The sequence below is a fragment of the Prevotella sp. Rep29 genome, assembly GCF_019551475.1.
Classification (GTDB): domain Bacteria; phylum Bacteroidota; class Bacteroidia; order Bacteroidales; family Bacteroidaceae; genus Prevotella.
In genome coordinates this window covers 1671980-1729650 of sequence record NZ_CP047159.1, presented here as the reverse complement: position 1 = coordinate 1729650, position 57671 = coordinate 1671980, and the positions used below count along the sequence as shown (strand labels likewise).

Sequence of the window (57671 nt, the reverse complement as noted above, 5' to 3'; positions counted from 1 at the left end):
CTGCCACATGGCACCTCACTTATTGGATAAAATCTTCTCACTCGACAAAATAAATGTATTTCTTTTGTTCTCATTTAATCAGATTTTTCGTAGTTTTAGATAAAATACTTTCGTTCGATCATCCCTGCATTATAGCCGTCCCTTATCAAGGGACTCTAAATGTATTATCCTCACTTATTGGATAAAATCTTCTCACTCGACAAAATAAATGTATTTCTTTTGTTCTCATTTAATCAGATTTTTCGTATTTTTAGATAAAATACTTTCGTTCGATTATAAAAAGAAAAACGAGTTTTCCTTTTGTATTATCCTCACTTATTCGTATTTTTGTGCCAAATTAGACATAAAGGACAAAAAGATGAGAAAATTGAAAGAATTAAAGGTAAAGAGTTGGTGTGTCGCACTGTTGCTGATGATGGTAGCGGTGGCGGTGCACGGTATGGATAGGAATGATGGTTTCAATCCATGTAGTTATGTGAATCCGATGATTGGTTCGGGTGGACATGGTCATGTGTTTGTGGGTGCAAACGTTCCTTTCGGGTTCGTGCAACTGGGACCGACGCAGCCGACACGGGGATGGGACTGGTGCTCGGGCTATCATGCGAGCGACAGCATCTTGAGGGGTTTCGGTCATCAGCACCTGAGCGGAACGGGCATCGGCGACCTTGGCGATATCGCCTTGCTGCCAGTGGCTTGTGCCACGCAAAAGCAGGTGAAGTTCTCCCACCAGGCGGAACAGGTGTTCCCGGGCTATTATAAGGTGATGCTGAAGAATCCGGACGTGCTCGTGGAACTGACTGCGACGAAGCGTGTGGGCTTCCACCGCTATACGTTCTCTCCTTATTGTGAGAAACCTCTGTTGACGCTCAACCTGAATCAAGGTATCGGTTGGGACAACACGAAGAGTTGTAAGATGGTGCAGGAGAGCGCAACGGTGGTGACTGGCTACCGCATGTCTATGGGATGGGCGAGAGACCAGCGGGTGTATTTCGCTGCAGAGTTCTCGCAGCCTGTGGAGCAAGTGGCGCAGGAAGGTGACAGCATCGGGGTCTTTGCGGTGAAGAATGTGAATGCTCCCGTGCTGGTGAAGGTGGCTTTGTCGCCCGTCAGTGTGGAGAATGCGAAGCAGAACCTGCAGGCGGAGCTTGCCGGATGGGATTTCAACGGCACGGTGAAACAGGCAACTGCAGCATGGAACGAAGAACTTGGAAAAATCAAGGTGGAAGGGAAGAACGAGACAAACAAGCGCATCTTCTACACGGCACTGTATCACTCGATGATTGCTCCGTCGGTGTTCTGTGACGTGAATGGTGAGTATCGGGGCTCGGACGGAAAGAAGCATCACGGCGATTTCACGAACTACACGACGTTCTCGCTGTGGGACACCTATCGGGCTGCACATCCGCTCATGTCCATCATCCACCCGGAAAAGCAGGCAGATATTGCCGAGACGATGCTGAAGATATGCGAACAGCAAGGGAAACTGCCCGTGTGGCACCTCATGGGAAATGAGACCGACTGCATGGTGGGCAACCCTGGCGTGGCTGTGCTGGCAGACTTGGTGCTGAAAGGTTATGTGAAGGACAAGGAACGGGCGTTCGAGGCGCTGAAGAAATCGGCAATGTGTGACGACCGCGGTCTCAGCCTGTTGAAGGAATACGGCTATATTCCCTGTGACCTCGATTCTACATACGAGACGGTGGCGAAGGGACTGGAATATGCACTGGCTGATGCGGGCGTGGCGAAAGTTGCCAAGCTCTTGAACAAGAAAGCCGACTATAAATATTTTTACAACCGCAGTCAGTCTTATCGACGCTATTTCGACAAGCAAACCAAGTTCATGCGCGGCTTGACGTCGGAAGGAAAATTCCGCGTTCCGTTCGATCCGTTCAACACGGTTCACCGTCAGGACGACTATACGGAGGGAACGGCGTGGCAGTATGTGTGGCTCGTGCCGCACGACTTGCACGGATTGGTGGACTGTTTCGGCGGTGAGCGACCGTTCGTTGAGAAATTTGATTCGCTTTTCATCGTCAGCGGTGACATGGGAGCTGAGGCTTCGCCCGACATCTCGGGACTGATAGGTCAGTATGCTCACGGCAACGAGCCGAGCCACCATGTGCTATATATATATAATTATGTGGGACAGCCCTGGAAAGGTGCCAAGTTGCTCCGACAGACGATGAAGGAACTCTATTCCGACGGCTTGGATGGATTGAGCGGCAATGAGGACGTGGGACAGATGTCGTCGTGGTATGTCCTCTCATCCATCGGACTCTATCAGGTGGAACCTTCCGGCGGAAAATATGTATTTGGTTCGCCACTGTTTGATGATGTGACGATACAGATAGGGAAGGGCAAGACGTTCCGTGTGAAGGCGAATAATAACAGCGATACGAATATGTATGTACAGTCGGTGAAGTTGAACGGCAAGCCTTACACCAAGTCGTATATCATGTTTGATGACATCATGCGAGGCGGAACATTGGAGTTTGAGATGGGAGCCACTCCCTCGAAGTTTGGAACCAAAAAAGCCGACCGACCATGACAATCCGGAATATCATCGCAGCAGCCGTCTGCTCCATGCTTGCTGCACCGCTCAGCGCACAGGTACACGCTGAGGTGGATGTGCATAAGCGTTATGAAGAGGTCGTGCCTGACAATGTGAAGACGTATGTCTCGAAGCGTCCGCCAGTGGAAGACCGCCTGTTCTCCTCGAAAATCATTGAGAAGACCATCAAGGAGATGCAGAAAAAACTGAAGGGCAACCCGAAGTTGGCGTGGATGTTTGCCAACTGTTTTCCGAACACGTTGGAGACGACTGTCCACTATCGGGTGATTGACGGCGAAGACGACACGTTTGTCTATACGGGCGATATCCCAGCCATGTGGCTGCGCGATTCGGGTGCTCAGGTGTGGCCCTACGTGCAGTTTGCCAATCAGGACGAACCGTTGCGGCGGATGATTCGCGGCGTCATCCTTCGGCAGTTCAAGTGCATCAACATCGACCGCTATGCTAATGCTTTCAATGACGGTCCGACGGGAGCCGGATGGCAAACCGACGAGACGGACATGCGCCCGGAAGTGTTTGAACGGAAATACGAGATAGATTCGCTCTGCTATCCCATCCGCCTTGCCTATTGGTATTGGTTGGTGACGGGCGATGCCTCTATCTTCGGTGAGGAATGGCTTCAAGCGATAACGAATGTGTTGCTGACCTTTAAGGAGCAGCAGCGGAAAGACGGCAGAGGACCGTATCATTTCTATCGGGTGACCGACCGCACTTACGACACGGTGGGATGGGGAGGCTATGGTGCTCCGGTGAAGCCTGTTGGACTGATAGCATCCGTCTTCCGTCCGTCAGACGACCGCACGTCATTGCCGTTCCTCGTACCATCCAACTTCATGGCTGTATCGTCGTTGCGCAAGGCAGCAGAGATATTGGAGAAAGTGAATGGTAAGGGAACTCAGGCAAAGGAGTGTCGCAATTTGGCAGACGAGGTGGCAGCAGCATTGCAGGAGTATGCTGTCGTTGACCATCCCAAATACGGGAAGATTTATGCGTTTGAGGTAGATGGCTTCGGCAACCGCCTGTTGATGGACGATGCTAACGTACCGAGTTTGTTGGCGATGGGCTATCTGGGAGACGTTCCGCTCGACGACCCAATTTATCAGAACACGCGTCGCTTCGTGTGGAGCGAAGACAACCCCTGGTTCTTCAGAGGGAAAGCAGGCGAGGGAATCGGCGGTCCGCACATCGGTTATGACATGGTGTGGCCGATGAGCATTATGATGCGAGCGTTTACATCGCAAGACGACAATGAGATTCGTGAGTGCATTCACATGCTTCTCGCAACAGATGCGGGGACGGGATTCATGCACGAGTCGTTCAATAAGGACAATGCGTCTAACTATACGCGTCCTTGGTTTGCATGGCAGAACACTTTGTTCGGTGAGTTGATTCTGAAACTGGTGAACGAAGGAAAGACGGACTTGCTCATGTGAGCTCGTCTTTCAGCGACTGCCATACGCTAAGCTCCAGTCGGTTTATTAGACTGTAAAGCAGAGATTTCATTGTTTTATTCCGTGCGGGTCGATACACCACTTGACCCGCACGTTGTCTTTTGTAGGGAATGTCCGGTTTCAGTAAAGACTTCGAACCGGTGTTACATTCCGCAAAGTCGCCGATAAGCACACGATTCACAGCGTTCAATATAGGGAGTCGGCTGGAAGGGAATCGTGGGTTCGAAGATTTCTTCCAGGAGTCTGGTGAGTTGCTCCGTGAACTCTTCTACCAGTGGTTTCACATCTTTAATCGGCGCATTGCCGAAACAGATAGTGGGAGCGAAATTGTCGCTGTTAGAATGTTGTATGAACAGCAATGCCGGTGAAACGGGCAGTTTGTTCGGATTCTCGCTCTCTGAGTCGTTGATGATGGCAGAGTAGAGGAGTGTCTGCAGGTAGTAGTCGCTGTGTTTCTTGATGTTTTCAGGATTAAAGACAGCTTGCACGTCAGGCAGTTTCTCCTGCTTTCGATGCCCCGTTTTATAGTCAACAACCCTCAGTGTGCCATCCACCTCGTCAAGTCGGTCTATAACACCTCCGATGGTGAGTGTTCGTTGACACTCTGACGTCTGAATGGAAATGGTTGTCTCCACCTTTTTTTCAAGCCCTAAGATTCGGAACGGCACCAATCGTTTGTCAATGCCCAGTAGCAGTTTCAGGTATTGCACAATCACCTTTCTGTTGATTAGTTGCAGTCCGTTGTAACTGGGTGATTGTCCGTTGAATAGTTCGTGGCTGAATGCTTGATCGACAGCCCTTTCTATTAGTTCCGGGTGTTTCTGCAAGTATTCGATGTCGGAATGATGAATCGTCTTTCCGTTTGCTGAAAGCGGTTCATACAAGAGCTGTGAGGCATAATGGAATATGTTTCCGAACATGCGGTTGTCGATACTGTCTTCATCGTTGTTCTCAGGCTCTCTGATGCCCGTAATGTAGTTGTAGAAAAACAACAGAGGGCAGCGCAGGTAGCGGTTGATGGCGGTCGGTGATATGCGCTGGATTTCTTTCAGTCGCTCCATGACGGCAGGTTCTTTCGCAACGACTTTAGGCGTGAGCGTCATCGGTGCTTGTCCTGCCTGTAGCGTGTGGAGTTGAATATCGTGTCCGCTCTCAGCCATGAGTTGGAGCATGAAGCGGCTCATCTCTCCCGTCTTCCCGTTTTCCGTGGCATTGTTATAGAGAATGGTGATGTCTTTTGCCCTTTGAATCAGGCGATAGAAGTAATAAGCGTATATGCTGACTTTATGGTCGGTGGTCGTCAAGCCGTATGCCTGTCGGAGCGCATGTGGTATGAACGACGTGTCTTTGAGTCCTTTCGGCATATTCCCTTCGTTGCATGAGAGGATGAGCAGGTGTTCGAAATCGAGGTTTCGTGTTTCGAGAACTCCCATGATTTGCAAGCCGACTGCCGGCTCTCCGTGGAAAGGAATAGATGTGGAGCGAATCAGTTGTTTGATGAACTGCAGGAACATGGTCGTGTCAACCTCCACTTCTTCTTGTTCAATAAGCTCAAAGAGTCGGTTCAGGAGGGTGTATGTGCGGAAGAGTGACTCTTGGAAGAGCGGGTCTTTGGTCAGTGCATCGGGTAGGGTCTCCTGATTTTGTATGGTGCGGGTCATCTGTTCAATGACGGCTATGAGCCATTTCGTCAGTTGCAGGTTTTTCCTTTCATCAGTGATTGTCGAGAAAAGGATATTCAGTCCCTCGTCCAAGCATAAATCATCTCTTTTCGGATGATAAAGATGCCGTTTGTTGATGTCAATCCGCAGTTCTTCAGCCTTGTCGGAAATCAGCTTTGCGTATGGATGCTTGAGTATGGGGGTTACATATCGAAGAATGTATTGGTCACGATTTTTCTGGTATCCGATGGTCTGCAGGTTAATCAGGTGGATGAGTAGGGAGAAGAAAGGTGTCTGCTGAAGAGGATAGCCTGTGGTCACATTCACTTCGTCAACCGTCGGCGGCAAACAGTGAATGACCGTCGGCAGCAGTTCCTCGTTGCACATCACGATTGCCGTTCGGTTTCCGTCGTCGATGCGCTGTTTGTCGTCAAGCCACTGGCTGACGTATCGCGCTTGGATATTTTCGGTTGATGCACTGATAAACGAGATGTTCTTTTCTTCTTCCAAGTGTCGATAGATTTCTTTGTTGTCAGCATCAAATTCATTGGTGAATAGCGCTTGGTTTTCAGCGATATGGATTCCAGCTTCGTGCATAAAGCCGTTATGCTTGCTCTTGTCCGTATAGTAATGGTCGAAATCCCAATAGAAGTGCGCTTTCCCTTCTTTCTTCAGACGTATGAACAGTTGTCTTTCTACTTCTTGCAGGAGGTTGAAGCCCACGAAAAGGTAGTGGTCGTATTCGAACGTCAGTTCCTCGTTCTCCACCACTTCCCTGTAGAGCGCCCCTTCGTATGCTATGTTCTGTTCTTTCAAGATGTTGTTGAAGTTGTTGTAAACTTCTTCAAGATGGCTCCATAATTGCTGGAAACGCTTTTTCAGTTCGCTGTCGTTTTCGTCGGAGAAGTTGCTGAAGAAATGCCGAAGCGCCTCTTTCTGTTCCTTGTTCAAGAACTGAGTGTCATCAAGTTCCCGTAGATTCTTGATGTTGGAGAAAATGAGCCGCGGGTCAGCCAGATGCTTATCAATGTCGTCGAAGTCGGAGAGCAGGATTTCCCCCCACCCATAAAAATGCTCGAGCGCCTCGCGCATTCCTGTTGTCTGACAGAAGACCTTGTGGAGCTTGCATATCAGTTCCATCGGCTCGCAGACCGTGCGTTTGGAGTATTTGCGGAAGAAATCGCTGATGGTGATGTATGAAGGGCTCCAAATCGGTTTGTTCACCACTTTCGCAAGTTCCTGATTGAGAAACAATGATGCCCGTTTGTTAGGAAATATGATAGCAATTCTCGAAAGGTTGGTACCATATTTATCTATTATATCCCGTGCGACGTATTGTAAGAAAGTCTGTATCATTTTTTTGCAGGTTATGTCAGTTGAACTTCTTGAATTTCATTTTTATACACGAACCAAAGGAAGCCGCTGATTTTCTGGTATCCCATATCGGTGAGAAGTTGCATGTATTGACGTACTTGTGATTGGTATTCTTCACGTGGTTTGCCGAATTTGAAGTCTATGACAACGGTCTCCTCTCCGTCAGTCATCACGCGGTCGGGGCGGTATTGCACGAGTGCTCCCTGCTCATCTTTTGTGAGAATCGTGCATTCATTGAACACCTGCCATTTCGGAGAGAACCATTCCGCAATCCGTTTGTTGGAAATAATCTTGTTGAGCATGCCTTTAATCTTTGCCTCGCTCACATCTTTCTGATAGAGAATGCCATCTCTTCTGAGTTGTTCGAGCATGATAGCGATATCATCAATCGTATGTATCTGTGAAAAAATCTGATGAAGTACATTTCCTGCTTTGATATAACTTTCTTGATGTGCGTCGGGCTCTCCCATGATGAATTTCTGACTTAGGTTGCTTTGTCGAAATTCGGCTTGTGTCTCGTAGCTCTTGATAGTTATTCTGAGCGGTGTAGGCATCGTGAGGAATGTGTTTTGCAATGCATGCTTTTGCATTTCATTTTGGCGCTCTTCAGCTTTTTCCAGTGTTCCATACGTGAAAACGATATTCATCTCATTTCCCTCATCCTCCAGCGTTGCCCGGTCTCCCAGTTGCTCTGCAATTTTCGGAAGCACCTCCTGTATGATTTGACTTCTCGATTGATTGTTGTCTCTTTTTCCAAAGGCAATCAGGCTTTTTCGGGCTCTTGTGAAAGCAACGTAAAGCAGGTTCATGTTATCTACGGTATTCTGCAAATGCTCCTGCCAATAGTCTTTCTCGTAAATCGTTCCGAGCAGTTGTTTGGAAGAATAGGGGATAGGCACAATGGGAAGCGCATTGAATGGAGCCTCGCCTGGCACACACCAAATCGTTCCCTGCTGTTCGAGCTGCCAATCGCAAAACGGAATGATGACATGTGGAAATTCCAATCCCTTGCTTTTATGGATGGAAATGAGCCTGATGCCATCGATTTCATCACCTTGTACGGTCATTTCGGAAAAGACGTTCTCCCAATCTTTCAGAAACATGTTGATGTCTGGAGTCCGTTCACGCAAATAGTCACCTAATATATCATATAGAGTGGCGATATAAGTGCTCTGACCGGAAAGTCTATCGAGATGAAAAATATGATAGAGTCGCTCCACCAAGTCAAAAAGAGGCATGCCCGTCAGGCGCATGTGTTCCTCGTTAAATGCTTCGGGAAGAAGTTCGGTGACGGGGCGTCCTTCCGCAAACAGGGCTGAATCGCTCAGATGGTTTTGAAGAATTTCTTTTTGATAACATTTTGCCAGTTGCGCCATCGTTAGATGGTCTTCGGGAGTGTTCAGGACCTTCAACGCATCAATAAGCATATTTACAGCGACTGAAGCATTCAGCTTGAACGCCTCATCCGAAACGATTTTCACTTCCGGCATATTTTCCATGAAATGATTTGCTATCGTCGGGATGTCGCGATTCACACGGACAAGTATCGCAATGTCATTGCTGCGGACACCTTTTTCCACGATCAGGGTGTTTACTGTCTCTATCAGCTTCTCCAGAACATTTTTTCTGTAATCCTCTTTTGGAAGCAGTTCGATGTGTACATAGCCCTTGTCGGTGTTTTCTTTCCATTTGGGTAGCTGTTGACACACATCGGCATAAGCCCGCCTGTACATTTCGCTTCCAGTCACACCTTCTTCTTCCAGTTTCCGCTCCTCAAGTATGACCGCCTGTTCGAAAAATGCGTTATTGAACGTAATAACCTTCCTGTCCGAACGGTAGTTGGTGTCAAGATGCTTGATTTCGAATTGGTCTTGTCCGTGCGGAAACTCTGCCTCAATATCGTTCAGCAGTCTCCAGTCGCCCGAACGCCATCGGTAAATGCTTTGCTTCACGTCGCCGACAATCAGGTTCTTATTCCCATGACTCATACATTCGGTCAGCAGAATCTTGAAGTTTTTCCATTGAATAGTGCTCGTGTCTTGAAACTCATCAATCATGATATGCTTCAGGCGCGAACCGATCTTCTCGAAAATAAATGGCGAGTCTTGATCTTGAATCAGTCTTGAGAGGAGGCTCTGTGTGTTACTCAAAAGAAAACGGTTCGCCTCTTCATTCAGTTGGTTCACACGTCTCTCAATATGTCCCAGCAACCTTAATTGGTTCAGATGGCGAAGCGTGAGATTTGCCGACTGATATAGCTTATATTGAGTTGTGCGCATGTTTTCTGCCTTTTCCATCAACGGGTGCCACACTTTCTCAGCCCTCTCGATGATGAGCGCACTCTTTGCACTCCCTTTAGGTGCCCATTGCCTGTAGTCGTCATAAACAGTAGCAGCGCGTTTGTTGAAGATGTCGCTGTTGAAATGCCCATTGCGCAGTTTCTTGAAATACGACACGGGACCACCGCTCTTCTGCCACAAATTGCACTCTTCTATGCCATGTCTCTCTAAATCCTCAAAAAAGGCATTGCCGATGGACACCATCTCGTTCTTCGCCTGATTGCGGACAATCATCAACTGCTTCTTGATGGCATCGAAAACGCCCTTCTCATTGATAGCCAGCAAGCGTTCGGAATTTTCTTTGTAGAAGTCTTTGAAGATATTCTCGCCAAAAGACTTGACTTGACCAATCACATTCCAATTCTTGTCTTCATCGATATTCTCGGAAATGAAATCCATCAACCACGTCAGCACTTCATCTTTCCCGTCCAACTCCTCGATAAGCTGATCGACTGCTTGTTGCTCTACCTGTTTGTCGTTCAGGTCAATACGCAGATTGGCAGTGAGGTTCAACTCCCGAGCCAGATTGCGGAAGACCCGTTGGAAGAACGAGTCGATGGTCTCAATCCGGAAATCATTGTAGTGATGCAGTAAATTGAAAAGTGCAGTTGAGGCACGCTCTGCAACCAACTGCTCATCCAGTTTCTCACCAGTCGGGGAAACGCCGCATAATCTCTCTACATATCCACGCGCATCAGGCAGACCATGAGCGATACCGTACAAGCCACTCAAAATCCTACGTTTCATCTCTTCCGTAGCCCGGTTTGTGAAAGTCACAGCTAAAATATGGCGAAACGATTCGGGATTGCCAATCAGATATGACAAATAATCCAAGGTAAGCCTAAACGTCTTACCACTACCTGCACTCGCCTTGTAAACATCTAAAGACTTAACCATATTTGTCAGTTATCATTTATCTAATCGTCTCTCTTTATACTCAATCTCCCGTTCTGGGAGAGGCGGAGGGACTCCCTATCCAAACAGAATCCGCAATGCTTCTTCTACTTTGTCCACACCATGCAGTTCAATGTCGTATTTAGCAGTCTTCAGCCCTTTTAGATTGTAGCGGGGAACAATCATGTGCTTGAATCCCAGCCGTGCGGCTTCGGAGATGCGCTGCTCAATGCGACTCACTGAACGCACTTCACCACTCAAACCTACTTCGCCAGCCATGCACCAACCTTCCTCAATGGGCAAGTCGGTGTTGCTCGAATGAACGGCGGCAATCACGCCCAAGTCCATTGCCAAATCGGTGATGCGCAATCCACCGGCAATGTTCAAAAACACATCTCGCTGAATCAAACGGAAACCGACACGCTTCTCAAGAACAGCGAGTAGCATGTTCAATCGACGGCTGTCAAAGCCCGTTGCCGAGCGTTGGGGAGTGCCGTATGCCGCACTCGAAACCAATGCCTGAGTCTCAAGAAGGAATGGTCGTATGCCCTCAACGGCACAGCTGATGGCGATGCCTGACAAGCCTCCCTGAACACCGTTCAAGAGAAGTTCCGAAGGATTGGAAACTCCGCGCAAGCCATCCTGCGCCATCTCGTAAATGCCTAACTCCGAAGTGCTGCCAAAACGATTCTTAATACAACGCAAAACGCGATACAAATATCGGCCGTCACCTTCAAACTGAATCACCGCATCAACAATATGTTCCAAAACTTTCGGACCTGCCAGTACTCCGTCCTTGTTGATGTGACCAATCATGAACACACCGACACCAGCGGACTTGCAGAAACGTAGAAGGCTGGCAGCACACTCACGCACCTGAGAGACACTGCCCGCAGAGCTCTCAACACGCTCGCTGTAAATAGTTTGGATAGAGTCAATCACCACGATGTCGGGATGCAAACGGTCAATATGTTCAAATACGCGTTCAAGGCAGGTTTCGCAAACAAAAGAAACCTCGTCGGATAGTTGATGCCACCCGACACGTTCGGCACGCATGCGCAACTGCGAAGCACTCTCTTCGCCACTCACATACAGCACGCCTACACCCGATAGTCTTAATACTGATTGCAGGAGCAACGTACTCTTACCGATGCCCGGTTCGCCACCCAGCAACACAAGCGACCCTACAACCATACCGCCTCCCAGCACGCGGTTCAGTTCGCTGTCCTTCATGTCGATACGCACTTCGTCTTGAACAGACGACACATCGCTCAGTTTGAAAACCTTGGCAGCATCTGCCTCTCCATGTGCTGGACGTGGGGTAGGAGAACTCGGCGCAACTCGCAGTTCCTTGAAACTGTTCCACTCACCACACGAAGGGCACTTGCCAACCCATTTGGGTGACTCCTGACCACATTGCTCACACACATAAACAACTCTATCCTTAGCCATAATCGTTAAAATACCAACAAAAATATGCAAATTCAAAAATCCCCCAAAAGTACAAAGATTTTTCCTTTTTACAAAATTATTTCTTACTTTTGCACGCATAAAACATTTTTCAAAACGATGAAAACCCATTTACTCCATATCATTCTTGCAGCAGTTCTCTTGATGGGGACAGGATGTGCAGGAGAGAAGAAGACAACCCAGACATCCGAAAGACAATCATCAGTGCTCCACGTAGCAGTCATGCCGACAATGGATTGCCTGCCCATCTATGTGGCACAGCAGCTCAACCTCTTCGACAAACAGCAATTGCGCGTGCAGCTTCATTCCTTTCAGGCGCAACTCGATGTTGACACGGCGCTGATCAATGGAAGCGTGCAGGCTGCCGTCTCCGACCTTGTGAGGACTGAGCGCATCCAAAAGCAAGGCATACCGCTCACATACGTAGCGGCAACAAACGCCCGGTGGCAACTCCTGGCAGCGCAGACAGCACGCGTCAAAGCGACAAAACAGCTCGGCGACAAAAATCTGGCAATGACCAGATTCTCAGCCACCGACCTGCTCACTGATCTCGTCGTGAAGAAGGGGAAACCGTCGAATCCCGTGTATCGGATACAAATCAATGACGTGAATATACGTCTGAAGATGCTCAACAATAGGCAAGTTGATGCGGCATGGTTCACAGAACCGCAAGCCACGGCGGCAAGACTCGCAAAGGGCATCGTCATAGCCGACAGCAAAGATGAAGACCTGGAGTTGGGCGTCATAGCCTTCAGAACTTCCAATTCCCAGGCAAAAGACAAAAAGAGTCAGGCAACAGCAGCCTCACAGGCAGACATAGATGCATTCGTCAAAGCATATAACGAAGCCACGGATTCCATCCGGAAATATGGCGTCAAAAACTATGCAGCACGGTTCCAGCAGCAATTGCGCATCGACCGCAAAACAGTTGACGCATTGCCAGACATTATATATACGCATGCTGCCAAGCCGCAAGAAAAGGCTCTTGATGCAGCAAAGAAACATATTCATCCGTAACCTGTTGCGAAAACCATGGAAGAAAACAACCGCTACATGCCCGGAGAAACACTCGGTCAAGCAATCGAAAGCTTCAGAGGCGCCATACATGCAAATCCGATACCCCATGTCATTGGGAGACTCAGCGAAATCGAAGATGATTACCGGCTGTTGCAACACTATATGCAGCAAGGATATAAAGATGAGAAGAGGGAACAACTCTATCAGACGCTGCGGAGAAAACTCGACCAACTCATGGGAGACTACCGGCTCGCCGTCGGCAATTCTGTCGCAGCAAGCCAAAACCAGCAGGAAGACCAAGCGGAAATCATCCATACGCTCCAGACATTCGCAGCCGATATCGCTCTCGCAGGGCAAGGATATAATGCCGACCGCCTACAGGAGAAATATCAGGCACATACACAATACACCGAAAAGCTTTTCCTGCAACTCTGTCGGGCACCGCAATGGAACGAACCGACAGCACAGTTCTATCAGGAACTTATACTCTCGCCGACCATCCACACCAACGACGCACAGCTCATCGTCAGTGCCCTCACACTCGGACTCATCAATATATTCGACGTCCGAAAATTCATCCTCCTGACAAACATTTATACACTTTCCGGCGACGAACAAGTGCGACAGAAAGCATTGGTAGGGTGGGCGCTCTCCATACACAACAAACTGCACATTTATCCCGAAATCGAGCAGACACTGCGGCAACTTCTCGGCGAGCAGAAAGTCAGGGAGGAAGTCCTGCAACTACAAATGCAAATATACCTCTGCATGAACGCGGAAAAAGACCAGCAGCACATACAGCAGGACATCATGCCCAACATCATCAACAACAGCAATCTCAACATCACACCCTTCGGAGTCACCGAAAAAGAAGACGACCAGCTGCAAGACATACTCAATCCCGACGCAGCAGACAAAGCCATCGAAGACGTGGAACGCAGCATGCAGAAGATGATGGACATGCAGCGGGCGGGCACCGACATCTATTTCGGAGGATTCATGCACATGAAGAACTTCCCGTTCTTCTACCAGATAGCCAACTGGTTCCGCCCCTTCGATATCAACCATCCCGCACTCAGCAAAGCCAGGGAAGCGCTCGGCGCAAACAGCCCGCTCACCATACTCGGTGCACAGACATCGTTATGCGACAGCGACAAATATTCATTCACCCTCGCTTTCGCAAACATGATTGACAAAATACCGAAAAACATCCTCGAGGCGCTCAATTCGTCGGACGCATTCCCGGCACCATTCGCAGAGAACGGAGAAGGAGAGAGCCTTCCGGCGTCTTCCACACTCATCAGGCGGCTCTATCTGCAGACACTCTACAGATTCTTCCATCTGTATAGGGACAAAAAGCAGTTCTTCAATCCCTTCCAGCCGCTCAACAAGCAGCACACGCTCTATCGCTATCCGCAACTCGCAGCCCTCTGTCGGGACACCATGACGCAACTCGCACGATTCCTGTATAAGCAAAAGCAATATCAAGATTTGCAGCTGCTGCTCCAAAACTACCCCGACAGCGACAACCAAGAGATGCAAAACATCAGGGCTTACCTCCATATCCGAAACCGTCAATACAAAGACGCTATTGTCTTGTTGGAAGGAGCGACCCAGCCGTCTGCCATGCAACTGCTCGCAAAGGCATATTACCTTAACGAAGAGTATGCAAAGGCTGAAGAGATATACCGGCAACTCACCGAAAAACAGGAAAGCCAACTCAGTCACCAACTCAACTACGCACGCTGTCTCATCAAGCAAAAGAAGAACAAAGAGGCATTACACGTATTGTTCAAATGCCATTACAACACACCCGACAACGTCGCCGTCATGCAGCTGCTCGCATGGGCACAGCTCTGTGAGAAAAAGACCGGCGAGGCGCTCGAACTGTATGGGAAAATTCTCCAACAACAACCCGACACTCCCGAGAACCAACTCAACGCGGCATACGCCTATTGGGTCACACACCAGGTGAAGGAAGCACAAGCACTTTTCAGGAAATACATAGAGGGTGCCAACCCCAGCGATTCATATCAACTCCTGCAACAGGCATTCGCCAGCGACGGCGAACTGCTTGACAGCTACCGGATTTCTCCCGTCGAGCGCCAAATCATGGCTGATATCGTTTGTGGAAAAGCATGACATGCCCGCATCTTTCAGAACCTGAGTTCGGCGACATCTCTCATTCCGTTTCCATCACATCACTCGTTTAGCGACTTCTCGCTTTTGTATATTTATGCAGGAGCGGAACAGTTAGGACTCGTTTTGTAAGCTTCTGAATTTCAAGATGTTAAATATCGCTTTCCAAAAGTTCAACTTTTAGCTTGCGAAAGTTGAACTTTTAGGCGATGAAAGTTGAACTTTTAGAGCGCAAAAGTTGAACTTTTGGAAAGTGAAAGTTCAACTGCATATTTATACGTCCTTTTCCGTATGTTTATGCAAGGTGAATTTTCGTGTTTTATCCGCCTCTTTATATTTGTCAGGAGCGAATGTTGAAAATCGCCGTTTATTTCATTCAAATATTTTGAAGTCTCAGGAATTTTTACTACCTTTGCACATCAATTTACACATAGTAAGAAAAATAGACAACGATGAATATATCATTAAAGTGGCTAAAGGAATATGTGGCGTGCGACCTTACCCCCGAGGAAGTCGCTGCAGCCCTCACGTTCATTGGGCTTGAGGTGGGAGCGCTGGAAGAAGTGCAAAGCATCAAGGGAGGATTGAAAGGACTGTATGTAGGCAAGGTGCTGACGTGCGAGATGCACCCCGACAGCGACCACCTGCACGTAACGACGGTAGATCTGGGAAAAGACGAACCCAGTCAGATTGTCTGCGGAGCTCCCAATGTGGCTGCCGGTCAGAAAGTCATTGTGGCTGATTTGGGCTGTGTGCTCTATGACGGCGACAAGGAGTTTCAGATTAAGAAGTCGAAGCTCCGCGGCGTGGAGTCTTACGGTATGATTTGCGCCGAGGACGAAATCGGCGTAGGCACCTCTCACGACGGAATCATCGTCTTGCCCGACGATGCGCCCGTGGGTCAGCCGGCTGCCGAATACTACCACCTTGAAAGCGACTGGCTGATAGAGGTTGACATCACCGCCAACCGCGCCGATGCGCTTTCTCACTACGGTGTGGCGCGCGACCTGTATGCATGGCTCCGTGCCAACGGCAAGGAGACGAGCCTGCACCGCCCGTCGTGCGACGAGTTCCAGGTTGACAACCACGACCTGCCCATCGACGTAACCATCGAGAACGCCGAAGCCTGTCGCCGATATGCCTGCGTGAGCATCACGGGGTGCGAGGTGAAGGAATCGCCCGAATGGTTGAAGAATAAACTGAACGTCATCGGATTGCGTCCCATCAACAACATCGTGGACATCACCAACTATGTAATGATGGCTTACGGACAGCCGCTCCACTGCTTCGATGCCGACATGGTGACGGGAAACCATATCATCGTGAAAGACCGAAACGAGGGCAAGAAGTTCATCACCCTCGACGGTGAGGAACACACGCTGGGCGAGCACGACCTTGCCATCTGCAACGAGGTGGAACCCATGTGTATCGCCGGCGTGTTCGGCGGAAAGGGTAGCGGTACGTACGAAACCACGAAGAACGTGGTGCTGGAGAGTGCCTACTTCCATCCCACATGGATTCGCAAATCGGCACGTCGCCACGGACTCAGCACCGATGCATCGTTCCGATTCGAGCGCGGTATCGACCCCAACGGCACCATCTACGCCCTGAAACAGGCAGCCATCCTCTGCAAGCAACTGGCTGGAGGAAAGGTGTCGATGGAGATTCGCGACGAATATCCCACGAAGATGGACAATCCCAAAGTGTCACTCAAATACGATTACGTCAACTCGCTGATAGGAAAGGAGATAGGCGTAGATACGATAAAGGATATTGTCACCTCGTTAGAGATGAAAATCCTGAGCGAGACGGCAGAAGGAATCGAGTTGGAAGTGCCTGCCTACCGTGTGGACGTACAGCGTCCGTGCGATGTCGTTGAAGACATTCTGCGCATTTACGGCTACAACAACGTGGAGATACCTACCCAGTTGAAGTCGTCGCTCGTCATCAAGGGCAGCGAAGACCAGAAGCATAAGATGGAGAATCTTATAGGAGAGCAGCTGTTAGGTTGCGGTTTCAATGAGATTCTGAACAACTCGCTCACGAAAGCCGCCTATTATGACGACCTGAAAAGTTATCCCTCCGACAGCCTCGTGCGCATCATGAATCCGCTGAGTTCCGACCTCAACGTCATGCGGCAGACACTGCTCTTTGGAGGATTGGAGAGCATCGCCTACAATGCTAACCGCAAGAATCCGAACCTGCGCTTCTTCGAGTTTGGAAACGTCTATCGGTTTAATGCTGAAAAGCAAGACTTGGAGTCGCCGATGAATGCCTACAAAGAGGAGTATCAGCTTGGTTTGTGGGTGACGGGTAAGCGCGTTGAAGGCTCATGGATACATGCCGACGAGCAGAGTTCGTTCTATGAACTGAAGGCTTATGTGATGAATATCCTCACACGCATAGGACTGCCCATCGGCTCGGTAGTGTTTAAGAACAGCGATAACGACATTTTCTCCAAAGGAATCACCATCGAGAACCGAGGCGGAAAGGTGCTTGTCATAATGGGATTGGTAGATAGACGCTTGCTCAAGGCGGCAGAGATAGAGAATCCTGTATGCTATGCCGAACTGAATTGGACGGCACTCATGAAGGCCGTTCGTAACGCCACCGTGCACTATCAGGAAATCAGCAAGTTCCCGCCAGTCAGTCGCGACCTCGCCTTGCTCATCGACAAGAGCGTAGAGTTTGTGCAGATTGAGCAGATTGCCTATCAGACGGAGCGGAAACTCCTCAAGAGCGTCGAACTCTTCGATGTCTATGAAGGCAAGAATCTGCCCGAAGGCAAAAAGTCGTACGCCGTCAACTTCATCCTCCAAGACGAGCAGAAAACGCTCAACGACAAGCAGATAGACGCAATCATGCAGAAACTTATCGCTAACCTGAAGAAAGAATTGCATGCGGAATTGAGATAAAGGAATTGCGAAATAGCGTTATAACGATATCACGTCATTACGAAAAATCGAAAAAATTGAAACAACAACTATGGGAAGAGCATTTGAATATCGTAAGGCTGCAAAGCTGAAAAGATGGGGCCACATGGCCAAGACATTTACAAAGATTGGAAAACAAATCGCCATCGCTGTGAAAGCAGGCGGTCCTGAACCGGACATGAACCCGGCATTGCGCGCTATCATCGCCAATGCCAAGCGCGAAAACATGCCGAAAGACAACATCGAGCGCGCCATCAAGAACGCAATGGGTAAGGACCAGAGCGACTACAAAGAAGTGACCTACGAGGGATATGGACCGCACGGCATCGCCGTCTTCGTGGAGACACTCACCGACAACACCACACGCACCGTCGGCGACGTACGCTCGGTATTCAACAAATTCAGCGGAAACCTCGGTACGCAGGGTTCGCTCTCGTTCCTCTTCGACCACAAAGCCGTCTTCACTTTCAAGAAGAAAGACGGATTGGATATGGACGAACTGATTCTCGACCTCATTGACTATGGAATCGATGAAGAGTTCGATGAGGACGAGGAGACCAACGAAATCACCATCTATGCCGAGCCCACCAGCTTCGGAGAACTGCAGAAACACTTGGAGAGCGAAGGCTTTGAAGTGACGGGAGCCGAGTTCACACGCATCCCCAACGACCTGAAAGAGGTGACCGAGGAGCAGCGCGAAACCATCGACAAGATGGTAGAAAAGTTGGAAGAGTTTGACGATGTGCAAACCGTTTATACCAACATGAAGCCGGAGTAGGGGAAATGAATAAACGAATCACTTATCAGACGTGCGGCACCTGTTCCAAGTTCATCGACGTGGAAGTTGATGAGCAGGGCATCTTGACGGATGTGAACTTCATCGGAGGATGCCACGGAAACCTTCAGGGCATCTGTTCGCTGGTGCGCGGCATGAAGACTGACGACATCAAGAAAAAGCTTAGCGGCATTCGTTGCGGACACAAGGACACCAGTTGTCCCGACCAGCTATGCAAGGCGATAGAAAAATTGGAAGCTACAACTTGAATTGTTGATATATAGCGTATGAAGAAGTGCCTCCCGGGAGTCTGCAGAAGACTGTCCGGGAGGCACTTTTTGTTTCGTGTCCGTTCCGGCTATTGATATTCTTCGGGCGTGATACGGTCCTTGTAAAGCTCCTTTCCTTTCTCTTTTTGCGAGCGGTAGATGAATTCAAAGATGAAGCCAGCCTCTTTATACGCCTGGATGTTGGTGTTGTTCTTCACGTCGTTGAGTAGCATCTGATGAAACTCACCACCTCTTCCCACATACGCCTCAGCATTGTCAGCCACGCCAATCATGGTGAAATGGCGTGTGAAGGTCAGCGTCTCCTGATTGAACGTGATGCTGTCTAATGTCGAATTGTTCTGAGGAGGAGTAGGGCAGTTCTTCTCGGTAAACTCCTTTGCCTCACGAGCCGCCCGCGCCTCGATGCTCTCTTGTCGGCATGCGGAGAGGGCGACCAGTGCGACGGACATGAAAATAATCAGTTTCTTCATTATCGTCTTGTTTTTTTGAGGTAATAATTAGTTTTTTCTTCTGCAAAGATACAAAAACTTCCGAGTTTATTCGAGTTTTCTGATTTTTTTTTATCTTTGCACCCAGAAACCAACATCATGTAAGTAATGAGCAAACGGGAATCTTCTAATTTATATCGCAAGGATTTGCGGAAACGGATACAGAAGGCTGCGCTGCAAAGCTTTCAGGAGAAAGGAATTAAGGCAGTGAAGATGGACGATATATCCACTCGTCTGTCGATTTCCAAACGCACGCTTTATGAGATATATGGCAATAAGGAGACTTTGCTCTTCGAATGTTTCAGAGTATATTACGAAGAGTTGTCTGCTCACATGAAAAGCTTCAACAAGTCGGGAAAGAACGTGTTGCAGATGCTGATAGAGTTCTATCGCGTTCAGGTGCGGACGTTTAGCAATACGACCCCGTTGTTCTTCTCCGATTTGCAGAAATATCCGCAGGTCGTGGCTTATTTGGAGAAGCGGCGTGCCGAGCAGAAGGTGAACTCGCTTGCGTTCTTCCAGCAAGGCATTCGCGAAGGTTACTTCAGGGACGACGTGAACTACGAGATTGTCACCCGCATTGGCGATGTAGGCATGCGCTATGTGATGGAGTCGCAGATGTACAACGACTTCCCCTTGCGTGATATTTTCCGCAACTATTTGTTTGTGTTGGTGCGCGGATTCTGTACGGAAAAGGGGCTGCTTGAGTTCGAGCACCACCTGTCGCTGTTGAAGTGATGCCTTCCTTTTAGATTCTTTCCACCTGCTTGATGCCCTTTATCGTCCGCAACTTCTTGATGAGGACGTCCAGGCGGGATGTGTCATCAAGTTGTATGACGAGATTGCCGCGGAACAGTCCGTCGTTGCTGTCGATATTGATGGAGCGCATGATGATTTTCTCTTCCTTCGAAACCACGTTGGTGATGTTGTTCACAATGCCGATATCGTCGTTGCCGATGATGCGCAGTGTGATGGCATAGAGTGATGCGCCCTTTCCGCTCCAGCGGGCTTTGACGATGCGATAGCCGAACCGTTTCCGCAATTCGGGCGCGTTCGGGCAGTCTGTCCTGTGGACCTTGATGCCTCCGTTGATGGTCACGAAGCCGAACACCGGGTCGCCGTAGATGGGGTGGCAGCATTTTGCCAGCGAGAAGTCCAGTCCTTTCAGGTTCTTGTCGATGACCAGCACATCTTCGCTTTGTCTCACCACCTTCTCGTCGGGGTTGACATAGCTGTAGTCCTTGGCGCTTTTTGCCAGTGGAAGTGCCGATGTGTTGTTCTGAAGGTGGTTCCGCACCTCGATATACTTCTCGATGACATCGTTTACGTCCAGTTTCCCGTCGGCAATTTGCTTGTAGAAGTCTGACGTTTCCTTGATGCCCAGTTTCTTGATGAGGTGTGAGACGGTTCCTTCGTCCATCTCTATCTTTCGGTTCTTCAGTCGTCGTGTGAGCAGTTCCTTCGCATAGAGTCCGTCCTTTATCTGGGTCTCTTTCAGTGCCAGTCGTATTTTGGCTTTCGAGCGTGCCGTCTTGACGATGTTCAGCCAGTCCAGCTTCGGGCGTTGCGACGGCGAGGTCAGAATCTCTATCTGGTCGCCGCTCTTGAGTGTCTCGCGCACGGGTACGATTTTATTGTTGATACGTGCGCCGACGCATGCGCTTCCCACTTTCGAGTGTATGCGATAGGCAAAGTCGAGGATGGTAGCTCCTTTCGGAAACTTCAGCAGTTCGCCCTTTGGCGTGAACACATACACCTCGTCTTCGTAGAGGTCCATCTTGAAGTGGTCCATCACCTGCAGCCCGTCTCCCGCCTCAAGCGCCTGGCGGATAGTGGTCAGCCACTCGTCGATGCCGCTTTCTCCCTTGATTCCTTTGTATCGCCAGTGCGCAGCCAGTCCTTTCTCTGCCACTTCGTCCATCCGTTGCGTGCGTATTTGCACCTCCACCCATTTGTTTTCAGGTCCGAGCACCGTGATGTGGAGGCTCTCATAGCCGTTGGATTTGGGCACGGAGAGCCAGTCGCGCAAGCGTTTAGGGTTCGGCTGATACATGTCGGTGACGATGGAGTATGCCTGCCAGCAGAGCGCATGTTCGCTGATGGCGGTTTTTTTCATGTGCGCTTCGGGTGTGTCGATGATGATGCGGATGGCAAAAAGGTCGTAGATTCTTTCGAATTCGCACTGCTGCTTCTTCATCTTCTGCCAGATGGAGTGGATGCTCTTCGTGCGTCCCTTCATGTGGAAAGACAGCCCTGCCTCTCTCAGTTTTTCCTCCACAGGCTTGATAAATCTCTCGATGTAGGCGTCTCGTGAGCGTTTGGTGGTGTTGAGCTTCTCTTTGATCATGTAGTAAGCGTCGTGCTCCATGTATTTCAGGCTCAGGTCTTCCAACTCGCTTTTCAGTTGGTAGAGTCCTAATTTGTGGGCGAGTGGGGCATACAGATAGGACGCTTCTTCTGAAACCCGTTGTTTGCTCTCGGCGTTCTCCGTGTCGCGAATCTGCCGCATGAGGTTCACGCGGTCGGCTATCATGATGAGAATCACGCGCATGTCTTCGGCAAACGACAGCAGCAGGTTCCTGAAGTTCTCGCTCTCGATGGCGGGATGTTTCTTGTAGAGTTCCTGAATGCGCGACAGCCCTTTGATAATCAGTCCTACATCCTTGCCGAACGTCCGTTCTATCTCTTGAATGTCCTCCTCTCCGTTGATGGTCGTATGGAGCAGGCAGGCGAGTATGCCGTCGCGTCCGATGCCGATGTCCTCGGCAGCAATCTGCGCCGTCTGGAAGGCGAGCAGCAATGGGTTCAGATTGAAGATGTCGCGTCGGATGTTTCCCTTGTCAATGCTGTCGTTGATGTGCGTGCGCAACTTCTCCTCATCGTCTTTCGTGAAAGACCATGCCGGCATGTGAAGCAGTTTGTCGAAAATCTCGGCAATCTCCTTTTGCTCCGCTTCTGTCATCAAGATATTCTTCGTCGCCATCATCACATTCACATTTCGGGGGACAAAGATACGATTAAGCGAATGAAAAGCCAAATTTATTTGAACTTTTCTGAGCGTGAGTATCTTATAAAAAGATAGTGCAAGTTGAGGGCAGAACAAAATAAAAGTTTGTTTTTATTTTTGTTGTTGAGCGTGAGTATCTTATGAAAATTATGAAAAAAACTCGGACCCTCCTATATAAGGAGAGCCCGAGAGTTTATTCCGTTTCCGTTAATAGTTTATTTTGGCATAACACTTCCTTTGAGGGGCTTGCCAGAGTAGTTGATATTTTCTGCGGGACGATACATCGATCGACCCCTACGTCAAGGCGAATCCATTTATTTTTTCTTCCGTCAGGCGTTCCCTCCCCATTTGGGGGAGGGTTAGGGAGGGGCTCCTCCCTTAATTGTTAAAATGTAAAGATTTCGCCCGAAATATATTTACAAACGAGACGGAAGTTTTTGTATAAACATGCGGCAGTTTCCGAATAATTATGCGAAACATGCATATTTTTCATCGAAAAACGGTGAAAATTGCTTCCAAAAGTGCCACTTTCGGGCTTCAAAAGGGCAACTATTGGAGTGCGAAAGTGGCACTTTCGCAACGTGAAAGTTCAACTTTCACAAACCGACAGCGCAAATATTCCGTATAAACCCCGCTTTTTCGCTTTCCAACTCCCTGATTTTCAGAAAACTTTTCGCAGGAGCGCTTAATATGCTTCCGCCCTTCTGATAGCCCACCGACTGAAATATACAGCCTTCTGGCGCGTTAATTTTTGTAAAGAAACCTAAAACGCCTCTCGAAGAATGTCAAAAAAAATGACGTCTCGATGGAGTGGTAAATCGTGCTTTTGTAGTTGATAGCCGTTCAGAAACAGGCTGAAAAATCGGAATAAGTGCCTAAAAATGGTATTGAAAAAAACGGAATAAGTGGCTATTTCTGCCTTCTTAAAAACGGAATAAGTGGCAAAAAATGGCATTGAAAAAACGGAATAAGTGGATTTTTTCCTTTAATTAGGATATACAAGCTGCCCGTCCTGATGCATGGAAATGGGAATGTAAATTCTTTGGTCGGCTGACTTTTAATTCAGGAATTTTGTGTATCTTTGCAAAAAACTAAAGGAAAAAAGATATGTTTACAGAAAATGATTTGAAGCAGATTTCCGGGAAGGGAATCAGTGAGGAGATGCTCCGCGGTCAGTTGGAGGCATTCGGAAAGGGTTTTCCTTTTCTGCGTCTGTCGGCAGCTGCTGCGGTCGGCAATGGCATCATGGCGCCGACTGAAGAGCAGACGGGACATTATATTGATGAGTGGAAACGCTATAAGGCGACGCGCCGGAAGATAGAGAAGTTCGTGCCGGCATCGGGAGCGGCAAGCCGTATGTTCAAAGACTTGTATGCCTTTCTGGATGCGGCGTACGACGTTCCGACGACCGACTTCGAGAAGCGTTTCTTCGATGCCATCGGCGATTTCGCATTCCACGACGCGCTGGAGGCTGCTTGCTTGCAGCATACGGGATTGGGCATCGACGCACTGCTTGCCGCAGGGCGTTATAAGGAGGTAGTTGCCTGTCTGTTGGGAAGCGAAGGGCTGAACTATGGTCATCTGCCGAAGGGGCTGCTGCTGTTCCATCGCTATCCGGAGGGTGCGCGCACTTCGATGGAGGAGCATCTCGTGGAAGGTGCGCTCTATGCGGAGAGCGGGGGAGAGGTGAACCTCCATTTCACGGTCTCTCACGAGCATCTGGCGCTTTTCGAAGCGAAGGTGGCAGAGAAAGTGCCCGGCTATGAGCAGCGCCACGGCGTGCGTTTCCACATCTCTTTCTCCGAGCAGAAACCGAGCACGGACACGGTGGCTGCCAATGCCGACAACACGCCCTTCCGCAACGCCGACGGCTCGCTGCTGTTCCGTCCGGGTGGACACGGCGCGCTGATTGAAAACCTCAACGAACGCGATGCCGACATCGTGTTCATCAAGAATATCGACAACGTGGTTCCCGACCGCCTGAAGGCTGACACGACCACCTACAAACAGGTGCTGGCAGGCATTCTGGTGTCGCTTCAGCAGCGGGCGTTCAGCTATCTGCGCCTGCTCGACAGCGGCTGTTCGGACGACGAACTCGCAGAAATCGCCGACTTCCTTGAGAAAGCACTTTGCTGTCATCATCCGAATATTGCCGAACTGCAGAAAGACAGGGCGGCGCTTGCCGATTATCTGCACCGGAAACTGAACCGGCCGATGCGCGTCTGCGGCGTGGTGAGAAACGTCGGTGAACCGGGCGGCGGACCTTTCCTGACCTATAACCAGGACGGCACCGTCAGTCTGCAGATACTTGAGAGCAGTCAGATAGACGCCTCGAACGAGACCTATCAGAAGATGTTCACTGAGGGTACGCACTTCAATCCGGTAGATCTCGTCTGCGCCATCAAAGACTATCGCGACCAACCCTTCCATCTGCCCGACTATGTGGACCGCTCGACAGGGTTCATCAGCGAGAAGAGCAAGGACGGACGGGTGCTGAAGGCGCTCGAACTGCCGGGCTTGTGGAACGGTGCCATGAGCGATTGGAACACGGTCTTCGTGGAAGTGCCCCTGTCAACGTTCAACCCCGTGAAAACCGTTAACGACCTGCTGCGCGAGGAACACCGGTAATATAGCAGGCATGGGTGTGAAGGCAAACACGTTTTATCGTTCAGAAGAGCAGTTTTTGTTTGAATGATAACGAACGGGAAGATACAACTTTATCCCATGTTGCGCATTGCGCTCTTTCTTGTCATAGGCATATTCTTAGGGCATGAAATGGCGGATGCGGTCGTTCCGTCGCTGTGGCTGGCGGGCTTGGTGTCTTCAGTAGGCATCTCATTCTTTCTATTCAGATACCCGATTCTCCAGACAGCATGCTTGCTGCTGTCGGTGTCCCTGCTCGGTGCGTTCCTCGTGAGCCGGCAGGATGCCCGTTTGTCGTTGTCGCCCGATGACGATGAGCTGGTGCACCGGGCGGTGTTGGTCAGTCAGCCGGTTGAGCGCGGCAAGATTGTCCGTTGCGACTTGCGTCTCGTGGAAGGGCGCTATGCAGGACGTTTGGTGAAGGCAAGTATTTTGCGCGACACCGTTGACCATCGCTACCGGCAGCTGAATGTCGGCGACGGCATTATTCTGAGGTCGGTGTTGGAGCGTCCCCGTCAGTTCCGGCAGTCGAATTTCAACTATCCCTTGTATCTGCGTTGCCACGGTTTTAGCGCAACGACTTTCGTCTATTGGGACGCTTGGATGAAGGAGTCTGTCCGTCTGCACTCCATGTCGGCAGTTGAGCGTGTGCGTCTGCGGGCATTGATGCTTCGTCAGCGGTTGTTGTCCTCGTTACGTGTGCTGAACATCGATGCCGAGAACATGGCAGTCCTCTCGGCTATGGCGTTAGGCGAGAAGTCGGGGTTGAGCCAAGAACTGCGCGATGCCTATTCGGTCAGCGGAGCGTCGCACATCTTGGCGCTGAGCGGTCTGCATCTGGGCATTATCTACGGTCTGCTGTCGCTGCTGTTTCGTTTCCGTCGCTTCCGTTTTGCGGGCGAACTGCTGATACTCGTAGCCATCTGGACATACGCTTTTATTGTAGGACTCACACCCTCCGTCACCCGTGCCGCCACGATGATTTCCATCTATTCATTGATGGGGCTGCTCCGTCGCGACAAGTTCTCGCTGAACACCTTTGGGCTCACAGCCGTCATCATGCTTCTCGTCAATCCGCTCAGCCTTTATGACGTGGGCTTCCAACTCTCTTTCGCTGCGGTGTTCTTCATCCTGCTGCTCTTCAGACGGATTTATTGGTTGGTGTCCCGCACGGTTCTCGAGCGTTATGCACCGCTCAGGTGGCTGTGGTCGCTGGTCATCGTCTCATGCACGGCTCAGTTGGGCGCTGCTCCTCTCGTCATCTACCATTTCGGCACGTTTTCCGTTTATTTCCTGTTGGCAAATCTGGTTGTCATTCCTCTGACCACATTGATTCTCTACACGTTTCCATTCCTGCTGTTGCTCTCGTTCGCTCCCACGTTGCAGCTGTCGGTAGCGGGGTGGTTTTCTTCCCTGCTCACCCTCCAAAGCGCTGCACTCCGCTGGATTTCATCATTGCCCGCCGCTCAGATTGACGGGCTGCGCATCAGCGCGTTGCAGTTGGGATTGATTTATTTCCTGATATTCAGCCTCTGCACCATCGTTTGGAAGCTGCGCAGAGTCAAATAAAACAAATCGGAAAACTTCTCGTAGGCGGATACACATTATTATATATATAGGGGCGGATGCGCCCGAAAAGCGTCATGAATTTTACATATTTCAGCAAAGCGTTAAGAATTATTAACGCTTTTTTTTTAAGTTAACTCTATTATTCATATTTTTGCAGCATCATTCAGGAAATATCTAATTATAAAAAATTAATTTCAATTATGGCAGTATTTTATACGTTGTATCAGAACAACCGTGAAGGCTTCGCGACCAAGGGCAAATGGTATGCCCGCGTGAGAGTGAACAAGGTGAAGACGATGAAGGACATTGCCCGTGAGATTCAGGACATCGCCTCGGTGCGCAAGTCGGACGTGATGGCGGTGCTCACCGAGCTGCCCGACGTGATGAACAAGATGCTCCAGGAGGGGCACCGCGTGAAGCTCGACGGCTTCGGCTCGTTCAAGGTAGGCATCAAGACGAAGCCTTCCGACACGGTGAAGGACTTCTCGGTGACGAAGAACATCAAGTCGTCGCACATCATCTTCCAGCCCGACCGCCTTTACGAGGCGAACGGCAAGAAGGGCACGCGATTCCTCGCCTCCACGCTCGAATTCTCAGAGTGGGGACGTGGCAGCGGCGACGAGGGAAGCAACCCCTGATTCCGCGTTAAATAACAACGCGCCTCGCGTTTAATAACAGTGCGCATCGCGTTCGCCGCGAACGCGCAAACCGCCGGGCAACGCAGCGCCGGCACATATTCACGAACATAAACAGTAAACCATCAAAAAAAACATGACAAATATGAATACAATCAGACACTTACGGCGTGCGCTCTGCGCATCGCTGTTCGCCCTCATCTGCTGCGCTCCGCTCCATGCGCAGGATGTCATCACGCTCAGAGCCGACAACTATACCACCTATCTTGAATCATTTAAATCGGGTGGTACAACTGCTTGGCGCCCCAAGAACAGGGCAGATTTGCGGAATGTGAAGAAACTCATCTTCGATGCGTCGCTGCCGAAGATATACTTCCGTCACACGGAAGCAAACAACCGCCTGGCAAATTTAGAGGAATTGGTGCTTGATGATTATAAGGCACAGGAAATGTTCATTTGGGGCACGAAGCTCAGGAAAGTGACTATCCAAAACTCCAGCGACACCTCACCGATAGGAATTTCGGTGGACAATAGTTTTCTCTCGCCGGACAGCATCTTCTCAGACCGAAAATTCCATAAACTGCAACTGAAACGCACAAAGGTGACCGACATGGAGCGCCTCTATTCGATGCTCGACTTTACTACATACGCGACTCTTAGCAGCAACGCCGACCTCCAACTCAACGGCGGCAAGTATAACCGGCAGACGATGGCAGGCGTGGACGACGGGACCATCAACCCCACCAACCAGATACGGGAGATAGACATGAGCCGGCTACCAAGCCAGACGCGCATCTTAGTCATCCGCCACAACCTCCTGACCAAGTTGGAAAACGTCAATCTCCCGAATCTTGAGCAGACAGAACTAAGAAACAACCTGCTGTGGTCGTTAGACCTCAGTTCTGTCACAGTGACATCTAACCGAAGTTATTATATCTCCCCTCAGAAGCCCTATGCCGACCTGACGGTGGTGAAGGGCGAGGCGGAAGACGGCTCCCAGGACGAGGTGCGCCTCTATCTGCCCGAGGGACAGTCGGCGCTGTTCGATGACAGCCGCCTTGTATCAGGCAGCGTGAAACTCCTGGGCACGGCAGTGGCAGACGCAGACCAGAAGATATTCGGCACGACGGACAAATACTTCAAGCTGGCGAGCGTGGCAGGCGGCGTGAACGCCGACCTCGACCTCTATGCCAAGCACAACGGATTCTCCTATCAGTACAACGCACGTCCGAGCCTTCCGGACGATGCCGTTAACAGTGACGGTTCCAGCAAGAAATACATAGACGTGGAAGTGAAGACCTATCCCTATATCATGTATATCAATCCCGCCACATTGTCGGGCGCCGGCGTTGACTACTACTCCGGCACACTCTGGTTAGACTACGACGCCGTCGTGCCTCCCGGCACCACAGCCTGGATAGCCACCGGCATCAAGCGCGACTCCGTGAACGTGGGCAGCGCACAGGCAGGCAACCAGCTCGTGCTGGAGAAAATCGGCGACCCGGGCAACCTCATCCCCGCCGGCACCGCCATGTACGTGCGCTCCAACACCCAGGCAGGGCTCTACGCCTTCCACAAGGTGTGGACACACGAGCCCATAGGATGGGACGGACCCGACGCAACATCGCAATCGACCGACACCCTGTGGTATAACAAAGTATATACCGACGAGCAGTTAGCCGAGCTCGCCGCGCAGCGCGCACGCATCGGCGACCGCAACATCCTCGAAGGCTCCAACACCATCACCCGCCTCAACGGTCCGCTCGAAGCCCTCACGCTCGGCGTGGAGCGCAAGTCGGGCAAGCGGATGATAGGCTTCTGGCCCTTCAGCGGCACGGAAATTCCCGCCCACCGCTGCTACATCCCCGAAGCCACCTACCGGCGACTGACGAGCGGCAGCAGCAGCGGCGCGAAAGGCGTGACCTTCTTCTTCGGCAACGGCGAGACCACGGGCATCACCACCCTTGACAGCAGCGCCACCGACGCACTGCCCGACCACTGGTACACGCTCGACGGGCGTCGCCTGAACGGCAAGCCCACGCAGAAAGGCGTCTATATCCACCAAGGCAGAAAGGAGGTGGTACGATGAAGCGCACACCATACCTCAAGCCCGCATGCAGCGTTGTTCCGCTCATCACGAGCAGCCGAGTGATGGCAATCGAAACGTCGCTCTATACGCCGGACACCTTCGGCAAAGAAACCGAATTCGAGGAAGAGGACGACAGCAACGGTTTCGGCAACGGCTGGAACTACGACTTCGGCTCATCGCCGAGCCGCAGCCCGTGGGACGACCTTGACGACTTCAAGGATACTAAAAAGAAATGAGCGGAGAGGCGTGAGAGCAGACCGTGAGACGGAAGATACACGACCGCACGGAGCCGACCTCTCCTCCTGCATGTAATTTATTTACATAACTTTGTTATTATTTATTATTAGCTACTTTTTAATTATCGCTCCCCGGTGTTGCGAAACACTGGGGATTTTTTTCATCAATATGAATCGGACGGGAAGGATGTGTATCCGCCCGCAGGAAGGAAAAAAGAAACACGGATAGCGCTGCCCGGTATGGCATGAAAAAAGCGGGGACACACAGATGTGCATCCCCGCTTTTTACTTATTTACTTATTCTGACCGACGATTACGAATTCATCGTAAGGAGGAACTCTTCGTTGTCTTTCGTTCCAAGAATTCTGTCGTGAATGGTGTTCATCGCTTCAATCGGATTCATGTCGGCAAGATATTTGCGCATAATCCACATGCGGTCGAGCGTGGTCTTATCCTGTAGCAGTTCGTCACGACGCGTAGAGGAAGCCACGAGGTTGACAGCAGGGAATATTCGCTTGTTGGAGAGTGAGCGGTCGAGCTGCAGCTCCATGTTTCCCGTGCCTTTGAATTCCTCGAAGATGACCTCGTCCATCTTGCTGCCCGTGTCGATGAGGGCGGTTGCGACAATGGTGAGCGAACCTCCGCCCTCAATGTTGCGCGCTGCTCCGAAGAAGCGCTTCGGCTTCTGGAGGGCGTTCGCATCCACACCTCCCGTGAGCACTTTTCCGCTGGCTGGCGCCACAGTGTTGTAGGCTCTTGCCAAACGGGTGATGGAGTCGAGGAAAATCACCACGTCGTGTCCGCATTCAACCATTCGTTTCGCCTTTTCGAGGACGATGCCTGCGATTTTCACGTGGCGTTCTGCCGGTTCGTCGAACGTGGAGGCAATGACCTCAGCGTTGACCGTGCGTGCCATGTCGGTCACTTCTTCCGGTCGCTCGTCGATGAGCAGCATCATCAGATAGGCTTCGGGATGGTTGGCGGCGATAGCGTTGGCAATATCTTTCATGAGAATCGTCTTACCGGTTTTCGGCTGCGCCACAATGAGTGCGCGCTGTCCTTTTCCGATAGGAGAGAAGAGATCGACGACGCGGGTCGACAGGTTGGTCGTCTCCGGGTTGCCGCACAGCATGAATTTCTCGTCAGGGAACAATGGTGTGAGGTGCTCGAACGGAATGCGGTCGCGCACTTCTGCCGGATTGCGTCCGTTGATTTTGTCGATACTGGTCAGCGGGAAATATTTCTCTCCGTCGTGTGGCGGGCGCACGTGGCAGCTGACCACGTCGCCAGTCTTCAACCCGTATCGTTTGATTTGACTGGTTGATACATAGACATCGTCAGGAGACGACAGGTAGTTATAGTCACTTGAACGCAGGAATCCATATCCGTCGGGCATAATCTCGAGCACGCCGTTGGCAGTGATGATGTCGGTAAAATCGAACTCCTGTATCTCTTCCCGCATGTCGTTCATCGGGTTGTTCTGCGGGATGAACGGTGCTGGTGCTGCATGGCGGATAGGATTGTCGAAGATATCGTAAGTCGGCAGTGCGCTGCTGTCTTCGATAGGCAGGTCAACTACGGTAATAAAGTCCGTTCCGTCGTTGGGGTCGCCCGCCCAAATGCCTGGTTCTGCTTCCATTACGGGGTTGTTCTCATTATGAGCGTTGACCTTTTCCTGCAGCTGCGTGAGGAGTTCTTTCTGCTCTTCGTTCTCGTTTCTTTCGGAAGGCTGTGCAGCTTCAGGAACGATGAACGCATCCTCGTTTTTGGCAGTGGTGGCGATATTTTCCGTTTCCGCTACCGGCTGTTCTTCTTTCGGGGCATCAGCGACAGCAGCTTTGGGCTTTCTTCCGCGTTTCTTTGGAGCAACCGGCTCTTCAGCAGGCTGCCCTTCAGCGATAGGTTGCTGCGCGTCGTTGTCAGCTTCTTTGCTGTTGTCAGCCTTTGACGTCGTTTTCTTTTTCTTTTCCTCCGTTGCTTTTTCTTCGATGATTTCATCTTTGAAGAGTGGTGCCTGTTCTGCAGCCGCCACTTTGTTCTTTTTCACATCAAGGTTCTCTCCGTCATTTCCTTTTACGGAATATACATGGTCGGTATTGTTCTTAGCAATTCGTGTGCGCTTGCGTTTTGTTCCAGCCGGATTTTGCGCAGCACCGAGCACTGCCTGTTGCTCAAGTATGGCATACACGAGTGTCTCTTGGCTGTCGCCTGACTTAAACTCAGCTCCTAATTCCTTGGCAATATCTACCAATTCGGAGATATCCTTCGATAGTAAATCGTCTTTGTAGTACATAAAAATTGTTATGAAATTGTATTTGAATAAAGGGGTTTAACGGGTGTAAACCGCCTGTGTGTCTTGAAAATCGAATGCAAAAGTAGTAAAAATAATCGATAATCAGCAACGATTGCTGTATATTTTAAGATTTTTAACGTTTATGTGGGCGTTTTATTCTTGTTGCGAAGACGTTTCTTTCAGTTCGTTGTTGATTTGTTCGATATAATTGAGAATCTCCTCTCTGCCGATTTTCTTTTCCGCGCTACTAATATAATAAGGTGGAAGTTCTTCCCATCTATCCTTGAGAGAGTTCATGTAGGCATCGACGTTGGCTTTTGCCTTGCCTCCCGTCAGTTTGTCGGCTTTTGTGAAAATGATGGTGAAGGGGATGCTGCTTTCTCCCAGCCAGTCGATGAATTCTCTATCTACTTTCTGCGGTTCATGGCGTATGTCGATGAGCACGAACAGGTTGACGAGCTGTCGTCTTTGCAGGACGTAGGTGCGAATCATCTGGTCGAGTTTCTTCACGACTGTCTTTGAATGCTTCGCAAATCCGTATCCGGGCAGGTCAACGATATACCACTCATTGTTGATGATGAAGTGGTTGATGAGGAGCGTCTTCCCCGGTGTTGCCGAAGTCTTGGCGAGTCCCTTGCGGTTGCAAAGCATATTGATGAGGCTTGATTTCCCGACGTTTGAGCGTCCGATGAACGCATATTCAGGTTTGTTGTCGTTCGGACACATCTGTACGGTCGGGCTACTGAGTGTGAATTCTGCTTTCTTGATGTCCATGATGGTTGTTTTGATAAGATTTGCGAGTTTGCAAACAGGCTGACGGTAGGTCGCCAGTCCTTGTGGTTTGATACGTCCTTTTTCTTCTTGAGTCGTAAGGCACTGCAAAAATAGGAAAAAAAATGCAAGTGCGAATAAAATTTTGTGCGAAAGTGCTGACTTTATCTATTTTTTTTTACCTTTGCATAAACATAAACCATCATATAGATGGTTGACTTAGTGAGAGAATCAACAGAAAAAGAAAATAGATATGAATTTGAAAGTGCGTTTATCAGTGATGAATTTCCTGGAGTTTGCTGTCTGGGGAGCTTATCTTACGTGTATGGGTAATTATCTTGGCAGTGCCGGTTTGGGTGCCGAGATTTCTTGGTTTTATGCCATTCAGGGTATCGTTTCTATCTTTATGCCTACGCTGATGGGTATCGTTGCCGACAAGTATGTGCGTCCGGAGCGGCTGCTTGGTATTTGCCACCTGATAGCCGGTTTGGCTATGCTGGGCTGCTGGTATATGGGACTCTCTGCAGGCTTTGGCAATGAACTGCCCTCAAAAGGCGCTTTTATTGCAATGTACACGTTGAGCGTCGCTTTCTATATGCCGACTTTGGCACTTTCCAACACGACAGCTTTCACGATTTTGAAGAATAATGGCTTGGATACAGTGAAAGACTTTCCGCCTATTCGTGTCTTTGGAACGATAGGTTTCATTGCGACGATGTGGTTTGTGAACTGCGCTGTGTGGGACGGAAGTTCCTTCTTCTTCACGTTGTCCGAGAGCACCTACAAGTTCCAATACACCTATATGCAGTTCTTTGTGTCGGGTGCTTTGAGCTTGTTGCTCTTCCTATATTGCTATACGTTGCCAGCCTGTCATCTGGAGAAGAAACCTGCGGCTTCGTTGGTGGAGACACTGGGCTTGGATGCGTTCAAACTCTTTAAGGAGAAACGCATGGCTTTGTTCTTTATATTCTCTGCAATGTTAGGTATGTCGTTGCAGGTTACAAATGGTTTTGCAGGTCCATTTATCACAAGTTTCAAAGGCAGCGCGGATGCAGCTATAGCAGATTCGTTCGCAGCAAACAATGCCACGCTCTTAACATCCATATCGCAGGTGAGTGAAGCCTTGTGTATTCTGATGATTCCTTTCTTCTTAAAACGATTCGGCATCAAGGTGGTCATGTTGATTTCAATGTTTGCATGGGTTTTCCGCTTCGGTTTCTTCGGAGTGGGCAATCCAGCTATGCCGGGCGTGATATTCTTTATCCTTTCCTGCATCGTCTATGGTGTGGCATTCGATTTCTTCAATGTGTCGGGTGCGATGTTCGTCGATAAAGAGTGCGACCCTTCTGTGAAAGCATCGGCTCAGGGACTGTTCATGCTGATGACCAATGGTCTTGGCGCGACGATTGGCACGCTTGCTGCCGGTCAGATTGTGAATCATTTCTGTCAATGGAACGAGCAGGGCTATCTGCTTGGCGACTGGCGTTCGTGCTGGTTCATCTTTGCCGGCTTTGCATTGGCGGTCGGTATTGCATTTGCCATCTTGTTCCATCCGGAAAAGAAAAAGGGATAGGGGCGTGTCCCGTGATGGAGATGTCCCTCAATAATCAATAATGAATTGAATAACGATGAGTTTGACGTTGTTGCGCTTCAAAGGGTTCTCGGAAATATACGGGAATGACGGTTTAGGACTACTCGTCCTGACAACCGAGGATGAGACGCGTCAGCTCTCTGTGGTCTGTGACCGTTGGACGCTCCGTCAGTTCACCCTTCGCCAGCGTCTTGGAGGGAAAGGGGAGGTCCTGTTGCCGGAAGTGTTATGGACAGCCATTTCCCGATACACAGACTTGTCGTTTGAGATACGTATTACCGGGTTGCGTGATGGCGAATGGGTGGCATATCTGTATAACATGGCTTTGCAGCAGGCTTTGCGCTTGCGAGCGAGCGATGCCGTGCTGTTGTCAGAGATAGCGGGCATACCTTTATATATAGACACCGCATTGATGTTGCGCCAGAGTGTTCCGTATGACGGAAATGCTCAGCAGGTGGCGATACCCATCACTCTGATTACCTCGGATATGCTGAAACGTGCATTGGAACGTGCCATTGAAGAAGAGAATTATGAACAAGCATCTCAGTTGCGTGATGAGTTGAAGCGTCGGGAGGAAAGTTGAGAGACAGAGATGAAAGAAGAGCGATATTTCTATGTTCCGAATGCAGCTTCCTCTGATGTGTTGCCGCCAGAGGAGGCAGCACATGCTGTTCGCGTCCTGCGTTTGAGTGCTGGCGATGAAGTCTGTCTGATGGATGGTTGCGGCAGTTTTTATAAGGCGCTCATCAGTCAGGCAGACAAGCACGGCTGCAAGTACGAAATCAAGGAACGGGCAGAACAAGTGCGTTGCTGGAGCGGACATCTGCATCTGGCTATCGCTCCGACAAAAATGAATGAGCGGATGGAATGGCTGGCAGAGAAAGCAACGGAGATAGGTTTTGACGAGCTGTCGTTCTTAGATTGCCGGTTCTCAGAGCGGAAGGTGATGAAGACCGAGCGCATTGAACGGATTGTCGTGTCGGCAATGAAACAGAGCCGGAAGGCATGGAAGCCGCAAGTCAATGTCATGTGCAAGTTCGATGAGTTTGTGCGACAGCCGCGGACAGGCAGGAAATATATAGCCCATTGCTATGAAGAGATTGAACGGAAATACCTGTATGAGGAGTTGCAACGGAGAGGCGAGGCGGATGATGATATCATCGTTCTGGTTGGTCCGGAAGGCGATTTCTCGATAGACGAGGTTCGTTTGGCAATGGATAATGGCTACGTGCCTGTTACTCTGGGCAGCAGTCGGCTGCGTACGGAGACGGCAGGACTGTCTGCAGTGATGATGATGCAATTAGTCAACTCAAAGGAAAAAATGAAAGGGGAGAAATGAGACGTTACATTATTTGGATATTGTTTTCCGTTCTGCTTGCATCATGTGCAAGTGACGACTATGTGGATGTGATACCGGGAGAGAGTATCGCATTGTTGTCAATAGACTGCCAACAAGGGGAAAGTACCAGCAGCGGGACAAATGTGCTGCAAGCGCTTCTCGGTGTGGAAGGGCTGGAAGATGCGGGCTTGGACTTCTCAAGTAAGGTATATCTGTTTGAAACGGCAGACGGCACTTTCGGTCTGTGTGCAAAAGTTGATAGCAAAAAAGCGTTGACCCGCTTGCTGGAGCAGCATTTCGTGGCATCACACCGTTGTCAGCAGCTCACGGAGCGCAAAGGCTATCAGTTCACGGTTCTTGACGACAGTTGGCTGATAGGTTTCTCTTCCGATGCCTTGTTGGTGATGGGACCGACAATCAAGGGAAGTTCCGAGCAGGCGCAGTTGCAACAGCGCATGGCGAAATATCTGGATGCTGATGAGGAAACGGGCATTCGCAGTACGGGAGTCTTTGAGCGTTTAGGAAAAGATGCTCCCGTCTGTATGGTCGTTCAGATGGATGCGCTGCCTGAGGCTGCAGCTCTGCCGCTGATGATTGGTGCTCCGAAAGAGGCTGACGCTTCACAGGTGTGGTTGTCTGCTGCGGTGACCAATGCGGACGGATGTCTGGAGATTGCCGGTGATGTTTTTTCTTTTAATACCAAGATTGACGAGGCTCTGAAAAAATCTTTCCAGTCGTTCCGTCCTGTGTCGGAAAAGTTTGTCGGGAAAATGTGGAAGGGAGCATTGTTGGGCTTGTTCTTGAATGGTGATGGGAAAACGCTGTTGCCGATGTTGCAGGCAAACAAAGGGCTGCAGGCATTGTTGGCGGGCATGAACACTGCCATTGACATGGACAACATACTTCGTAGTGTTGATGGTGACGTTGCTGCCATCATCTCTGGCTATGAAAACGATAAGCCGGTCGTGGGACTGCTGGCACAACTTGCCCACACTGATTGGCTGAAGGATGTGGATTACTGGAAGCGCTCTTGTCCTGCAGGAACGGCTATTCGTGATAAAGGTCCCCAGGCTTTTTGCCTGGATTTGAACGTCAGTGCCCCGGGAACGGACATTTTCCCCTTCGGCGTGGCTGACGGTCTTCAGTTCTATGGCGGTCGTTTCCATCATGATGGCGGTCATCCTGAGGGCATTCCTGTGGTGAAAGAGGCTCTTCCTTCACAGATTCAATCGAAGATAGAAGGAAAGAAAATGGCATTGGTGCTCACGATGACAGCGTTGAAGTCTCGCATCGGAGCAGAAACTTTTAAGATGATAGAATCGGTCGTGACGCCTTTGTTCGGCGACGTAACGACCATTATATGCACAATGAAATGAAAACAATCGTATTCAGAAACGTTATTCCTCAAGTATTTTCCTTGCGTGCAGACTTGGTCTCTGAAGTCTGGAAGGCAGAGGTGACGTTTGAAAAGGAGAAAACATATCTTATCGAAGCGGAGAGCGGTAAGGGGAAAAGCACATTCTGTAGTTATGTCACCGGCTATCGCGATGATTATAGTGGCAGTATCTTGTTCGACTCGACAGATACCCGTTCGCTGAAAGTGAAAGACTGGGTGGCAGTGCGTAAGAAGCACGTCAGCCAGTTGTTTCAGGAGCTGCGCCTGTTTCCGGAGTTGAGTGCTTATGAGAATGTGGAAATCAAGAACAAACTGACGGGCTTCAAGTCGAAGAACGAAATCAGGGCATGGTTTGAGCGGCTTGGGATTGCTGAGAAATGGGATGCCAAGATTGGTCGGATGTCGTTTGGTCAGCAGCAGCGGGTAGCACTAATCAGGGCATTGGTTCAGCCGTTCGACTTCCTTCTTGCCGACGAACCGATCAGCCATCTGGATGATGCAAACGCACACGTGATGGGGGAGATTCTGATGGAAGAGGTGCGGGCACAGGGTGCCGGACTTATCATCACGAGTATTGGTAAGCACATGGACTTGGCATACGACCACATTATTCAATTATAAAACGTCGGCAGATATGTCTCTTGTCTGGAAACTTCTTCGTCAGCACATCAGCATCCCGCAGTTTGCCGGCTTTTTCTTTGCCAATCTGTTTGGCATGTTGATTGTTCTTTTGGGCATACAGTTTTACTATGACGTGAAACCGGTGTTCACTTCAGGCGACTCGTTCATGAAGCCCGATTATCTGATTGTGAGCAAGAAAATCGGTGCGGGGACGACTCTTTCCGGTCGCACCAATGCGTTCAACAGTTCGGATATTGACGACTTCCGTCAGCAGGATTTTGTGAAAAACATCGGCGTGTTCACAGCCACCGAGTATCGTGTTGGTGCGTCAATGGGCGTCAATGGGCAGCGGATACTCAACACGGAACTCTATTTCGAGAGTGTTCCTGATGAGTTTGTTGATGTTTCTCTGAAAGAGTGGAAGTATGAAGCGGGCAGCCGTGAGGTGCCCATTATCCTTCCGCGCGTATATATAAATATGTATAATTTCGGATTCGCCCAGAGTCGTTCGTTGCCGAAAATCAGCGATGGGCTGATGGGGATGATTGACTTCGACATTGATATTCACGGCAGCGGTGTCAATGATTTGTTCAAAGGTCGTGTCATCGGCTTTTCGAGTCGCCTGAACACGATACTCGTCCCGCAGTCGTTCATGGATTGGAGCAATGCCCGTTATGCGCCCCAATCCACGTCGCAGCCTACGCGACTGATAGTGGAAGTGGGCAATCCGGCAGATGAGCGTATCGCACAATATATTGACCGTAAGAACTATGAAGTGGAAACGGATAAACTGGATGCGGAGAAGACCACCTATTTCTTGAAAATGACCGCTCTCCTCGTGATGGGCATCGGACTGGTCATTGCAGCCCTCAGCTTCTATATTCTCATGCTGAGCATCTATTTGCTGGTGCAGAAGAATGCAGGCAAGCTGGAGAACCTGTTGCTGATTGGCTATAGTCCTTCTCAGGTGGCGCTGCCGTATCAGTTGCTGACAATCCTGTTGAACGTGGTGGTGCTCGTCATCGCATTTGTGCTGTTGCTGCTGATTCGCAATTATTATTACACTGTTCTTGAGATACTTTTCCCGCAGATAGAAGGCTCTCTGCTGCCATCCGTCGTGACGGGCATCTTGATATTCATCCTGGTATCGTTGCTCAATATATGGGCAATTCGGCGCAAAATCGTTCAGATATGGAGGCGGAAAGGATAAACCTACAAAAAAGCGGTTATAGTTTGCATATCCGTTAGATTATTCTTACCTTTGCAGTGCTGATAAAAACACATCGCTTCTCGTCTGTTGGGAATGGCAACGGGAAGGAGAAAGAGCAGACAAAACAACGATAAATTATAACAATTAAAAACTTTATTTCATTATGCAGAAAAGATTATCCCTTCTCATGGCATTGATGTTCATGGTGGTTGCAGCCTTTGCGCAGGTGACCACGTCAGGCATCAGTGGCAAGGTGACTTCCGCAGGTGAGGAAGTCATTGGTGCAACGGTGACAGCCAAGCACCTTCCTTCGGGAACAGTCTATCGTGCAGTGACCAATATTGACGGTCGCTATACGATACAGGGTATGCGTGTGGGCGGTCCTTACACGGTGGAAATCACTTACGTCGGTCACCAGCCGCAGGTGTTCAGCGATGTGAACCTGCTCTTGGGTGAGACGCAGAACCTCTCGTGCAGCCTTGAGGAAGATGTTACTGTGCTCGAAGAACTCGTTGTCACGGGTAAGAGCGGACTCAATGCCACCAAGACCGGTGCGGCAATGAGTATCAGCTCGCAGCAGATCAACGACATGCCGTCCATCACACACGGTATTGCCGACGTGGCACGTCTCAACCCTCAGTTGACCGTGACCAATAGCGGTGTGATGTCGTTTGCCGGTGTGAACAACCGTTACAACTCGTTCCAGATTGACGGTGCGATGAACAACGACGTGTTCGGTCTGGCTTCTGGCGGAAGCAATGGCGGTCAGGCTGGTACACAGCCCGTTTCGATGGAAACGATTGAGCAGATTCAGGTGAATGTCGCTCCGTTCGACGTTCGCCAGAGCGGATTCACCGGCGGTGCCATCAACGCTATCACGAAGAGCGGTACGAACCAGTTCCACGGCTCACTCTACGGCTATGGCTACAACAAAGACCTGATTGGAAAGAAATATAAGATGAGAACCGGTGAGTATAGCCAGGCTTACGACGACCAGACGGAGTATCAGTTTGGTGTGACGCTCGGTGGTCCGATCATCAAGGACAAACTCTTCTTCTTTGCCAACTTTGAGCAGGCAAACAAGGAATATCCCAACCTCTTCGGTTACGGAACAGAAGGCTCGCAGCTCACTACCCGTGCCATGGACCAGTATTACGTGCAGCAATATGGGGCACAGGGCTATCAGAGCATCGGCGATACGAACGTGGATGATGTTCTTGAGAAAGTGAAGGAGTTGGCAGCCAAGCAAGGCTACAACTACGACGGAGCTTTCAGCAACCCCGATATCTATACGAAGAGTACGAAGGTGGGTGTGAAGCTCGACTGGAACATCAACGACTTCAATAAGTTCAGCATACGCTGGAGCTTGGTCAATGCAAAGCAACTGAACAATACCAGCGGTTCGACATCACTGAACGACAACAATTACAGCTATCCGTTCAAAAGCGTGACCAACTCGTTCACGGCTGAGTTGCAGAGCCGCATCTCTCCAGTGCTCAGCAATGAGTTGCGCGGTAGCTATGTGCGTGTTCGCGACAAGCGTGATGTGGGAACGGCATTCCCGATGATCAACATCCGCAACGTGGGCAGTGCGCAGCTGAAAGACCCGAGCGATGCTTCGGGACAGACCTATCTGGTGAACCGCCGTGGCGGTACGCTGAACATCGGTAACGAGCGTTCATCAATGGCAAACACCCTCGATCAGGACATCTATACACTGGAAGACAACTTCACATGGTTCAAGGGTGATCACACACTGACATTCGGAACACACAACGAGATTTATAAGTTCGCCAACCTCTATATCCAGGATGCACACGGAACTTACTATTTCAATGACCTCGACCATTTCCATAAGTACTATAATGACTACATGGCAGGAACACTCGATCCTACCTATGCTTACATTTACCAGTACCGCTATGGTCATGCGAACGTCGATGTGACGGGCGACCCGCATTGGAAGGCAGCGTTCAGTGCCGGTCAGTTCGGTTTCTATGCACAGGACAAGTGGGATGCGTCGAACAACTTCCAGCTGACCTATGGTCTGCGCATGGACATCCCCGTGTTCTTCGATGCACCGGCAGAGAACGCACCGTTCAATGAATATGCGAAGGCTCGCGGATGGAACGTGAAGACCAACCACAAGCTGTCGAGCATGCCCCTCTGGAGCCCGCGCGTCGGTTTCCGTTGGGACATCAACAACGACCGCCGTTTCATCCTGCGCGGAGGTGCCGGTATCTTCACCGGTCGCATCCCGTTTGTGTGGATCAGCAATAACTATTCGAACACGGGAGTCCAGCTCTCTACCTATAACGTGATGAACCCGAAGGGCATCAATCTGATTCTCGACCCGAACGGACAGGATGCCAACGCGCAGCTGCTGAGAGCAACGGAAGGCAGCCAGATTATCAATGTATATGATGAAAAGTTCAGGTTTGCGCAGAACTTCCGCGCCAACCTCGGATTCGACTTCATGCTCGGAGGCATCAACTGGACGGCAGAAGCCATCTACTCGAAAACCCTCAACGACATCTACTATAAAGACCTGACCATCGAAGAGACAGGACAGACCTTCGGACAGACCTACGGCTACATGTGGGACAACCGACCGATGATGCAGTCAACCACCGGCGGAACGGACTTCTCGCATGTCTATGGACTCTACAACACGTCTAAGGGTTATACGGTGAACCTCTCACTGAAAGCCGAGAAGCATTTCAACTTCGGACTCGACCTGATGGCATCCTACACGTGGACACGCTCAATGACCGTCAACAACGGTTCTTCGTCGGTGGCAGAGAGCAACTTCCGCTACAACTACACCTATCGCAACCCGAACGATCCCGAGCTCGGATTCAGTGCCTTCAACGTGCCTCACCGCGTACAGGCTTCGGCATTCTATCGCATCGGATACGGACACAACAAGGCATGGACCACGACCATCGGACTCATCTATCAGGGTAAGAGCGGAAGTCCTTACACGATATACTATTACGGCGACGTGAACGGCGACGGACAGAACGGAAACGACCTCTTCTTCATCCCGACCGACGAGCAGATCGACCAGATGCGCTTCGAGGCAACCACCTACAACCGTCAGCCGCTGACCGAAGATATGCAGCGACAGTTGCTCAAAGAGTGGATTGCAGGCGACTCCTATATGAAACACCATCGCGGTGAGTACTATAAGCGCTATGCCGACAACCTGCCGTTCGAACACCACTTCGACGTGCACCTCGCACAGAAGTTCTCATTCAAGGTGGGACGACAGATCAACTCTATCGAGCTCTCGTTCGACGTGCTCAACGTGGGCAACCTCCTCAATAAAGATTGGGGACACACCTACGGCGACGGCTTCGGTATCTACTACAGCCCGGTCAACTACCAGGGCGGCGGACTGTATCAGTTCACAGGTCAGTATGCCGTGCGCAACTATAGCGACTACTACAGCCGCTGGCGCGGACAGCTTGGTCTGAAATACACCTTCTAAGGACGTTAACAACAGGCGTGCGGATGTCCAGCAGCAATGGGCATCCGCATTTCTTTTTACATATTACAAACAACAATAACACACACAGAGTATGATTATCAATTACAAAGAGATGGAACAGCAGCGCATCACAGGCTTCAAAGGTGGAAACGGCGATGTGCTCACACAGAATTTCGTGGACGAGAACAACAAGATCATGATGAGTCGCCTGCAACCGGGAGCCAACAGCGGCTACCATAAGCACGAAGGCAATTCGGAAATTGTCTATATCATCAGCGGAACGGGACACTTCGATTACGACGGCGTGCGCGAGGATGTGCAGGCAGGCAGCGTGCACTATTGCCCCATGAACCATTCCCACGCCATGTACAACGACGGCGACGACGAGCTCGTCTATTTCGCCATCGTGCCGGAACACATGGCACAGCGCTGAATGATAATGGATAAGTGGGGTTAAAGAGCTTTTGTTCCCTTCCGCTTAGCAGGTGGGGATAGATTCCGTTGTAAACATGGTGATTTAAAATATAGTATCCATTTGGATTGTAGAGCTTTGCTTCCGCCAGGCGCTCCCCTCCCATTTCAGGGGAGGGGCAGGGGTGGGGTGAGTAAGGAAAACGGAATATGCAGTATTCAGCAAAAGTAAATGATAAAAAGCAAAAAGGACATCGGAAAGCACTGAGAAATAATGCAACTCCGGCAGAAGCTGTTTTATGGAAAGCCTTAAAGTCACGCGGAGCTGGCGGATATAAATTCCGCAGACAGCAAAGTATAGGCTCATACATATTGGATTTCTATTGTCCCGAACTACGTCTTTGTGTTGAGTTGGATGGCTTATCACATAGTCATAAATATGAATATGATGAGCGCCGGACAGAATTCCTTTGCCAGCAAGGAATACGTGTTGTTAGGTTTGACAATCAACAAATATGGACTAGTATTGAAGGTGTTGTTGCTGAAATTGTGCGAATAGGAGATGATATAAAGAAAGGTGGCTTGACACCTAATATCTAAATAGGGGGATAATAACGTGTAGTTATGGACCCCACCCCTTACCCCTCCCCTAAGATGGGAGGGGAGTTTAGATAGGTGTTGCTTCTTCGTTTTTGTTTCCGTTAGGCGCTCCCCATTCATTTAGGGAGGGGAGTTTAGATAGGTGTTGCTTCTTCGTTTTTGCTTCCGCTAGGCGCTCCCCATTCATTTAGGGAGGGGAGTTTAGATAGGTGTTGCTTCTTCGTTTTTGCTTCCGCCAGGCGCTCCCCATTCATTTAGGGATGGGAGTTTAGATAGGTGTTGCTTCTTCGTTTTTGCTTCCGTTAGGCGCTCCCCATTCATTTAGGGAGGGGAGTTTAGATAGGTGTTGCTTCTTCGTTTTTGTTTCCGCTAGGCGCTCCCCATTCATTTATGGAGGGGAGTTTAGATAGGTTTTGCTTCTTCGTTTTTGCTTCCGCTAGGCGCTCCCCTCCCATTTCAGGGGAGGGGCAGGGGTGGGGTGAGTACGTAAATCCTTCGTCTGCTGGATTTGCAAATCCAGCGGTAAATTGAATGTCGGGATTTGCCTGTGTCAACGTAGGGGCGGATCGGTGTATCCGCCCGCTTTCTGATAATGAGTGTCACTTCGTGACAGAATTGAAAATCGCCGTAGGCAAATCTCACAAATCTATTCAAATCTCACAAATCCTTACAAATAGATTTAAAGACTTTCTTCCGTTAGGCGCTCCCCTCCCATTTCAGGGGAGGGGCAGGGGTGGGGTTATTCTCTCCGAAATTCCGCGCAGACGATGGCGGTGGCGGTGGCTACGTTCAGGCTTTCTGCCGTGCGTCGGTCGGCAGGATAGGGAGGGATGAGCAGGCGGTGGGTCAGCAGGGGGACAATCTCCGGTGATATGCCGCGCCCCTCGTTGCCCATGATGATGATGCCGCGGTTTTCTTTCCGCTGTGCATAGAGACTGTCGCCATCGAGCAGCGTGCCATAGACGGGCATCCCTTCGGGGCGGTTGGCGATGAGTTCTCGCAGGTCAATATAATAAATGTACACGCGCGCGATGCTCCCCATTGTTGCCTGCACCACCTTCGGATTGTAGGCGTCGGCAGTGTCGGTGCTGCAATAGATGTGCTTGATGCCAAACCAGTCGGCGATGCGGATGATGGTCCCTAGGTTGCCCGGGTCCTGAATGCCGTCGAGCGCCAGCACGAGTTCATCCTCGTTCATGCGATGCACACCGTCGGTTGCCGTCTGTGGGATGGGGAAGAGTGCCAACACCTGTTGCGGATGTTGCACGAGGCTCGCCCGTCGCAGTTCCTCTTCCGTCACTTCAACCACTCGCTCGGCGTTCGCCTTGTTTGTCGCGAGCCATTCAGCCGTTGCCACGAGCAGCCGTGCCCGTTGCGCAGCCAGCAGGTCGCCAACCGTTTTCGGACCTTCGGCAATGAACAGTCCCTCCGCCTCGCGTTGCTTCTTCTGTTGGAAGCTGCGGATATATTTTATCAGATTCTTACTGAGCATGCTGCAAATTTAATTAAAAATCTTGAGAATGATACATTTGGAATAAAAAAATGGGATGGAGCCCCCTGTATAAATATACGTTGCGGAATGGCTTTCCAAAAGTTCAACTTTCAGCTTGCAAAAGTTGAACTTTTAGGCGATGAAAGTTGAACTTTTAGAACGCAAAAGTTCAACTTTTGGAAAGCATTACTTAATCTGTTGATTATCAAAACTTTACGTATTGTATATTTATTCATTTCGTTGCATGTTTATGCAAGGGAGGATACTCCTTTATTTTTTTCTTTCCTTTTCTTGTTCATCTGCGAAAAAATTCCTAATTTTGCATCGACTTATGACCGAAGGTCATTTAGAAGCCTGTGTGCTCATGTTCGGGTGCATTGATATTCAAGTTGATACAGCAACGACAATAAAAACAAATAAAAAAACAAAATAGATTATGAAAAAACATTTACGTTATCTTTTGACGCTACTGCTCGTGATGGTAGCAAGTGTGGGATGGGCGGATACCTATACCTTGGGATGGGGAACAGCCTCTGGTGAAGAAGGAACATATACCAATTTTACGGGAACAGCAGGATCCGTTGATGGAATAGTTTCTTTTAGTACAGAAAAAAACTCTTCTGCTAATGCTCCTGCGTATAATGCAAACAATAGTGAATTGCGACTTTATTATAATGCTCAGGGAAATGGATGTTCTATTACATTGACTCCAGCAGAAGGAATAACCATTACAGGTATTGTAATGAAGACTTCTTTGTCTCCTTCTGTGAATTATTTTGTTGATGGTGGAACTGCTACTACTATAACAGCTTCAAGCAATACTTATACCATTTCAGGAATTTCTGCAACAACTTCTTTGAAGATTCAAAATGCAAATACATCAAACACGCAATTGCGTATTAAAACAATTGCTATAACTTATTCAAGTTCGACTCCTTCTACCGCTGTAGCCACATCGGTAACAATTGATAATACAGGTATCACGAATACAGATATTTTTGCTGGTGCGGCTGCTGGTCAGTTGACGGCAACCGTAAAAGATGATACGGATACGCCTATTGAAGGCGCAACGGTTACATGGACATCAAGTAAAGAAAGCGTGGCTACAATCGCTGCTGATGGTACAGTTACACTCGTAGCAGAAGGTACAACAACGCTGACAGCTTCTTATGCTGGTGAAGAAGATGTTTACAAATCTTCTTCAGCAACTTATGAATTGACGGTTACCAATAGCGACCCAGATAAACCTGGTTCATTGAACAATCCTTATACTGTAGCAGAAGCATTGGCAAATACTCCTGCTGCGGGAACTATTACTCCAGAAGTCTATGTTCGTGGTATTGTTTCAAGATTCCAAAACACCACAATTATGGATGATGGAGCCAATTTCCGTTATTATATCTCTGATGATGGTACGACAACTTCAGAAATACAAGTATATAGAGGAAAAGGTTTGAACAATGAGGCTTTTTCCAGCGTAGATGATCTTTTGGTTGGTGATACAGTGGTTGTTCTTGGTAAGCTGACAACTTACAATACAACGAAAGAAATTGCGGCTGACAACCATATCATTTCGTTGGGTCGCAATACTACCAAGGTGGCAACGCCAACTTTCTCAGTTGAAGAAGGTACTTATACTGAAGCACAAAGCGTAACAATCACCACGACCACAGAAGGCGCAAAGATTTATTATACAATCGATGGTACTGACCCAACGACAGAAAGCAATTTATATAGCGAAGCTGTTTCTATAACAGAGACAACCACGCTTAAAGCAATCGCTGTGAAAGAGGGAATGACTGATTCTGAAATCGCTACAGCAACATATACCATTAATATTATTAACGTGAATCCGAAAAACGTCGGTACCAACTATTTCGTAAAAGTGACCGATGTAAATGAATTGGAAGACGGCGATGCAATCCTGATTGTGAATGAGGATAATAACAAAGCAATGAGTACTACTCAGAATACCAATAACCGTGCAAGTGCTGTGATAGAAATTGTAGACAATGCTATTGAGCCTGCAGAAGATGTTCAAAAGTTGGTGCTTGTGAATGCTGGAGATAATCAATGGATGTTCTGTGCTGGAGTTTCAGCAGATAAAGGTTTCTTGACAGCAGTAACTTCAAGTTCAAGTCAAAACTATTTAAGAACAACAACAGATCCCGATGCCAATGCGAATGCAATAATAACTATTACAGATGGAAATGCTTCAATTGTATTCCAAGGAAATTATACAAAGAATGATTTGAGATTTAATGCGAATAGTGGTCAAATGTTGTTCTCATGCTATGCATCTTCTTCCACTATGAAATCTGTTCAAATCTACAAAGAAGTAGAAAAACCGACATCAGTTACCGTTACTATCGGTGAGACTGAGTATGCTACATTATATTATAGTAAAGTGGGCTTGATTGTTCCAGAAGGTGTAACTGCTAATGCTTACTCTGTATCTGGTACAACTCTGAATGTGGTACAGACCTACAATGCCGGCGATGTGATTCCTGCAGCTACGGGCGTTGTGCTCACCGGTGCGCAAGGTGACTATACATTCAACATCACAGAAGAGAACGGAACAGCTGCTGAAGGCAATATGTTGCGCGGTTCGGATGTTGATAAGACTACAACGGAAGGCGCTAAATACTACATGCTGTCGCTGGCAGCAACGGGCGGCAACGAGACTGTAGGTTTCTACTACGGAGCAGAAAACGGTGCGGCGTTCATCAACAAAGCACACAGAGCATATCTCGCCGTGCCCGAAGGAACAGAGGCAAAGGCTACGGGCTATGCTTTCAACGAAGTGACCGGCATCAACGACATCACCCGTGAGCAGGTGACCGACGGCGTATGGTACACCATCGACGGTAAGCGTCTCAACGGCGAACCGACCGCGAAGGGTATCTACGTGGTGAACGGAAAGAAAGTGGTGAAAAAGTAATCGAACGAATTATAAATAAGTAAGAGATATGAAAAAGACGTATTTGAAACCCCGCATCAAGACACTGGATGTGTTGTCCGAGAGCGTGCTGAACATGACGAGCGTGAACGACCAGATTGGTGACGGAAACCAGCTGGGAAAGGAGACGGACTACAGCGACCAGAATGATTGGGGAATGAAACGGACAAATGTATGGGAATAAACCTCCTGACTTCATCACTTTTTTGCGCCATCATATAGCGCACAATGATAATCAGCGAGTTACGTAAAATTATTGGGTGGTTTGGGTGGCGCAAGCGAAAAACGTGTACCTTTGCACCATGTATGTACGCAAGAAACACAATCGTTCCGGCTCTACAAGTGTGGTAGTGGTCAGTAAAGCGAGTGGAAAGTATAAAGAAATAAAATCGTTTGGCTCCTCTACATCCGAAGAGGAAATACATTCATTATGCGATAAGGCTGCTGCATGGATACGTTCATTTGGCGGTCAGCAAGAACTTGACTTTGATGACCGCAAGGGAAAGGAAGTCGAGGAGACAGAGCGTTTCCTTAGCAATATTGACAACGTGTTGATAAACGGTACTCGGCTTCTGCTTGATCAAGTCTATGACAGCATCGGCTTCAACCGGATTCCCGATGAGATTCTGCGTCATTTGGTAATCGCAAGGGTGTCGCAGCCCAGAAGCAAACTTGCCACAGTAGATTACCTGAAGTCATATTATGATGAAGATGTTGACCTCAACCACATCTATCGCTACATGGACAAGCTCTACAATACCCAGATGGAGCTTGCGCAGCAGATTAGCGTAGAGCACACCCGGAAACTGTTCGGAGGCAAGATTGGATTGATGTTCTACGACGTGACGACGCTCTACTTTGAGACAGCACAGACGGACGTATTGCGTGAACCGGGGTTTTCAAAGGATGGAAAGACGGCAGAGTCACAGGTTATACTCGGTCTGCTTGTATCAGAAGGAGGCTACCCGCTTTCATACTCTCTGTTCAACGGCAGCCAGTATGAGGGCTTCACCATGATACCAATGATAGATGACTTCAAGCAGCGTTTCAATCTGGGGAAAGATTTTGTTGTGGTGGCAGACTCAGGCTTGATGAACAAGAACAATGTCACTTTGCTGCAGGAGGCTGGCTACAACTACATACTTGGAGCCCGCATCAAGAGCGAGAGCGCAAGCGTGAAGCAATGGATTCTCTCTTTAGAGAAGGTTGATAAAGCCTGTTACGACTACAAACGTGAGAATGGGGAAAGACTTATCGTCAGTTATTCCGACAAGCGTGCAAAGAAGGATGCCTACAACCGTGACCGCGGAATTGTCCGATTGAGAAAAGCCTATAAGACCGGACGCATCACGAAGAGTCAGGTGAACAAGCGTGGCTACAACAAGTTTCTTGAAATCAGCAAGGACATAGAAGTCGTCATCAGCGAAGAGAAGATTGCAGAGGACTGCCAGTGGGACGGACTCAAGGGCTACATCACCAATACAGACCTTGACGCCGAGCGTGTCATTGCCGAGTATCATGGACTCTGGGTGGTGGAACGTGCATTCCGTATTTCAAAAGGAACTCTGGAAATGCGTCCGATGTTTCATTTTACAGAACGTAGGATAGAGGCACATGTCTGCATTTGCTTCATCGCCTATAAGGTATATAAGGAACTGGAGCGACTCATTGCCATTAACAAGATTGGGATGAGTGTCGATAAGGTGCTTGAGGCAGCCAAAACTATCACGACAATCAGGGTAAGGATGCCTAAAAACGGGACTTACTTCACTAAGACACTCTTCTTGACGGAGAAGCACCTCGCAGTGAAACCACTTTTCGACATATCTGGCAACAAATCTTAATTTGGGTGGCGCATTGACGAAGTCAGGAAATGTATGGGAATAAACCTCATGCTGAAAAGAGAAAAAGGAGGATGCCGAGCGGCTTCCTCCTTTTTTCTTTTTAGGGACTTTAAGGTCTTTAAGGAGTCTTTTTTTGCTTGTTTTCTTAGAAAATGCAGGGGAATGTTTGAAAAAATATATTAAATTATTACTTTTTCTGCATTTTTTATTGTAAAAATGAAAGTAGTTCGAGAAAAAGTTGTATCTTTGTAGCGACCTAAATGAAATTTATCACAACTTTAAAGTAAATCAATATGGCAAAGAAAGTAGAAAAGAAGCCTGTAAAGAAGGCAGCAGCGCCTAAGGCTGCTCCAAAGAAGAAAGCTCCTGCCAAGGCACAGAGCAAGAGTGTGAAAACCCAAAGCCAGAAGCTGATGGACATGGAAGAGCGCTACGGTGCTCACAACTATCATCCGCTGCCAGTGGTGCTCCACAAGGGTAAGGGTATCTATGTATGGGACGTAGAAGGCAAGAAATACTTCGACTTCCTCTCTTCTTATTCGGCTGTTAACCAGGGTCACTGCCATCCGAAAATCGTGAAGGCGCTGAAGGACCAGGCTAACGTGCTGTGTCTGACATCGCGCGCATTCTACAGCGATGCACTCTGCGAGTATGAAAAGTTCATGCACGACTTCTTTGGCTACGATCGCGTGTTGCCAATGAATACCGGTGCCGAAGGTGTTGAGACCGCTCTGAAGCTGGCTCGCCGCTGGGGTGCTGTGAAGAAAAGAATTCCTAACGACAAGATCAAGATTATATGCTGTGGCGGTAACTTCCACGGACGTACCGTGACGGTGATTACCATGAGCGACGACCCCAGTTCTTACGCTGACTACGGACCACTGACTCCTGGTTTCATCCGCATTCCTTACAACGATCCGAAGGCGCTCGAGAAGGCGTTGAAGGAGCATGGCAAGGAAGTGTGCGCATTCATCGCTGAGCCGATTCAGGGCGAGGCTGGTGTGTTCGTTCCGGACGAGGGTTATCTGAAGAAGTGCTACGACCTGTGTAAGAAGCACAATGTGCTGTTCATCGCCGACGAGGTGCAGACGGGTATCGCTCGTACGGGTAAGATGTTGTGCAGCCAGCACGACGGCATCCGTCCCGACATCGTGATTCTCGGTAAGGCGCTCGGTGGTGGTGTGCTGCCCGTTTCAGCCTGTCTGGCAGACGACGACATCATGCTGAACATCAAGCCGGGTGAGCACGGTTCTACGTTCGGCGGCTTCCCGTTGGCAGCCAAGGTGGCTATGGCAGCCCTGACCGTTGTGAAGGAAGAGAAACTCGTGCAGAATGCAGAGAAGATGGGTAAACTGTTCCGTACAGAAATCAAGAAAATCAAGTCGCCGTTCATCGTTGAAGTGCGCGGTCGCGGTCTGCTCAACGCCATCGTGACGAAGCCTATCGGCAAGAAGACGGCTTGGGACATCTGTCTGAAGATGCGTGACAATGGTCTGCTGGCTAAGCCGACCCACGATGACATCATCCGTTTCGCACCGCCACTCTGCATCACTGAGGCAGAAATCAAGAAGGCTGTCGCTATCATCAAGAAGACTTTCGAGGAGATGGCATAAGCCGACAGAGATACGAGAAATGTTCCCTCTCCGCCAAGGGGAGGGAGCATCTTTGTTTCGATAACAGACAATTTTATAATATTCATCAATTTAAAAACAATTAAAAAATTATGCCAAGAAGTTTATCAGGTAGAAGTTTCTTGAAATTATTGGACTTCACCACCGAAGAGATTCAGTATCTCTTGGAGCTCTCTAAAGATTTTAAAAATCTGAAACGTACCAACACCCCGCACAAATATCTGCAGGGTAAGAACATCGTTCTGTTGTTCGAAAAGACCTCAACCCGCACACGCTGCTCGTTCGAAGTGGCAGGCAATGACTTGGGTATGGGCGTTACTTATCTCGATCCGGGTTCGTCTCAGATGGGTAAGAAAGAGTCTTTGGAAGACACTGCGAAGGTGCTCGGTCGCATGTACGACGGTATCGAATATCGCGGTTTCGACCAGCAGATTGTGGAAGACCTCGCTAAGTATGCAGGTGTTCCCGTATGGAACGGTCTGACCACCGATTTCCACCCGACACAGATGTTGGCTGACGTGCTGACCATCCAGGAGAACTTCGGTTACTATAAAGGTCTGACACTGGTGTTCATGGGCGATGCCCGCAACAACGTGGCTAACTCGCTGATGGTTGTTTCTGCCAAGCTCGGTATCAACTTCGTAGCTTGCGGTCCGAAAGCCAACATGCCGGAGAAGAAGCTCGTTGACATCTGCAAGAAGATTGCCAAGGAGAACGGTTGCACCATCACGCTGACCGACGATGTGAAGAAAGGCACGAAGAATGCTGACGTGATTTACACCGACATCTGGGTGTCAATGGGTGAGCCCGATAACATCTGGGAGAAGCGCATCAAGCTGTTGAAGCCTTATCAAGTGAACGACGCCGTGATGAAGAACGCCAACCCGAACGCTATCTTCCTGCACTGTCTGCCTTCGTTCCACGACCTGGAGACCACCATCGGCAAGGACATCTACAAGAAGTTCGGCTTGAAGGAAATGGAAGTTACAGACAAGGTGTTCCGCAGCAAGCAGTCTAAGGTATTCGATGAGGCAGAAAACCGCATGCATACCATTAAGGCTGTGATGTACGCAACCTTGAAGTAATTGAAGGTCAGGAAGAAAAGACCATTTATTAAATGAAATATCCGGGCTCCCCCTCTACCCGTTTAGAGGGGGAGTTCAATTTCTCATTTTTATAAAAAGACATCAAACAAAGAAAAAACTATGAGCAAACGTCTTGTAATAGCTCTTGGCGGCAATGCACTGGGCAACAACCCGAAAGAGCAATTGGAACTCGTTAAGAATACAGCCTCTACGATTGTTGACCTCGTTGAGGAAGGCTACGATGTGGTTATCGGACATGGCAACGGTCCGCAGGTGGGTATGGTGAACCTCGCTTTTGAGTATGCTCACAACAACGACGGTAAGACACCAGCCATGCCTTTCCCCGAGTGTGGTGCCATGACGCAGGGATACATCGGCTATCATCTGCAGCAAGCAGTTCAGAGAGAACTCGCCGTGAGAGGCATCAACAAACCTTGTGCAGCTATCGTCACACAAGTGGTGGTTGACGAGAACGACGCCGCATTCCAGAATCCCACCAAGCCCGTCGGCATGTTCTATTCCAAAGAAGATGCAGAGCGCATCGCAGCAGAGACAGGCTATACCTTCGTGGAGGATGCCGGTCGCGGTTATCGTCGCGTAGTACCTTCACCGATTCCTACGAAGATAGTCGAGCTGCCCGTTGTGGAGCAGTTGGTTGATATGCACAGCGTCATCATCACAGTCGGTGGTGGCGGTATTCCCGTTGTAGAGAAGGGATGCGGTGACTACGAAGGTGTGGCAGCCGTAATCGACAAAGACCGTGCAAGCGCCAAGCTGGCACTCGATCTGAAGGCTGACATGCTCGTGATTCTGACGGCAGTGGAGAAGGTGGCAATCAACTTCAACAAGCCCGACCAGAAAAATCTCGACCAAATGACGGTCGCAGAAGCACGTCAGTATATCACTGAAGGACACTTCGCACCGGGCTCAATGCTTCCAAAGGTGGAGTCGTGCATCAGTTTCGTGGAGAACACAGAAGGCGGTCGCGCACTCATCACCTCACTCGAAAAAGCGCGTGAGGCACTGCAAGGAAAGACTGGAACGATGCTCGTAAAAGCATAATTATCATCGAAGAAGCTCCTGATCGAAAATCAGGAGCTTTTTCGTTTTTAGGACTTTAGGGATTTTTTTAGGCTTTTACTTCTTTGCCATTCAAAAAAAAGCCGTATCTTTGTAATCGGATATAAACAAAAACTAATATAGAAGATGAAAAAAAAGATGCCCGCCGCTGCCCATACCTGTAGCCCCGATATTGTAAGCTCCTGCAAGCAGGAACAGCCGCAACAAGTGGAAACCACCGAATTGATTCGTACCAGCCAGAGCTGGGACGGTGTAGAACTGCCCGACTATTTTCAGGGGCGTCCCGAACTGGTGGCTGTGAAATATGTATTTCCGGCAGGACAGAAACTGGGGTGGCACCACCACCCTGTGATGAACTACGGCGTGGTGGTACAGGGCGAACTGACCATTATCGGACAGGACGGCAAGGAGAAAGTGGTGCACGAGGGTGAACCCGTTGTTGAGATGGTAAATACCATCCATCATGGAGAAAACCGTGGCTCTAAACCTGTTATCCTTTACATGTTCTATCTTTCGCAAAAAGACATGCCTTTGGCTGTGCAACACCCGGAAATCCCATTAGACAAATGAAAAGAAAAATGCAATGGATGCTCGCCGCCATCCTATTACTCTGCGGCAGTTCTACGCTAACGGGCTGTGCGAGTCTGGTGAACGGCGTAACTGAGAGTTTCAAGAACAACCTCATCGTGGAAGACCGCTACAAAATGATACTCGACGGTCTGCAGGTAACACTCCTCATCACACTATGCGCCATGATTTTAGGCACGCTGCTCGGCGGTCTGGTGTGTTGGATGCGTATGAGCCGTCATGCCTGGTTGCAGCGCATCGCCAAAGTGTATATTGACCTGATGCGCGGCACACCCGTATTGGTGCTGCTCATGCTGATGTTCTATGTGGTGATGGCACCGCTGAACGCAACAGGCATTGTGGTGGCAATCGTCACTTTCTCCATGAACATGGCTGCCTATGTCAGTGAGATGTTGCGCACCAGTATCGAGGGAATCGACCGCGGTCAGACCGAGGCAGGCTTAGCCTTAGGCTACACGCAACGGCAGACGTTCTTCCGCATCATTCTGCCGCAGGTCATCAAGGCTGTGATGCCCGTCTATCAGGGCGAGGTGGTGAGCCTGCTGAAAGGTACGAGTATCGTTGGTTACATAGCCGTGGCAGACATGACGCGAGCCTCTGACCTGATACGCTCGCGTACGTTCGATGCTTTCTTTCCGCTCATCGTGACTGCTATCATCTATTTCCTCATGGCGTGGCTTATCGGATTGCTGTTGACGGCACTGGTTCAGCGACAGCGAGCGAAAGCCGTCGTAGCGGCAGTGCTACTGCTCTTGTCTGGGGCAGTGGGATTCTTGCCAGGGGTACTGAATGGCGCAGAGGCAAATGCAGTTGCAAAAACTGGCGACACATCGTCCGCCCCGCCAGTGTTTAAAGCACTTGCAGGCAAGCGTGTCGGTGTTGTGATTGGAAGTGTTCAAGACATGGCTGTCACAAAGTTTGCATCTGATGCCGAGATTCTGCGTCTGACTTCAGTAGCCGATGTGTTGGCTGCCCTTGAAAGTGGGAAGATTGATGTGGCAACTGAAGAAAATCTTTCGGTGATATTCAATAAGGAGTTGGCTGCGAAGGTAGATACGGTGAATGCCGGTCTGCCGCCTAGCCCTATAGGTGCCTGCTTCCGTTTGGGAAATACCGAGTTACAGCAGGATTTCAATAGTTTCATAGCTGACATCCGTCGTGACGGAACCTACGAGAAAATCTACGACCGCTGGCGCAATGCCACCGACCCGTCGGCAATGGAGATACCTCAGCAGCAGGGAACAGGGCGTACGCTGCGTGTTGCAAGCTATCCGGCAATGCCTCCGTTCAATTTCATCAACTCGGGAAAACAGTCGGGACTGGAGATTGATATTCTGACGGAATGGGCGAACCGGCGCAACTGGAAGCTGGAGTATCTGACGACGGACTTCGCTGCGCAGATACCTGCCGTGCAGACAGGCAAGGCTGACATGGCAATGGGAGCAATCAGCATCACTGAGGAACGGCAGAAACAGGTGCTCTTCTCTGATGGTTACATCGAGTCGCACATCATGTTCCTTGTCCGTAAAGGCGAAATGGGAATCCTCACGAATCAGTCCCAGTCTCTTCCCGTGGAGAAGGGGAACGGCAAGTGGTGGTGGATTATTCCTATCCTCGTGATATTAGGAGGTGGCTGTGCTTGGTTCATGCTTCGCCGCAAGCGCCATCCTTTACATCCCGAAACTCCGTCCCTTGTGGAAGGGCAGGAGACGGATGCCGCTCTCATCAGTATCTCACACATGAAGAAGAGCTACGGCGCAATTGACGTATTGCGTGACATCAACCTTGATGTGCACCGCGGTGAGGTCATCTCAGTCATCGGTCCTTCGGGTACGGGAAAGAGTACTTTCCTGCGCTGTCTGAACCTGTTGGAACAGCCAACAAGCGGCAGCATTCTCATTGACGGACAGGACATCTTGTCGCCTGATGCAGACGTACCCATGCTTCGTCGCAAAATGGGCATGGTGTTCCAGTCGTTCAACCTGTTCAACGGCATGTCGGTACTCGACAATGTCTGCCTCGCACCCGTGCAACTGCTTGGTAAGAGTAGGGAGGAGGCAGAGCAAAAAGCCAGACAGTTGCTCGAAATGGTGGGGCTGTCCGAACGCATCAATGCTATGCCAGACCAGCTTTCCGGTGGTCAGAAACAACGCGTGGCTATCGCCCGGGCCTTGGCAATGGAGCCCGAGATATTGCTCTTCGATGAACCCACTTCCGCCCTCGACCCAGCAATGGTAAGCGAAGTTTTAGGTGTGATGACGCGACTGGCACAGCAAGGCATGACAATGATTGTGGTGACCCATGAAATGCGCTTTGCACGTCAGGTGAGCAGCCGTGTGCTGTTCTTCGCCGAAGGTGTTGTCTATGAGGACGGTACTCCTGACCAACTCTTCGATAATCCGCAGCGCGAGCTTACCCGCCAGTTCATACATCAGATACGCGAGACGACATTTGTCATCGAGACAGAGCATTTTGACTGGTATGCCATGATTGCACAGATGGAGCAGTTCTGTCAGCGCTACAACCTGTCAAGTCAGCAGATTAACAGCGTGCTTCATGTTGTTGATGAGTCGCTCGCCATCCTCGGTACAGCCCCGGGTATGCGTCTCACCTTAGCATATACGGAGCAAGACGATACGTTGCAGTTCACCGTCAACAGTCCGCAAGCGATTGACCCTGCTGTGCTTGACCGCGATGGAAACAAGATTGCGACGACCATCCTGCGCAACTTCAGTCGTGACATCCGTATTGATGGGAATACCTTCTGCGTCGTTGTCAGTTGAGAATATGAAATAAGGAGTATTTCTGACCAGTGTAAATGGGAAGGTATCTTCTGTTTTTAAGGTCTTTAAAGTCTTTCGGGATTTTAAGGACCTTAAAGACTTTTAGGAGAATAGGGATTTTTTTAGGCTTTTACTTCTTTACTATTCAAAAAAACTGTATCTTTGCAGTCGAAAAACACGTGATAATTCACATTATTATATTTAAATAAAAGGACAATGAAAGTATTAGTTGCAACTGAAAAGCCGTTTGCAGCAGTAGCTATCGACGGTATCAGAAAAGAAATTGAAGGTGCAGGACACGAACTCGTTCTGCTGGAGAAGTACACGGAAAAGGCTCAGCTCCTTGACGCCGTGAAAGACGTGAACGCCATGATTATCCGTTCGGACAAGGTGGACGCAGAAGTGTTGGACGCAGCAAAAGAACTGAAAGTGGTGGTTCGTGCCGGTGCAGGTTTCGATAACATCGACCTCGCAGCAGCCACAGCCCACAATGTGGTGGCAGAGAACACGCCGGGTCAGAACTCCAACGCTGTTGCCGAACTCGTTTTCGGTATGATGGTCTATGCAGTTCGCAATATGTTCAACGGCAAGGCAGGTACTGAGCTGATGGGTAAGAAACTCGGTATTCTCGCTTTCGGTAACGTCGGTCGTAACGTGGCACGCATCGCCAAAGGCTTCGGTATGGACGTATATGCTTACGACGCATATTGCCCAGCCGACGTGATTGAGGCTGCAGGTGTGCACGCCGTTGCCAATCAGGATGCGCTCTTCGAGCAGTGCGACGTGGTTTCTCTCCATATTCCCGCTACGGCAGAGACAAAAGAGAGCATCAACTACGCCCTCGTGAACAAGATGAAGAAGGGTGGCGTGCTCGTGAACACAGCCCGTAAAGAGGTTATCAA

At 49.6% G+C, this 57671-nt stretch carries 38 protein-coding genes and 2 pseudogenes (1 of these 40 cut by a window edge); 32 read left to right on the top strand and 8 right to left on the bottom strand.

Annotated features, from left to right (window positions below; translation table 11 throughout):
• The first annotated feature begins 358 nt into the window (after window positions 1-358).
• Window positions 359-2548 (top strand): GH92 family glycosyl hydrolase, encoded by a 2190-nt coding sequence (locus tag GRF55_RS07375; RefSeq protein ID WP_220367807.1) that lies wholly within the window; start codon window positions 359-361, stop codon window positions 2546-2548.
• A complete protein-coding gene (locus GRF55_RS07370) occupies window positions 2545-4005 on the top strand; it encodes a glycoside hydrolase family 125 protein (RefSeq protein WP_220367806.1) in 1461 nt (486 codons plus the stop codon). Before GRF55_RS07375 ends, GRF55_RS07370 begins: the two co-directional genes overlap by 4 nt.
• A 161-nt stretch (window positions 4006-4166) precedes the next feature.
• Here the strand turns inward: GRF55_RS07370 and GRF55_RS07365 are convergent, their stop codons facing one another.
• The 3 genes from GRF55_RS07365 to radA all read right to left on the bottom strand — a co-directional run bounded on the left by GRF55_RS07365 (window position 4167) and on the right by radA (window position 11743).
• Complete coding sequence (locus GRF55_RS07365; RefSeq protein WP_220367805.1) at window positions 4167-7040, bottom strand: PD-(D/E)XK nuclease family protein; 2874 nt, start codon at window positions 7038-7040, stop codon at window positions 4167-4169.
• An 11-nt stretch (window positions 7041-7051) separates the two neighbouring features.
• Window positions 7052-10294 carry an exodeoxyribonuclease V subunit beta gene (locus GRF55_RS07360; protein ID WP_220367804.1) on the bottom strand — a complete coding sequence of 1081 codons (3243 nt, stop codon included), beginning with the start codon at window positions 10292-10294 and terminating at the stop codon, window positions 7052-7054.
• A 75-nt stretch (window positions 10295-10369) separates the two neighbouring features.
• Window positions 10370-11743, bottom strand: coding sequence for a DNA repair protein RadA (radA, locus tag GRF55_RS07355; RefSeq protein WP_220367803.1), 1374 nt, complete (start codon window positions 11741-11743; stop codon window positions 10370-10372).
• A 117-nt stretch (window positions 11744-11860) separates the two neighbouring features.
• Between radA and GRF55_RS07350 the strand changes: the two genes are divergently transcribed.
• The 5 genes from GRF55_RS07350 to GRF55_RS07330 all read left to right on the top strand — a co-directional run bounded on the left by GRF55_RS07350 (window position 11861) and on the right by GRF55_RS07330 (window position 18894).
• Entirely contained in the window at window positions 11861-12778 is a 918-nt protein-coding gene (locus GRF55_RS07350; protein ID WP_255563748.1) for an ABC transporter substrate-binding protein, read from the top strand.
• A 15-nt stretch (window positions 12779-12793) separates the two neighbouring features.
• Window positions 12794-14920 (top strand): M48 family metallopeptidase, encoded by a 2127-nt coding sequence (locus tag GRF55_RS07345; RefSeq protein WP_220367802.1) that lies wholly within the window; start codon window positions 12794-12796, stop codon window positions 14918-14920.
• A 449-nt stretch (window positions 14921-15369) separates the two neighbouring features.
• Window positions 15370-17832 (top strand): phenylalanine--tRNA ligase subunit beta, encoded by a 2463-nt coding sequence (pheT, locus tag GRF55_RS07340; RefSeq protein WP_220367801.1) that lies wholly within the window; start codon window positions 15370-15372, stop codon window positions 17830-17832.
• A gap of 70 nt (window positions 17833-17902) precedes the next feature.
• A complete protein-coding gene (locus GRF55_RS07335; protein ID WP_220367800.1) occupies window positions 17903-18628 on the top strand; it encodes a YebC/PmpR family DNA-binding transcriptional regulator in 726 nt (241 codons plus the stop codon).
• 5 nt (window positions 18629-18633) lie between these two features.
• The gene (locus tag GRF55_RS07330) at window positions 18634-18894 is read left to right on the top strand and encodes a TIGR03905 family TSCPD domain-containing protein (protein WP_220367799.1); all 261 of its coding nucleotides are present in this window, start codon (window positions 18634-18636) and stop codon (window positions 18892-18894) included.
• 89 nt (window positions 18895-18983) lie between these two features.
• Here the strand turns inward: GRF55_RS07330 and GRF55_RS07325 are convergent, their stop codons facing one another.
• Window positions 18984-19385, bottom strand: a complete 402-nt coding sequence (locus GRF55_RS07325) for a hypothetical protein (RefSeq protein ID WP_220367798.1) — start codon at window positions 19383-19385, stop codon at window positions 18984-18986.
• A 126-nt stretch (window positions 19386-19511) separates the two neighbouring features.
• Between GRF55_RS07325 and GRF55_RS07320 the strand changes: the two genes are divergently transcribed.
• Window positions 19512-20141 carry a TetR/AcrR family transcriptional regulator gene (locus tag GRF55_RS07320; protein WP_220367797.1) on the top strand — a complete coding sequence of 210 codons (630 nt, stop codon included), beginning with the start codon at window positions 19512-19514 and terminating at the stop codon, window positions 20139-20141.
• A 10-nt stretch (window positions 20142-20151) separates the two neighbouring features.
• On the opposite strand, the gene GRF55_RS07315 is transcribed toward GRF55_RS07320, so the two are convergent.
• Window positions 20152-22389, bottom strand: a complete 2238-nt coding sequence (locus GRF55_RS07315; protein WP_255563747.1) for a bifunctional (p)ppGpp synthetase/guanosine-3',5'-bis(diphosphate) 3'-pyrophosphohydrolase — start codon at window positions 22387-22389, stop codon at window positions 20152-20154.
• Window positions 22390-23517: 1128 nt separating this feature from the next.
• Between GRF55_RS07315 and GRF55_RS07310 the strand changes: the two genes are divergently transcribed.
• The 5 genes from GRF55_RS07310 (at window position 23518) to GRF55_RS07290 (ending at window position 29582) form a co-directional block, all read left to right on the top strand.
• A complete protein-coding gene (locus GRF55_RS07310) occupies window positions 23518-25038 on the top strand; it encodes a DUF4301 family protein (protein WP_220367796.1) in 1521 nt (506 codons plus the stop codon).
• Between the two features lie 63 nt (window positions 25039-25101).
• Complete coding sequence (locus GRF55_RS07305; RefSeq protein ID WP_220367795.1) at window positions 25102-26622, top strand: ComEC/Rec2 family competence protein; 1521 nt, start codon at window positions 25102-25104, stop codon at window positions 26620-26622.
• Window positions 26623-26822: 200 nt separating this feature from the next.
• Complete coding sequence (locus tag GRF55_RS07300) at window positions 26823-27260, top strand: HU family DNA-binding protein (RefSeq protein ID WP_220367794.1); 438 nt, start codon at window positions 26823-26825, stop codon at window positions 27258-27260.
• A gap of 142 nt (window positions 27261-27402) precedes the next feature.
• Complete coding sequence (locus tag GRF55_RS07295) at window positions 27403-29346, top strand: hypothetical protein (protein ID WP_220367793.1); 1944 nt, start codon at window positions 27403-27405, stop codon at window positions 29344-29346.
• Window positions 29343-29582 carry a hypothetical protein gene (locus GRF55_RS07290; RefSeq protein WP_220367792.1) on the top strand — a complete coding sequence of 80 codons (240 nt, stop codon included), beginning with the start codon at window positions 29343-29345 and terminating at the stop codon, window positions 29580-29582. Before GRF55_RS07295 ends, GRF55_RS07290 begins: the two co-directional genes overlap by 4 nt.
• Window positions 29583-29895: 313 nt before the next feature.
• On the opposite strand, the gene rho is transcribed toward GRF55_RS07290, so the two are convergent.
• Window positions 29896-31875: a transcription termination factor Rho gene (gene rho, locus GRF55_RS07285; protein ID WP_220367791.1), complete on the bottom strand. Its 1980-nt coding sequence runs from the start codon at window positions 31873-31875 to the stop codon at window positions 29896-29898.
• 153 nt (window positions 31876-32028) lie between these two features.
• Window positions 32029-32649 (bottom strand): ribosome biogenesis GTP-binding protein YihA/YsxC, encoded by a 621-nt coding sequence (yihA, locus tag GRF55_RS07280; protein WP_220367790.1) that lies wholly within the window; start codon window positions 32647-32649, stop codon window positions 32029-32031.
• Between the two features lie 250 nt (window positions 32650-32899).
• On the opposite strand from yihA, the gene GRF55_RS07275 reads away from it, so the two are divergent.
• From GRF55_RS07275 to GRF55_RS07235, 9 genes are all read left to right on the top strand, one after another.
• A complete protein-coding gene (locus GRF55_RS07275) occupies window positions 32900-34219 on the top strand; it encodes an MFS transporter (RefSeq protein WP_220367789.1) in 1320 nt (439 codons plus the stop codon).
• A gap of 55 nt (window positions 34220-34274) precedes the next feature.
• Window positions 34275-34820 (top strand): UvrB/UvrC motif-containing protein, encoded by a 546-nt coding sequence (locus tag GRF55_RS07270; protein ID WP_220367788.1) that lies wholly within the window; start codon window positions 34275-34277, stop codon window positions 34818-34820.
• A gap of 9 nt (window positions 34821-34829) precedes the next feature.
• Window positions 34830-35576: a 16S rRNA (uracil(1498)-N(3))-methyltransferase gene (locus GRF55_RS07265; protein ID WP_220367787.1), complete on the top strand. Its 747-nt coding sequence runs from the start codon at window positions 34830-34832 to the stop codon at window positions 35574-35576.
• On the top strand, window positions 35573-36952 hold the full coding sequence (locus GRF55_RS07260) for a DUF4836 family protein (RefSeq protein WP_220367786.1): 1380 nt from the start codon (window positions 35573-35575) through the stop codon (window positions 36950-36952). Before GRF55_RS07265 ends, GRF55_RS07260 begins: the two co-directional genes overlap by 4 nt.
• Window positions 36949-37593 carry an ATP-binding cassette domain-containing protein gene (locus tag GRF55_RS07255; protein ID WP_220367785.1) on the top strand — a complete coding sequence of 215 codons (645 nt, stop codon included), beginning with the start codon at window positions 36949-36951 and terminating at the stop codon, window positions 37591-37593. Before GRF55_RS07260 ends, GRF55_RS07255 begins: the two co-directional genes overlap by 4 nt.
• Before the next feature lie 13 nt (window positions 37594-37606).
• Window positions 37607-38803 carry an ABC transporter permease gene (locus GRF55_RS07250; RefSeq protein ID WP_220367784.1) on the top strand — a complete coding sequence of 399 codons (1197 nt, stop codon included), beginning with the start codon at window positions 37607-37609 and terminating at the stop codon, window positions 38801-38803.
• A gap of 163 nt (window positions 38804-38966) precedes the next feature.
• A complete protein-coding gene (locus GRF55_RS07245; RefSeq protein ID WP_220367783.1) occupies window positions 38967-42296 on the top strand; it encodes a TonB-dependent receptor in 3330 nt (1109 codons plus the stop codon).
• 91 nt (window positions 42297-42387) lie between these two features.
• Window positions 42388-42729, top strand: coding sequence for a cupin domain-containing protein (locus tag GRF55_RS07240; protein ID WP_220367782.1), 342 nt, complete (start codon window positions 42388-42390; stop codon window positions 42727-42729).
• 188 nt (window positions 42730-42917) lie between these two features.
• Window positions 42918-43307, top strand: a complete 390-nt coding sequence (locus GRF55_RS07235; RefSeq protein ID WP_220367781.1) for an endonuclease domain-containing protein — start codon at window positions 42918-42920, stop codon at window positions 43305-43307.
• Window positions 43308-44046: 739 nt separating this feature from the next.
• Here GRF55_RS07235 and GRF55_RS07230 read toward each other — a convergent pair.
• A complete protein-coding gene (locus GRF55_RS07230; RefSeq protein ID WP_220367780.1) occupies window positions 44047-44799 on the bottom strand; it encodes an RNA methyltransferase in 753 nt (250 codons plus the stop codon).
• 436 nt (window positions 44800-45235) lie between these two features.
• Here GRF55_RS07230 and GRF55_RS11730 point away from each other — a divergent pair, with 436 nt between their 5' ends.
• From GRF55_RS11730 to GRF55_RS07185, 10 genes and pseudogenes are all read left to right on the top strand, one after another.
• Window positions 45236-47740, top strand: a complete 2505-nt coding sequence (locus GRF55_RS11730) for a chitobiase/beta-hexosaminidase C-terminal domain-containing protein (RefSeq protein WP_255563745.1) — start codon at window positions 45236-45238, stop codon at window positions 47738-47740.
• Between the two features lie 28 nt (window positions 47741-47768).
• Window positions 47769-47942 (top strand): hypothetical protein, encoded by a 174-nt coding sequence (locus GRF55_RS07220; protein WP_220367779.1) that lies wholly within the window; start codon window positions 47769-47771, stop codon window positions 47940-47942.
• A gap of 118 nt (window positions 47943-48060) precedes the next feature.
• A complete protein-coding gene (locus GRF55_RS07215) occupies window positions 48061-49602 on the top strand; it encodes an IS1634 family transposase (protein ID WP_172774742.1) in 1542 nt (513 codons plus the stop codon).
• A gap of 413 nt (window positions 49603-50015) precedes the next feature.
• Complete coding sequence (rocD, locus tag GRF55_RS07210; RefSeq protein ID WP_220369651.1) at window positions 50016-51215, top strand: ornithine--oxo-acid transaminase; 1200 nt, start codon at window positions 50016-50018, stop codon at window positions 51213-51215.
• A 110-nt stretch (window positions 51216-51325) separates the two neighbouring features.
• Window positions 51326-52318, top strand: coding sequence for an ornithine carbamoyltransferase (gene argF, locus GRF55_RS07205; protein ID WP_220367778.1), 993 nt, complete (start codon window positions 51326-51328; stop codon window positions 52316-52318).
• A 120-nt stretch (window positions 52319-52438) separates the two neighbouring features.
• Complete coding sequence (gene arcC / locus GRF55_RS07200) at window positions 52439-53380, top strand: carbamate kinase (protein WP_220367777.1); 942 nt, start codon at window positions 52439-52441, stop codon at window positions 53378-53380.
• Between the two features lie 144 nt (window positions 53381-53524).
• Window positions 53525-53968: a cupin domain-containing protein gene (locus tag GRF55_RS07195; RefSeq protein ID WP_220367776.1), complete on the top strand. Its 444-nt coding sequence runs from the start codon at window positions 53525-53527 to the stop codon at window positions 53966-53968.
• Window positions 53965-55521, top strand: a pseudogene (locus GRF55_RS11845) (ABC transporter permease subunit); the annotation flags it as partial. The gene GRF55_RS07195 and the pseudogene GRF55_RS11845, both read left to right, overlap by 4 nt.
• A gap of 204 nt (window positions 55522-55725) precedes the next feature.
• Window positions 55726-56424 (top strand): annotated as a pseudogene (locus tag GRF55_RS11840) (amino acid ABC transporter ATP-binding protein); the annotation flags it as partial.
• 561 nt (window positions 56425-56985) lie between these two features.
• Window positions 56986-57671 carry the 5' portion of an NAD(P)-dependent oxidoreductase gene (locus tag GRF55_RS07185; protein ID WP_220367774.1) on the top strand. The gene runs 232 nt beyond the window's last position, so 686 of the gene's 918 nt are visible here — the first part of the coding sequence; it begins with the start codon at window positions 56986-56988; its stop codon lies beyond the right edge, outside the window.

Bases quoted from the DNA above. Each gene is read 5' to 3' on its own strand.
- GRF55_RS07375 (WP_220367807.1), top strand. From the start codon at position 359: ATGAGAAAATTGAAAGAATTAAAGGTAAAGAGTTGGTGTGTCGCACTG.
- GRF55_RS07370 (WP_220367806.1), top strand. From the start codon at position 2,545: ATGACAATCCGGAATATCATCGCAGCAGCCGTCTGCTCCATGCTTGCT.
- GRF55_RS07365 (WP_220367805.1), bottom strand. From the start codon at position 7,040: ATGATACAGACTTTCTTACAATACGTCGCACGGGATATAATAGATAAA.
- GRF55_RS07360 (WP_220367804.1), bottom strand. From the start codon at position 10,294: ATGGTTAAGTCTTTAGATGTTTACAAGGCGAGTGCAGGTAGTGGTAAG.
- radA (WP_220367803.1), bottom strand. From the start codon at position 11,743: ATGGCTAAGGATAGAGTTGTTTATGTGTGTGAGCAATGTGGTCAGGAG.
- GRF55_RS07350 (WP_255563748.1), top strand. From the start codon at position 11,861: ATGAAAACCCATTTACTCCATATCATTCTTGCAGCAGTTCTCTTGATG.
- GRF55_RS07345 (WP_220367802.1), top strand. From the start codon at position 12,794: ATGGAAGAAAACAACCGCTACATGCCCGGAGAAACACTCGGTCAAGCA.
- pheT (WP_220367801.1), top strand. From the start codon at position 15,370: ATGAATATATCATTAAAGTGGCTAAAGGAATATGTGGCGTGCGACCTT.
- GRF55_RS07335 (WP_220367800.1), top strand. From the start codon at position 17,903: ATGGGAAGAGCATTTGAATATCGTAAGGCTGCAAAGCTGAAAAGATGG.
- GRF55_RS07330 (WP_220367799.1), top strand. From the start codon at position 18,634: ATGAATAAACGAATCACTTATCAGACGTGCGGCACCTGTTCCAAGTTC.
- GRF55_RS07325 (WP_220367798.1), bottom strand. From the start codon at position 19,385: ATGAAGAAACTGATTATTTTCATGTCCGTCGCACTGGTCGCCCTCTCC.
- GRF55_RS07320 (WP_220367797.1), top strand. From the start codon at position 19,512: ATGAGCAAACGGGAATCTTCTAATTTATATCGCAAGGATTTGCGGAAA.
- GRF55_RS07315 (WP_255563747.1), bottom strand. From the start codon at position 22,389: ATGATGGCGACGAAGAATATCTTGATGACAGAAGCGGAGCAAAAGGAG.
- GRF55_RS07310 (WP_220367796.1), top strand. From the start codon at position 23,518: ATGTTTACAGAAAATGATTTGAAGCAGATTTCCGGGAAGGGAATCAGT.
- GRF55_RS07305 (WP_220367795.1), top strand. From the start codon at position 25,102: ATGATAACGAACGGGAAGATACAACTTTATCCCATGTTGCGCATTGCG.
- GRF55_RS07300 (WP_220367794.1), top strand. From the start codon at position 26,823: ATGGCAGTATTTTATACGTTGTATCAGAACAACCGTGAAGGCTTCGCG.
- GRF55_RS07295 (WP_220367793.1), top strand. From the start codon at position 27,403: ATGAATACAATCAGACACTTACGGCGTGCGCTCTGCGCATCGCTGTTC.
- GRF55_RS07290 (WP_220367792.1), top strand. From the start codon at position 29,343: ATGAAGCGCACACCATACCTCAAGCCCGCATGCAGCGTTGTTCCGCTC.
- rho (WP_220367791.1), bottom strand. From the start codon at position 31,875: ATGTACTACAAAGACGATTTACTATCGAAGGATATCTCCGAATTGGTA.
- yihA (WP_220367790.1), bottom strand. From the start codon at position 32,649: ATGGACATCAAGAAAGCAGAATTCACACTCAGTAGCCCGACCGTACAG.
- GRF55_RS07275 (WP_220367789.1), top strand. From the start codon at position 32,900: ATGAATTTGAAAGTGCGTTTATCAGTGATGAATTTCCTGGAGTTTGCT.
- GRF55_RS07270 (WP_220367788.1), top strand. From the start codon at position 34,275: ATGAGTTTGACGTTGTTGCGCTTCAAAGGGTTCTCGGAAATATACGGG.
- GRF55_RS07265 (WP_220367787.1), top strand. From the start codon at position 34,830: ATGAAAGAAGAGCGATATTTCTATGTTCCGAATGCAGCTTCCTCTGAT.
- GRF55_RS07260 (WP_220367786.1), top strand. From the start codon at position 35,573: ATGAGACGTTACATTATTTGGATATTGTTTTCCGTTCTGCTTGCATCA.
- GRF55_RS07255 (WP_220367785.1), top strand. From the start codon at position 36,949: ATGAAAACAATCGTATTCAGAAACGTTATTCCTCAAGTATTTTCCTTG.
- GRF55_RS07250 (WP_220367784.1), top strand. From the start codon at position 37,607: ATGTCTCTTGTCTGGAAACTTCTTCGTCAGCACATCAGCATCCCGCAG.
- GRF55_RS07245 (WP_220367783.1), top strand. From the start codon at position 38,967: ATGCAGAAAAGATTATCCCTTCTCATGGCATTGATGTTCATGGTGGTT.
- GRF55_RS07240 (WP_220367782.1), top strand. From the start codon at position 42,388: ATGATTATCAATTACAAAGAGATGGAACAGCAGCGCATCACAGGCTTC.
- GRF55_RS07235 (WP_220367781.1), top strand. From the start codon at position 42,918: ATGCAGTATTCAGCAAAAGTAAATGATAAAAAGCAAAAAGGACATCGG.
- GRF55_RS07230 (WP_220367780.1), bottom strand. From the start codon at position 44,799: ATGCTCAGTAAGAATCTGATAAAATATATCCGCAGCTTCCAACAGAAG.
- GRF55_RS11730 (WP_255563745.1), top strand. From the start codon at position 45,236: ATGAAAAAACATTTACGTTATCTTTTGACGCTACTGCTCGTGATGGTA.
- GRF55_RS07220 (WP_220367779.1), top strand. From the start codon at position 47,769: ATGAAAAAGACGTATTTGAAACCCCGCATCAAGACACTGGATGTGTTG.
- GRF55_RS07215 (WP_172774742.1), top strand. From the start codon at position 48,061: ATGTATGTACGCAAGAAACACAATCGTTCCGGCTCTACAAGTGTGGTA.
- rocD (WP_220369651.1), top strand. From the start codon at position 50,016: ATGGACATGGAAGAGCGCTACGGTGCTCACAACTATCATCCGCTGCCA.
- argF (WP_220367778.1), top strand. From the start codon at position 51,326: ATGCCAAGAAGTTTATCAGGTAGAAGTTTCTTGAAATTATTGGACTTC.
- arcC (WP_220367777.1), top strand. From the start codon at position 52,439: ATGAGCAAACGTCTTGTAATAGCTCTTGGCGGCAATGCACTGGGCAAC.
- GRF55_RS07195 (WP_220367776.1), top strand. From the start codon at position 53,525: ATGAAAAAAAAGATGCCCGCCGCTGCCCATACCTGTAGCCCCGATATT.